The following is a 56,565-nucleotide window of genomic DNA, read 5'->3' as shown; positions in this document are numbered from 1 at the left end:
AATAAAGCTAATTGAAATAAACGTTTCTCGCTCTAAAATTCTTAATCCTGTCCGATATTATTGAACGTTCTCCCCCTTATGTTTTAATCCAAAATTGAGGAAGCTAGAGTTTAATGGGCAAAATGGTTTAATTATCTTTAACCATTCAAAAACCAATAAATATGAAAGCAGCAGTTCTTACAAAATATAACCAGGTTGAATGGAAAGACGTTGAAAAACCGGCCTGCAAACCGGGCGAAGTTTTAATAAAAGTAAACTTTGGCTGTATTTGTGGCAGCGATCAGCACATTCACACCGGCGAGTTTCATCCCCGTACCACACTTCCGTTAATAATGGGGCACGAATTTGGAGGCGTTGTAACCGAAGTGGGCGAAGGAGTTAGCAGCTGGCAGGTGGGCGATAAAGTTGCCCCCGACCCCATTATTTGGTGCGGCAAATGTCCGGCCTGTTTAAAAGGCCATTTTCCGGCGTGTACGAGCTTAAAACTTATTGGTATTGACATGGACGGCGGTTTTTGCGAATACGTTTCGCTGCCTCCATCGATGTTGTACAAAGTACCCGCTAATATTTCTGACGAACACGTGGCGCTGGTGGAAGTTTTAAGTATTGGTTGCCACGCCAAAAACCGCGCAAACGTTCAGAAAGGCGACAGCATTGTAATTTGGGGATCAGGGAAAATTGGTTTGTGCATTTTACAAGCCGTTCGCACTGTTACCGATAACACAGTTTTTATGGTTGATATTCTTGACGACCGCCTTGCAATCGGGCCAAAATACTACGATAATGTTGTGCCCATAAATGCTAAAAATGAAGATCCGGTTGAACGTATAAAAAAGGAAACTGATGGAAAAGGCGTTGACATTGCTTTTGAAGCGGTTGGTCATCCCGAAGAAATTAAAGACAGCGTAAATCCTATCACAGGTTGTATACGTTCAATTGTTGGCGGAGGAAAAGTTTGTGTACTAGGTTTGAGTGCAGAACCAACCGATGTGGTTTTTCGCGAACTGATTTGGAAAGAAGGAACCATTGTTACTTCAAGAGTTAGCCACGGCGAATTTGCAGAGGCGATTGATCTTCTGAAAAATAACCGGTTAAAACCTGAGGCGCTTATTTCTCAAATTCTTCACGGTTCGGAAACGCAAAAAGGTTTTGAGCTGTTAAAAGAAAATCCGGCTGAAAACATTAAAATACTGCTTGATTTCAACGCAGTTGAATAAAAACTGTATCGGAAATTTTAACATACAGAACTCGCAAAATTTGTATGACATATTATAAACTATTACTAAATTTGTGCTTTTCGAACTGCTATGACAACTACAAATAAATTCAACCAACTAAAAGCCCAACTTGAGGGCGATCTTTTTTTCGACAACGTACAGCGCGTGCTCTACTCAACCGATGCTTCGCAATACAAAGAAATGCCGTTGGCCGTTACCAAGCCAAAAAACAAGGACGACATTAAAAAGATCATCGCTTTTGCACGCGAGAACAACACCAATATTATTCCGCGTGGAGCAGGTACTTCACTGGCCGGGCAAGTTGTTGGAAATGGAATTGTTGTCGACGTTTCGAAATACATGAATAAGATCCTCGACTTCAACAAAGAAGAGAATTATGTAATTGTTGAACCGGGTGTTGTTCTGGCAGAACTGAACCTGTTTTTAGCGCAGCACGGTATGCAATTTGGCCCTGAAACTTCAACTGCCAACCGCTGTGTTATTGGCGGTATGTTGGGTAATAACTCGTGTGGCTTGCATTCGCTGGTTTATGGTAGCGTACGCGAGCATGTTTTGGAAGTTGATGCGCTGTTAAGCGACGGTTCAGAAACCACATTTAAAGAACTAAGCAAAGAAGAATTTCAGAATAAACTAAATGGCAATCCAAATCAACAGGAAAAAGCCATTTATTCGAATATTAACGATCTGCTTTCGGATGAACAAAACAGAGAAGAGATTCGAAAAAATTTCCCGGCACCTGAATTAACGCGCCGGAATATGGGTTACGCCATCGATGAATTGATGTATGCGGATCCGTTTACTGAAGGTGGTGGAAAATTCAATTTCTGTAAACTGTTGGCCGGCTCCGAGGGAACTTTAGCATTCTCAACCCGAATTAAGTTGAACGTAATTCCGCTGCCACCAAAATATAAAGGATTGGTTTGTGCGCATTTTGAAACACTGGAAGAGTCGTTGCACGCCAACCTGGTAGCGCTAAAATACAAACCAACGGCCATTGAATTAATGGACGATCCGGTAATGCAGGCCGCCAAACAAAACATCGAGCAGGCGAAAAACCGCTTTTTTGTGAAAGGCGATCCGGGCGCGATGTTGATGATCGAATTTTCGTTTGAGACCGAAAAAGAATTAACCGACACAGCGGCTGCGCTGGAAAAAGAATTAAAAGAAGCCGGCTTGGGTTATCATTATCCTCTGGTAACCGGCGCCGACAAAATAAAACGCGTGTGGTCGTTGCGTACGGCCGGACTGGGATTGCTGGCCAATATTCCTGGCGACAGAAAAGGTGTTCCCGGAATAGAAGACACCGCCGTTCATCCGGAATACCTGCCTGATTACATTGCCGATTTCAAAAAAGTATTGAAAAAACTCGATCTCGAAAGTGTTTATTACGCTCACATTGCTACCGGCGAAATTCACTTCCGCCCGCTAATTAATTTTAAAGATCCAAAAGATGTTGAGCTATTCAACACCCTGATGAATGAAGTGGCGGCGCTGGTAAAAAAATACCGCGGTTCGATGAGTGGCGAACATGGCGATGGACGGGCACGTGGTAAATTTATCCCGTTTATGCTGGGCGAAAGGTGCTACGAAATGGTAAAATCGGTGAAAAAAGCCTGGGACCCGGATAATATTTTAAATCCCGGGAAAATTGTTGATACACCCCCTATTACCGAAAACCTGCGCGTAATTCCGGGCAAAGCCATTCCCGAAACAGAAACCCACTTTGATTTCTCGAAGAACAAAGGTTATTTCCGCAGCATTGAAAAATGTAACGGATCGGGCGATTGCCGGAAGAGCGAAGTGATTGGCGGCACCCTCTGCCCCACTTTTATGGCTACCCGCGACGAAGACAAAAGTACCCGCGGACGTGCTAATATCCTTCGCGAATTTTTATACAACAACGACAAAAAGAACCTTTTCGACCACCAGGAGATTTACGATATTTTAAGTCTGTGTATCTCGTGTAAAGCTTGTAAAAGTGAGTGCCCGAGTAATGTTGACATGGCCAAATTAAAAGCCGAATTCCTGCAGAATTATTATGATTTGCATGGTGTTCCTATGCGCTCGCGCTTAATAGGTTACCTGCCACGTTTAAACAAACTGGCTATGGTTTTCCGCCCCATTTCAAACTTTATGATGAGCACTTCGCTATTAAAAAGTGCCATTGGTTTCTCGACTAAACGTTCACTTCCGGCATTGTCGAAAATTACCTTAAACCGCTGGGTTGAAAACGGAGTTCCATCACCAGAAACAGCAACAAAAGGCAAAATTTATCTTTTTAACGATGAGTTTACCAATTACAACGAAAGCGATATTGGAATAAAAGCCATTCTGCTGTTAACCAAACTGGGTTACGAGGTAAAAATTCCGCAAACCAAAGAAAGTGGTCGTACTTTCCTTTCGAAAGGCATGGTGCGGACTTCGAAAAAAGTGGCCACCGAAAATATCAATCTGCTAAAGGATATTATTACCAACGAAACACCGCTTGTCGGTATTGAACCTTCTGCCATTCTTGCTTTCCGCGATGAATACCCGGAATTGGTAGATAAAGCACTGCAACCGGCTGCTGAAAAACTGGCAAAAAACGCCCTTCTTTTTGAGGAGTTTATAGCCGCAGAAATTGAAAAAGGAAATATTACAGAAGACGACTTTACCACCGAAGAACAACATATTTTATTGCACGGACACTGCCAGCAAAAAGCAGTAGCATCAACCGAACCATCGAAAAAAATGTTGTCGCTGCCCAAAAATTACTTTGTCAAAGAAATCCCATCGGGTTGTTGTGGTATGGCTGGCTCTTTTGGTTACGAAAAAGAACATTACGAACTTTCGATGCAAATTGGAGAAATGGTACTTTTTCCTGCAGTGCGCAAAGCTAAAGACGATTACATTATTTCCGCTCCGGGAACTTCGTGTCGCCATCATATTAAAGACGGCACGGGTAAAGTTGCTTTGCATCCGGTGGAAGTGTTGTATGGGGCAATGGTGTAACGTGGTATTCAAAAGAACATTTTGGATGCTTTTAACTTAGCATTTGTAACATTTTATGTTTATATGATTGATTTGCATCGTATTTGAAGATCGGATATGATGCAATTAATTGCTTTTCAACACTTTATTTCGAAAGCCCTGTATTACTTTACAGTAACGTGTTTGGTGAGTTCTCAACAAAAGTGCATGACGATTTTGGCTTTAATCGTTAAAAACTTTTACCTAGAATAGAATACGAGCTATTTACCAAAACAATATATTGAGCTGATAAATAAAACGTTGCACACCGACCAGTTGGCATGTGCAGAGAGATCACGAAGGTAATTGTCTTGGATTTTGGACGCATCAAAAGACTTCTGGCGGAACTAATATTTCTAATCCGACAGCAACTTCCGAATTTAAACCAACCCCTTATTAAATTTTAAATGAGTCAAAAATGATTGATTCGGCTTAAAAGCAAAGTTTTATTTGAAAAACACAACAAAATTAAATCAATGAAAGCTAAGGTATTATTCGGAGTATTTATAATGATGAGTACTCTTTATTGGAGTTGTATCGATGTAGTTCTGGTAAACTCAGAAGACGAAATTCAGCAAAATGAGACGAGTTTCGACACAGAAAATTCCTATTTAAAAAGTGGTGGTATTGAAAAACAAATTGCTCTACAACTTAAAAATGAAGAACAGGTTGGAACAATGACATTGAGTAACAATGCAAATGCATTAATAATAAAATTTGTAGGTAACTCAAATTATAAGCTTGCAGAGATACACCTTTGGTTAGGCACCGATCCGGAAGCAGTTCCTTCGAATATCCAAAATAAGCCACTTCCCGGTAAGTTTCCATACAAATCATCCGACAAAAATGAGTACAGTTTCGATATTTCGAAAGAAGAAATTGCCCCAGACTACGACTTCGTAGAAGGAAAAGACATATACATCTTTGCACATGCTACAGCAGTAAACACAAATACAGGATCCGAAGAATCTGCATGGAGCAAGGGAGATTATCTTCCGAATATGCCCAAATTTGCAATTTCTTATTCAACCTATACTCCTGTTGGCGGAGGAGGCTGTTTTCCTCATTTAGCTTTTTGTGGTGAAATGATAGATGGTACGTATTATTACGACATAACTAATGAAAGGGAAAACATTGTTGCAGATAATGGTGAAATAATAGGTTATGCCTCTTATATCAATCAAAATATAAGGATTTACTTCGAGCAGGACTGGATGTTTTCGGGAAATACTCCTGAAGTTGTAATTACCGGTTATAATAAGCCGGGAGGCAAGGCTTTTGAGGTGTATCACGGGAAACCATTAGCTCCATATCCTCCAATGTATTATTATTACGGTCCTCTAACCAAATTCAAATATTATGCGGTAGAACTCAATGTTCAGTATTGTACTACCAATAATTATGCGTGGTAAATTCAATTTTTTGCCTTAATTTTAATTCGATTTCAATAAATATCTAAAACCAATAAACCATGGATAACCGTTTTTTCACACAACTAATATTCTTAGTTTGTCTTTGTATTGCAAATAGCATCAATGCTCAGGATCGAAGTATTCAGGGCAAAGTAACTACTTTCGAAAATATTCCTTTATCCGGGGTGGAAGTCGAGGTAAAAAGTACCAGGCAGGTAGTTAAAACAGATACTCTTGGGAGATTTTCAGTTGCGTGCAATAGTAAAGACAAATTAAGTTTTTTTGCCCACGGATTTAATAAACAGAACGTTAAACTAAAAGAAAACACAAAGTTTGTTGCCGTTAATCTACATCTTAAACCAGGCGAAGAAGGAAAATCACTGGCCATTGGTTATGGACATGTTCTGGATGAAGATAAACTGAATGCAGTTACAAGTTTAAGAGACGACCATGATAATTTCTCGAAATATACAGATATGTATGAACTGATAAGAGGAAAGTTTTCGGGAGTGCAGGTAGTTGGTGATGAAATAATAATCCGCGGGAATAATACGCTGGGTGGCAGCAATGCTGCATTAATTGTAGTGGATGGAATTGAGCGTGACGGGAATATATTAAGTATCCTTCCCCCAAATACGGTAAAAAGTATCGATATTTTAAAAGATGGGAGTTCTGCGATTTATGGTTCAAGGGGAGCAAATGGTGTCGTTCTCATCGAAACAAAAAAAGGCGCTGAGGATGAAGAGTAGATTTAGCCTAAAAGTCAATTTCCTTAAAAGTTCCGATAGCGTAAATAAGAAATAATCATTCTTGTTAAACTGGCTTTGCAATTAAATATCCTGGTAAATTAAAACCTCTTCGGAATCCTTACCCACAAATAACAACAAACTTGTGTACTATTCAATATTTATTGATAAACCTCTTTTATTATAATTTGTTTACACATCAAAAAAACAACAACAATGAACAATTTTTGGAACGAAAGATACGGCGCAACGGAGTATGCTTATGGAGAAGCGCCAAACGAGTTTTTAAAAGAGCAATTACCACAACTTCAGCCGGGCAAAGCTCTATTTCCGGCAGAAGGTGAAGGACGAAATGCCGTTTTTGCAGCAACATTAGGATGGGATGTTACAGCTTTCGATCCCAGTAAAGAAGGAAAAAGAAAAGCACAGCTTTTAGCTGGTAAACATAATACTTCAATCAACTACGAGGTAACGGATTATGAAAATGCAAATTTTGAAAAAGAGTATTTCGATTGTATTTGTTTGACATATGCCCATATGCCCGGAAATTTGCGCAACAAAGTTCATGAAAAATTAGTCTCGTTTTTAAAGCCCGGTGGCACCTTAATTCTTGAAGGTTTTTCGAAAGAACAGATCAACAGAAATACCGGTGGGCCGAAAGAAATCGGCTTTCTTTTCGATGAAAAAGAATTAGAAAACGATTTCAAAAACTTTAGTACTTTAATCACTCAAAAAGCTGAAGTTGAATTAGATGAAGGCCTCTACCACCGCGGTCTTGCGTCGGTTATCAGGTTAAAAGGAATCAAGTAGTTTCTCCGATTTTCCGATTCATTATCAACTGATAAAATAAACTCCTTAAAATAAAGTTAAACAATTTAGCCCTGTTAAACGTATAGTATTTACAATCAGAACTTTCTACTGAGCAAATTGAATCGTTTTTTGGAATTATATTTTTACAGACAGACCAAAAGTTTTAATTTTACTTAAAAATAAGAAAGAGGAAGAAAAAAGAGTTTCAATTTTTTGTTTACAAGCGGGTATTTATTTATACTTGCACACGATTTCGAATGAAAATCACCCTCCTCGTCAATTGTTCCAAAAATTTTTCAACAATTATTAATCGAGAAAAGTTATAACAATAGTATAATGTATGATATTTTAGAACTGAACAAGAAACTTGTTCCTGAATTAAAAGAGATCGCTAAAGAGCTCAAAATTAAACGTGTAGAATCCTACAAGAAACAGGATCTTATTTATAAAATTTTAGATACCCAGGCAGTTCTTGAAGCCGAAAATAAAGGCCAAAAGAATTCTCCTAAAGATGAAAAAGGAGGAGCTGGTAATCGAAAAAAACAATCAGACAGAAATCCCCAAAACACTGATGAATCGCGCCGTTCAAAACGTCCTCGCCAAAGAGTGGAGACTGTAAAACGTGAGAAAGTGGGTTCTGGTCCTAGAAAGAAACAAAGCGACAAAGTGGACGATAAAGTTCAAACGCGTCAGGACCAGATTAAAGCAATAATCAAAGGTTTTAGCAAAGAAAAATCTTCGGAAGAACCGAAGCAACAAAATGTTGAAGCAGCTGCCAAACCTGAGGAAACAAAAACAGCTCCGCAGCAACAACAGCAACAACAGCAAAAACCACAAGCTCAGGAAAAACAGCAAGAGCAGCAAAAACCTGAAGTTAAAGCTCCACAACACAAAGAGCAGCAACAGCAGCGTGGTGGTCAGCAAAGACATCCGCAGAATCAGCAGAATCAGCAAAGACAAAATACCGGCGGAAAAGACGACCGTCAGAGACAACAAAACAGAAACCAGCAACAAGGCCAGCAACAGCAAGGTCATCAGCAAGGAAATCGCCAAAAACAACGTCAGTTCGAGTTTGAAGGCATTATTACCAACACTGGTGTTCTAGAGATTTTGGCCGATGGTTACGGTTTCTTGCGTTCGTCAGATTACAATTATCTGAACTCTCCTGACGATATTTATGTATCGCAATCGCAGATTAAACTTTTTGGTCTGAAAACCGGTGATACAGTTAAAGGAACAGTTCGCCCGCCAAAAGAAGGTGAAAAATATTTCCCATTAATTAAGGTACTGGAGATTAACGGACGCAGCCCCGAATATATTCGCGACCGCGTACCTTTCGATCACCTGACTCCTTTATTTCCTGATGAGAAATTCAACCTTACCGGAAATGGTCACGACAACATCTCGACACGCGTTGTAGATATGTTTGCACCAATTGGTAAAGGACAACGTGGTTTGATTGTTGCTCAGCCAAAAACCGGTAAAACCGTATTACTGAAAGAAATTGCCAACGCAATTGCAGCTAACCACCCTGAAGTTTACATGATCGTATTATTGATCGATGAACGTCCGGAAGAGGTTACAGATATGGCACGCAGCGTACATGCCGAGGTTATTGCATCAACTTTTGATGAGCCGGCAGACAAGCACGTAAAAGTGGCCAACATTGTATTGGAAAAAGCAAAACGTTTAACCGAATGTGGCCACGATGTGGTTATTCTGTTAGACTCGATTACACGTTTGGCACGTGCATACAATACCGTTCAGCCTGCATCGGGCAAAGTTCTTTCGGGTGGTGTTGACGCCAATGCTTTACATAAACCAAAACGTTTCTTTGGTGCGGCACGAAACATTGAAGAAGGTGGTTCATTAACGATTATGGCTACGGCACTTACCGAGACCGGATCGAAAATGGACGAGGTTATTTTTGAAGAGTTTAAAGGTACCGGTAACATGGAGCTGCAACTCGACAGAAAACTGTCGAACAAGCGTATCTTCCCTTCTGTGGATATTCCAACTTCGAGTACCCGTCGCGAAGACCTTTTATTCTCAAAAGATGTTCTCGACAAACTTTGGATCTTACGCAACTACCTTGGCGATATGAATGCCCTGGAAGCAATGGAGTTTATGAAAACAAGATTGATGCGTACTTCAAGTATCGAAGAATTCCTGGCATCGATGAACGATGGATAGAAAGTAAAAACAAGATAAAAAAAGCAGGTTCAGTTTTCGGACCTGCTTTTTTATTGACTGAAAATCAGCAAAAAAAGGATTACAAAACAATAACGAAGAACGTCATTCTGTCCGTCAGCTGACGGATTCAGAATCTGATTCCATTGCAGGTAAAAATTTAATAGATCCTGAAACTAGTTCAGGATGACGAAGCAGGGGCTTCTGCAATATTATTATTTCAAGCCTTTATTAAAATTAAAGGTATTCGATGGTTGAATTTGCTCCGATCGAAGAATGCGGCTTTTAACTGTTTTGGCGCGGTGTTTTGAAACGGGTTCGTAACTTAAATCAATTAAAAACCTGTAGAATCCATTCTTTTTCAGTTTGTTTTTCGATTGTGAAATGGAAACCGGAACCTGCGGAACAATCGATGTAACACCATTTCGGCGAAAACGCTGCAACTTTATGTTCATATCATCCACCAGCTCATCATTCCCTTCTTTCATGGCAATTGGCATTCTCGAATGGAAAAGTTCGGGATAGAAATAAACCGGCACAATTCCGTCTTTGTGTGAAAGCGAAAATAACGTCTCAAAATCAATTTCCTGCGGATAAGAGAAAAGACTCACTCCTTCGCTTTTTATAAAACGGCCAGCAGCATCGTTAAAAACATACACATTTTCGTTGGCAATAATCCTGCATTTAGGCGGAATTAGGTCCAGTTGCGAAATGTGGCTGACAACAAAATTCCGTAATCCGCATTTTACCATTTTGGCGATCAACTCGCGGTAAAACTGTAAGGCATCCTGCTGAATAAACTTAGGCAGTTCGATATAGATTTTCTCCTTGAACTTTTGGATAAACGGCACCTCCGGATCAAAGCGGCTCCAGGTGATTTTTGAAAAAGCCAGGAACAAACCTTCCATTTCATTTAGGTTCATCTTTTTCAGCCACTCCATTGAGTTGATGCGAAAATAAAACTCTTCTTTACCGGCCTTATCCTTGCCTTGTAAAGCATTCAACATTTTTTGTTTGTGCCCGTATTTCAGCTGCTTAAAATGAGCAGTTGTATCATCGAGTTTCGATGGAAATTTTACATCGCTAATCCCCGACAAATAAACTTCACTATTGGGTTTTACCTGTTTTTCGCCCGAATGAATTTTAAACAAACCATTCTCTGCCGCTACTTCGCGCACTTTTACGGTTTCTTGTTTTTCGGTACCCGGAATATGAAAACGTAAACGAAATCCCGGTTCAACGTTCATTTTCGAGTTTACCCAAATATTCTGCCCTTTTATCCGGTCCACTTTTCCGAGATAAACGCCGGCAACTGTTTTTTGGGCAATCGCTTTGTTTACATCTTTTCCCATAAAGTAAGCCGTTTTCTCGCGTCCAAAATCAAGCGACAAAAGCTCTTTTGCCTTTTCCATTTGATCTGGTTCGTCCAGCACAGTTCGGTAGGCTTGCGCCACCCGATACGTGTATTCTCCCGATTTCATGCGCCCTTCAACTTTTAAGCTGCTCACTCCCATTTTTGCGAAACGGTTCACCAAATCAATTTGCTGGTTATCTTTTAAATTAAAGAGATATTGATGTGCATTTTTAGCGGTATAAGTGCGTCGGCAAGGTTGTGTGCACAATCCGCGGTTGGCTCCTCTACCGCCTGCATAACTGCTGTAAAGACACATTCCGGAGAACGAATAACACAGCGCGCCATGAATAAAAACTTCGGTTTCAACCTTGCTTTTTTTGCATATTTTAGTCAGTTCGGGCAGTGTAAGTTCGCGGGCCAGAACCACTCGTTCAATTCCCTTTTTATGCGCATAATTGGCACCGGTTGAATTATGAATTCCCATTTGTGTGCTGGCATGCAACACCAGATTTGGGAAATAGGTTCGTGCAATATAAAAAACGCCCCAATCCTGAATAATCACTCCGTTTACGCCAACCTGATTCAAAAAATTCAGATAATCAAGCAATTCCGGAATTTCACTGTTTTTTATTACCGTATTCAGGGTAATGTAAACCAGAATATTCTTCTTTTTGGCTTCTTTTAATATTGTAACAAGCTGCCCATTGGTAAAATTCTTTGCCCTTCCGCGAGCGTTAAATTGTTTTAATCCGAGGAAAATTGCGTCGGCACCTCCGCGCAAAGCGGCATAAAACGATTCTGGATTTCCAACGGGTAAAAGAAGTTCCGGTTTCTGCATAATCTATTTTCGCGCAAAATTAGCAATAATAAATTTTAACTATCTCAAATAAATTAGCACTTTTGAGAAGAAGAAAATTATGACAAATGAAGAAAATAGGATTGGTTGGCGGAACCGGCTGGGTATCGTCGCAGGAATACTACAAAATCATTAACGAAAGCGTCAACAAAAAACAGGGCGGATTAACCTTTCCTGAAATAATTTTGTACTCGGTAAATTACGGCGACATTTATGCCTGTAACCAGCAAAACGACCGCGAAGGAGTATATTCCATTGTAAAAAAAGCCAGCGAAACGGTTTGTAATGCCGGTGCCGATTTTATTGCACTTTGTGCCAACACGCTTCATTTTACTTACGAGCAGTTGAAAACTGAAATTGATGTTCCGATTGTACATATTGCCGATGCAACAGCCGCTGCCATAAAATCGAAAGGAATAAAAAAAGTTGGCTTGCTGGGAACACGCGAAACCATGGAACTCGACTTTTATAAAACACGATTGGCGGAACGTGATATTGAGGTTATCATTCCCGCAAAAGCGGATCGTGAATTTATTCACGCCTCTATTATGAATGAGTTATTAAAAGAAGTTTTTCTACCGGAAACGAAATCCGGGTTTCTGGAGATAATGAATAAATTAGCCAAGGAAGGTGCTGAAGGAATGATATTGGGATGCACAGAAATACCTTTACTGATCAGTCAGGATGACTCTGAACAACCGCTGTTCAGCACACTTGAATTACACGCCAAAGCCATTGCCGAATTTGCGATTACAAATGAGTAACACACTATTAACTGTATAAATTAGAAGCCATGAAGAAGTACATTTTTCTATTTACGATCCTGTTATTTTCATCTGCAGGGCTTTTCGCCCAAAGCATTTATGATATGCGAAATGCGATCGATTTTTTTGAATTGAATAAAATGTCCAAGGGAGAATATAAGAACACGCTCACCGAAAGCGATATTGAAGGCTCGCCTTATTTAAACGATGATTTTACAAAAGGTACCATTTTTACGAATCAGAAAATTCAGTACAACGATATTCCGTTACGCTACAATATTTTCAACGACGAAATGGAATTTCAAACTCCCGACGACCAGATTCTGGCAATTGCTGAGCCCGAAATTGTTGATAAAGCAGTGGTTGGAGAAGATACATTTGCGTATATCCCGTACAAATTGGGGAGTAAAATAAAACATGGCTATTTTATCGTTTTAATCGAGGGCAAAGTTAGTCTGTATGCACGCCCCGAAGTGCTCTACCAAAAGCCCAAACCTGCTGCAGCTTTAAAAGATCCGGAACCTGCAAAATTTGTAAAACAACCTGATTCGTATTACCTGCGTTTAAACCAGCAAGCTGCCGTAGAAATTGAATCAAGAAAGGATTTGCAAAACTTTTTCACCGATCATCAAAGGCAAATCGAGGATTTTATAAAAGAGAATAAGATTAAACCGGGAAAAGAAGATAAGATGATAGAGGTGATCGAGTATTATAATTCGTTGTAACTGGATACTGGTTACTGGATACTGGATGTTGGGTGCTGGATGTTGGGTGCTGAATACAACATCTTCAATCAAAAGGCTGACTATCAAAGATCAAACACACTTTCTTTAAGCGGAATGATTCCCATTTTCTTCGCTCTTTCTGAAAAAAATATCCAAAAACAAAAAATATTTCCGTAACGTATGCAACATTGAATTATTGCCATCGTCATTGAATCAGAAAAATAAGAGTTTGAATACACTTTATAAAAATATTCATCAGGAGATCATCGATCAGTGCAAGGAAGGGAGCCAGAAGGCGCAATTCCAACTGTACAAGCTTTATTACAAGGCCATGTTCAGTGTAAGCCTGCGGATCGTAAATGATCAGATGGAAGCCGAAGATGTAATGCAGGAAGCCTTTTTAAGTGCATTTAAAAAGATTGAATCTTACAAAGGCGAAGTAAGCTTCGGCGCATGGTTAAAGCGTATTGTTGTAAACCGTTCATTGGATTATTTAAAGAAACGAAAAGTACAATTTGAAGAGGTAAACGAACGTACCGCACAAATTGCCGAAAGCCACATGGATACACGCGAACTTGACGCCAAGGTGCTGAAACAGTCGATCCAGGAACTTTCTGACGGCTACCGTGTTGTGTTAAGTCTTTACCTTATTGAAGGGTACGACCACGAAGAGATCAGCCAGATTTTGGGCATATCGAATTCAGCCTCGAGAACCCAGCTGCTGAGAGCTAAAAACAAGTTACGAGAGATACTGAGAGGGAAGGAAATATTTTCATACAATTAAGATTATGGAAAAGAAGGACAACATAGAAAAACTGATACTGGATAACATTGAAACGTTAAACGATAACGAACCGATGGAAGGCCACTTTGCACGATTTGAGGCAAAGCTTGATGCACAAAATAAAAAGAAAAGAACGATAAGTCTGAATCTTATTTTGAAAGTTGCAGCCGCCGTTGTATTTGTATTTTTGGCAACCAACCAGGCATTTATCTATTTTTCGCCTGATAACCAGGGAATTTTCGATTCAAAAACACAATCGGCGAGCATCAGTCTTGCATCCATTTCGCCCGAATACCAGGAGGTTGAATATTATTACACCAGTTCGATAAACACCGGTATCGATCAGTGGAACAAATGGATTGAAGAAGGTTTGATTTCGGAAGACGAACAAAATATGATGAACGATGAGTTGGCCGAGTTTGAAACACTTTACCAAAACCTGCAAAAGGATTTGGCCGCCAACCCGAACGACGAACGTGTAATAAACGCCATGTTAGAATATTATCAGGCTAAGCTTAGTGTAATCAATATAATCATTACCAAATTAGAGGAAGTACAACAGAAAACACAAGAATTTGAACAGGAAACAACGGCCATTTAACACATCGGAAAATGGCTGGAAAGAATTAATAGTAAAAATTAAAACCAGAATAAAATGAAGGCATTAAAAAGAATTGCAGCACTGTTTATGATCGGCATTTTGTCGGCCGGAGCAACAGTTTTAGCTGAAGAAAAAACAAAGGAGTTCCATGAATCATGGTTAAACAATGAGGTATCATCACTGGAAATCGACAACCGGTTTGGCGAAGTAAAAATCAATAATTCAGGGGGCGATTCAGTTGTCGTTCATGTAACCATAACTGTTGATGCACCTAACGAAAACAAAGCTGATGATTTACTGGATATGTTGGAAGTAACCATCCGAAAATCGGGAAGTGCCGTAAAAGCAGTAACCGAAATTGAAAAGAACTTTAAAAGTAACCGACGTTTTAGCATCGATTACGAAGTGAACATCCCATCGGACAAAGACCTGAAAATCGACAACAAGTACGGCAACACCATTGTTGCCCGACTTACCGGAAATGGCGAGTTCAACTGTAAGTACGGTAACTTTACCGCTTACGAACTGAATACACCCGAAAGCGGTTCGCTCGACTTATCGCTGGCATACGGAAACGCAAATATTGGCGAAGTTTCGCACATGGATGTTGACGTGAGCTACTCTCCTCTTGATATTGAAGAAGCTACTTCGTTGAATATCGAATCAAAATACTCGAACATAAGCGTTGAAGAATGTAAGTCGGTAGTTATTGAATCGAAATACGACAAGTTTAGATTTGAAGAACTGGAGTCGATGGTTGCTGAAATTAAGTACACCAACATTAAAATTGATGAATTGGCCAAAAGCTTAAAAGTGGAATCGGGTTACGGTGGTATTAAAGTTGACGAAGTTGGAGCAGGCTTTGATTTCATCGACATTACAAACAGCTATGGAAAAATATCACTGGGACTTGACGATGGCAATTATTCACTCGATGCCAGCTGCGATTACTGCGGTATTTCCTATCCTGAAGATGAGTTTACAGGAAACCGTATTAAAGACAACCACAAAAGTTCCGTTGTTGGAAAAGTTGGTTCGGGAGAAGGCGGAAAAGTTACGGTTACAAGTCGTTACGGCGATATTGAACTGGATAATTAATACTTGAACTATTAGATAATCGAAAAACCGTTGGCAAATTTGTCAGCGGTTTTTTATGCCCGCAAAATAACCTAGCTTATACAAATCGAAAACCAATAACGATGGACGAGCACCTTTTAAATTCTCCTCCATTTTATCACGGTACTTCCTGAAAAGCCGCCCGATAGTTCGCGATGGAATAAAAAAAGTGATCCGTTTATATTTTCGTAGGAAGTTTACCTGCCGGTAAAACATTCGGTCGCCATCCAGCAGCTCCTCTCCTATCTTTTTCAGATTCTCGAGCGCCAAACAACTCTTTTTCAAAAATGCCTGCCCACTTTCAAGTCCGGTATGTTCCAGCGGATTATCAATATGAAATATCTCAACGCCGGCACAAAACAAGTCGTATCCCAGCAGCGTATCTTCGTGTCCGTATTCGCGCAATTCTTCCCGAAAATGAATCGGCTCATAAAGTTCCTTCGCCAGAAAGAAATTGTTTGAGGTAATTATAAATCCTTTACTTCGGTTACGAACTGCTGCAGTTACGGCCTCACGTTTTGTGCCGTATGTCCAGCGAAACAGTTTTTCCGGGTCAGCAGGTTTTTGTTTCGCATAAGCTGTTCCTCCGCACAACACGCGGTTTTCATTGCGATTTTCCAGGTAATTTTTCAAATAATCCGGGCTGATAACTTTCGAGTCGGCATCAATAAATAACAACCAATCAAACACTGAATCCGCTCCCATTTTATTACGAATAGCAGCCCTTCCAAGATTCTTTTCCATTTCCTGATATACAACATTGGATTTGCCTTTAACGATGCGGTTCAGCGACTTAAAAATCTCGTCCGAACCATCGTCATAAACCCTGATCTCAAAATCAATGTCTAAATTTGCGGACTGTTGGTAAATTTCGTTAACCAAATCCACCACTTCAACGTTATATACCGGGATATTTACCGAAAGCATAGTTTCTTTTTACAGGGCTTGAATTTACAACATTTCGCGTTTAAAACAATTAAACCAATTGTTTTCAGAGGGAGCCCGAAGCGAGCTATGACATTACAATGGTTAATGCCGATAGTTAAGCAAAGAGATTTTGGGAATAAATGAACCAAAATTTCAGTTTGATTTCTAATCGGTATTATATTGTAAAGAAGCCATTTCGTGTAATTATTCTATTTTTAAGACTTTATTTGAAATTGCTTATGACACGATACGTATTTCTGTTTTTTCTATTTTTTAGTCTTCAGCTTGGCGCACAACACTATAACATTGAAGTTCAGCTTGATGGAGCCCCCAATAAAACAATTCAGCTGGCGTACCATTATCTTGGCAAAATTTATGGTGCCGACACGACCACACTTGATGCAAACGGACATGGCGTATTTACCGGCGACAGTCTTTTAACGCAAGGTTTGTATAAGATATTGGTTGACAAAGACCATCATTTTGATTTTTTGCTGGGTGCCGATCAGGATTTTAAATTGAGCAATTCCACTTTAGACGGTAAGGATTCGAAAATAGAAGGTGCTGCCGAATCGGAAGCGTTTGTCGATTACATGAATTTTCTGGGCGACCTGCAGCAACAGAGTGCCTCGTTAAACCAGGCTTACCGCAATGGCGATGCCGCAGAAAGAGAAAAAATTGCCCAACAACGCGAGGCGCTGAACCACGAAATGCACGATTACTGGGCGATGATTGATAAAAAATTCCCCGACTCATTTCTGTACAAATTTTTAACGGCTAATTATGTTCCAACACTCGATCAGTCGACGCTGCCAAAGGAGGTTCAGGAAAACGATTCCTTGCTGCTTATGGCTCAATTCAACTATCAGCGAGAACATTTTTGGGATTATTTCGACTACACTGATGAGCGTTACCTCTTTACGCCTTTTTATAAAGCAAAAATCGAAACCTGGTTTAACAAAGTTTTGTACCCCGATTATGATTCGGTGAAGCCATATGTTTACCAATTTATCGAAGATGTAAAACCCAACAAACGCCTCTTTCAGTTTGCCACGTCCTTTTTTCTGAATGGCAGTATTAACAGCAATATTATGGGAATGGACGCGCTGTTTGTTGATATTGCCCGTGATTATTATTTGAGTGGCGAAGCATTTTGGGCCACCGAGGAATCGATGGAGGCCATTCGTGAGAATGTACTTTTTATGAAAGACAATCTGATCGGCGAAATTGCTCCCGACCTTACGCTTGAAAGTTACGATGGCGAATTTATCAACCTGCACCAGATCGATTCGAAATTAACAGTAGTTCTTATTTACGAGCCCAATTGTTCGCATTGTAAGGTTTTTGTTCCCGAATTCTATAAAGATGTATACCTGCCCTACAAAGACAAAGGACTGACTGTATATGCCATTTATTCGATGGATGATAAGGACGAATGGACGGAGTTTTTGGCCAAACACGATATGTTCGACTGGATAAATGTTTGGGATCCGCAACACACCTCGCGTTTTAAAATTAAGTACGACGCCCGAAAAACGCCCGGCGTTTACCTGCTTGACGAGAACAAAAAAATCATCGGTAAAAAAATGACCGTGGAACAATTAAAAGAAATTATTCCGCTTGATTTGAACTAAGCTCATTTAATCCTGTTATCTTGAATAAAAAATTGCAGGAAAATGAATGAACAATTCAGTAAGGAAGATATTTTACAGCGTCAGTACGACTGGGGAAACGGAATTATTCACATTGGTAAAGTTTACACCGCAAAAGGCGATTATGTAAAAGCCGCCCAGGAGCACATTGCCGACCTGTATGGTTACGGCGAAAGTAAAGTACTTTTTAAACCAACAAAAGCTACCGATCCGCAATTCAGGGCAACCAAAGAAGAAGCGCTTTCATACTTTGTTGGTGGGAACGAAAAGTTTCCTGAAGACTTAGGATTTGCCCTTCAACCCTGGGAAAAAGTTCGTTTTGAAGTCCATGATTTTATCGCCAATTTTAAACAGGCTATAGTTATGGGCAACTACTTTTTTATTGATGCCGAAGGAGCAGAAACAAAAGTAGAATACACCATGGGTTTTTTCAGAGCTGCCGACAACTCGTTGAAGCTTAATCTGCACCATTCTTCGTTTCCTTTTAAGCCTGAATAGGTACATTTTAAAACATAACTTTTGCGCCGATTCCCCTTGCGTTGATTGGAAATTTTATTGTAACTTTTAACAAATAAAATCCAGATCATGCGAAAAGCTCTTATCTTCGTTGCCCTTGTAACGTTTTTTCTTCAGGTATTTTCTCAAACTGAAGTAAGCGATTCTATTCCAAATTCTGCTGTCGACAAAAATCCGCAAAAAGCAGAAGTTGCTTACGTTGTTTTTAATAAAGACACACTATTTCCTGTTTACGCCAATCTGGGTCCTTACACTCCTGCCGAAAGAGCTGCAACGATAACCGAAAGGATGGAAATGGTAATGGATAACTTTCAGGTAGATGAGACTTTATTTGAAGTTACAGAGAAAAACAACTATTCAATAATTTATTACGACAAACATTCAATTACCAGCGTTAGTGAAGCAGATGCTGCACTTTGGGGAAAATCAAGAGAAGATCTGGCCAATGAAATTCTTGTTATTGTTAAAGGTTCTTATGAAGAAGCAATTGCCCGAGGCACACTGGTTTACTGGCTATTACGGGCATTATATACCATACTGGCGCTGGCAGGACTTATCCTCATTATTTTCCTAATCAATAAGTTCTTTTCATTACTGAACGTCAAACTTGAACATTACGAGAAAGGATTAAAACAAAAAAGGAAAAGTTTTTTAAAGTACCTTCTTCCCAATAATACAGGTAATATTTTCCTGCTTATTTCTAAGATAGTAAAGTTTGCATTGCTGGTGGTAGTGCTGTTTTTATACCTGCCCTTTTTATTTAGTTTTTTACCGTGGACGAGAGATTTGGCAGATAAATTCTATGGTTACCTTGCCGATCCGGTAAAGAAAATAGCCAATGATTTTGTCGATTTTATCCCCAATTTGTTTTCCATTTTTGTGATTATCATGATCACCCGCTATCTTTTAAAGATAATGTCGGTGGTTGTTCGCGAGATAGAAACGGGCAAGTTGAGGATTAAAGGATTTCACAGCGATTGGGCCAAACCAACTTTTAACCTGGTAAAAATCGTAATGTATATTATTACTGCCGTGCTCGTTGTGCAATACCTGCCTTCTTCAAAAGCTTTTCAGGGCGTATCAATTTTTGTTGGTGTAATCTTCACCCTGGGTTCCACTTCGGCAATAGCAAACATTGTTGCCGGAATTGTAATCACCTACATGCGGCCGTTTCAAATTGGTGACCGCGTAAAAATTGGCGACACCATGGGCGATATCGTTGAAAAGAACCTGCTGGTAACCCGCATAAAAACAATAAAAAATGAAGATGTTACCATTCCGAACGCTACCATTATAAATACACATTTGTGGAATTATACAAAAAATGCCAGTCAGATGGGAATAATTATCCACCCCACTGTAACCATTGGCTACGATGTACCTGCCGAAACGGTAATAAAACTGTTACTCGACGCGGCAAAAAACACCAAAAACCTAACCCGCGATTTTAAACCTTTTGTGCTTCAAAAAAGCCTTAGCGATTTTTATGTGGAATACGAACTGAATGTTTACACCAAACAACCCGGGAAAATGGCGCATTTTTATTCGGAGCTCAATAAAAGTATTTTGAATGAATTTAATAAAGCCGGCGTTGAAATATTATCGCCGCATTACTCGGCTTTCCGCGATGGAAATGCATCTACAATTCCTCAGGAGAAAAACACGAATCCTCCCACTGATCCGGTTGGCGATGTGATAAAAAAGGCCACCGGACAAAAGTAGATTACCAGGGAACAAATGAGATCTTTCGGGTAACAAACGAATCGCCGTAAGGAAAACGCACAAAATAAACACCGGCAGTTTTTCCAAGCAGGTTCAGCGTTATGCGGAAATTATCGGTCTTAATAACGGATGTTTTCATTTCCTGTCCGATCAAATTGTACACCACTACATCCTCCGGATCAATTTCTTTATCCGACTCCAGATTTAATTCGCCGGCTGTTGGATTTGGATAAACCCAAACATTCTCCGGTTGATCAACAATTGGCGTATCGGTTAAAATACGGTAATTACAGGCCACCAGTTCCATAACATTAACCATGGCGTAATTTTGCGTATTCAACGATGCGAAACTTTCCCAGCTACCGTTTTGGAGTAAATAAAGGTGGTTACTGGCATCTTCATATTCGCGCAACGATTGATAGATAGCAAAAGTATCGGCGGCATTTACATCACTCAATTCAAATCCCACAAAGAAATCACCGGCAGGCTTCACCATCTGATCAAAACTTACAAAGTTCATGGCATCTTCAGCCCAGTGGTCAATGTTTACCTCTTTGCTGTAAAGCAAATCCTCAGGATAAGTGCTACCGTTGTACACTTTCACGGTTATCCGGCTATTGTTGTTGTGCGTAACCAGTTTCCCAACACCAAACGAAACGCCATCCAGAATTTCATCACCATCAATCGAAAAACGTTCCACAATTTCTGTAATTCCGGCCGAATTCGTTCCGCCCCAATATCCTTCTGCATTGCCCGAAACAGTTAGGGAAATATTTCCGTGCACATCCGTATCCGTCAAATTTGTAAACGCGTTACACAAATCTTCGTTGCTATTAAACTGTCTTCCGTTTAACGCCAGAGTTCCCGTCCCGAGAGGATCGAGCCAGTGTTTTAATTGCTTAGTGGTGTCAGAACTGTAGTCCCATTGCATCGAAAAACGGGCATAATAATCGTTCACCGGATTTCCGCAATAAGCAGCTCCTCCCGACAAAGTTCCAATAACCTGTTCTTTCATATTAAACAACGCACCACCCGAAGAACCAACTTCGGTAACTCCTTCTTCCCAACGCAATATATTAAATGATCCATTTCTTGGATTTTTAATCGACGAAGAAGAAAAGGTTGCATATTCCGGCGCATGATAATCGAACGATATCTTTTTTATATCGCCCATTGGGTGATGAATACTTACCGATGAATCAGGTAATCCGGGCGATCGGTCCCAGCCGGCATAATACGGTCTGAAATCAGGCGGCGGCAGATCATCTAATTCCACCAGTGCAAAATCCAGACTATCGTAGTGTGCTTTCATTATCGCTCCCGAAAGCGAATGAATCGGATCGCCATCCAACGGAGCACAATAAGGACTTTCGTAATTAAAAGTGTATACCGTAGTTTCAGCATAATCCCATTGGTCGTAGCAATGCGATGCCGATATTACATAAGGTTTCTGGTCTTCTGCGGTATTGTTCACCAAAGTTCCGGTACATACTTCACGTCCATCAACAATTAGGCGGACAACCGCATCTTTTACCTCACTCCAGCGATCGCCAATTTCGCAGTTCACATCAATATTACACGCACCGGCAGGATCTCCGTTTATCGGTCTTCTGTCGAATTTCAAAATCCCCATAAAGTCATGGTTTACCCGGGAGATCGTAAAATCATCGGGTGTTCCTTCGTTTTCAGGAACTTCGTATTGCACGGTAATTTTATTGCCGGCAACCGGTGCCACAGCAAATTTATGCGAAGGTTTATTATTAAGCGATGTAAAAGCGCCGAGGTATTGATTATTTTCTTCGTTATAAATAAATAACCGCCCCTTCTTACTCAATTCAAAATCATCGAAAATAAGATTGAGCGAATACGCATTGTCCGACGAAATGGTAATGCGCCAAACATTAAAACCTGCGTTTGTTGTATACCACACTCCTGAATTTGAAGGGCTAAGATCGACATTAAAAGCATGGGCAAAAGTTAGTGCCTTCAACTGATTGTCGGATTCATTATTGGCATCCACCGCTGCGTCAATAACACTTTGTTTTAATACCGGCATTTTTACAAACGCCCTGTCGGTGCTTTTTAAAGTAACTACCTGCAAAGGGAAACCTCCTTCCGACAACTGTGCACTTACCGAATTACACACAAAAATGAACAATATTAAAACAGGAATATACAAACGCATTCTTAAAAGGTTTTTCGCAGGGTAAATAAAAATAATTACCGCGTAAATTACGTATTTTTTAGTCAATTTATGTCAATCACGAAACTTTTCAACAAAAACTCAAGTATTGTGTTTTATATTGCACATAACCGTAACTAATAAAAATTTATTATGAAAAAGTCATTATCAATTTTCGTTGCACTATTTTTTGTAATTAGTCTGGTTGCATTGGGCACCAACAAACCAACAAAAACTCCGGCCATGCCCGATGATGTTAAAGAGGTAATACAAAATTCGTGTTTTGGTTGCCACAATACCGACTCAAGAAATGAGGACGGAAAAAAGGAGCTTGACTTCAACAAACTCGACAGCCTTTCGAAAATTAAAATGATTAGTACTTACAAAGAAATTGGTGAAGTGCTTGAAAAAGGTGAAATGCCACCAAAAAAATTCCTGGAAAGATTTCCCGACAAAGCTTTAAGCGATGATCATAAACAACTGTTATTAGATTGGTCGAAAAAAGAAGCGGAAGCCTTGGTAAAAGGAATGTAATATGCGCCGAATACTTCGATTTTCAATAATCTTTTTGCTGCTTGCTTTTTTCGCTATCCAGTTTTTTCAACCCGAAAAAAACAGCGGAGAAGTAAGCAGCAATCATATTTTCAACCAGGTTGAAGTTCCTGAGAATATCCAAACCCTGTTAACAACCGCGTGTATGGATTGCCACTCGGACCATACCAACTACTGGTGGTACAACCATATTGCACCGGTTTCGTGGATGGTGAGTGATCATATTACCGAAGGAAAATCAGAACTCAATTTTTCGGAATGGGGAACCATGGACATTTTTGAGAAGATTACCAAACTGGAAGAAATTTGCCAGGAAACGAAACGAAAATCCATGCCGTTAAAATCGTACCGAGCCATTCATCCGAAAGCAAAATTAAGCGACGAACAAATTGCAGAGCTTTGCGACTGGACCACAAAACTGGCTGAAGAATTGCTTACCAACGCTGCCGGCGAATAAGTTTTTACTTTAACTCTCATAAATATTATCTTTACCCAAAATCCGAAAAAATGAAGGTATTGGTAATGTATGTTGATGAGTTTTCGTACCAACCGGCGCGGAAAAATTTGGAGGAAGTTGAAGATATTACAGAAGGTGCGCAATTTTCAGATTCGATTTTAGCATTTATACAGGTGGAAGAAAACGACGAAGAGAAAGACGTGAAAAGCCGAGAGAAAAAACTGGTCAATCACCTGAAATGGACGGCACGAAAAAACAATTGTAAAAGTGTGATTCTTCACTCGTTTGCCCACCTTTCGGAATCGAAAGCATCGGTTGAATTTACTAAAGAACTTTTCGATCTGGCTGAAAAACGCCTGCAAAATGCCGAATTCACAACAGCACAAACACCATTTGGCTATTTCCTCGACCTGAATATTAAAGCTCCGGGATTTTCGTTGGCGCGTATTTGGGCAACGCTTTAAGAAAAGACAAAAGGCAAAAGTAGAAAGGAAAAAGTTGAGAACAGCGTTGTTGGAATACCCCGACCAAAACCATCCGAAGGCACAGTTTTCAGTATTCAGTCTCAGTTCACAATCTTACAATTTTACAGTTTAACAATTTTTCAATCTCCATCAATCTTAAAATCAATCTTCCATCGATCCTCACCGTCTCAGTGCTCATTTCTTACTTTTAACTCCTGCTCAATAAATTCAGTTATCTTTGCCGAAAATAAGTACACATGAAATTCGAGGATTATTCCATATCCAACACCATAAAAACCAACCTGGCAAAGAACGGATTCCGTCGTCCGACTGACATTCAGTTTAAGGCGATTCCTCCCGTGTTGCGAGGCGAAGATGTTTTGGCCATCGCCCAAACAGGAACAGGAAAAACTGCGGCTTTTGCCATTCCGGTAATTCATAATATACAACAGGCCAAATTGAATCAACATGTTCAGGGAATCAGTTGTTTAGTTATGGTTCCAACGCACGAACTGGCTAAACAGATCAACGACGTGTTTGTTTCCATTTCAAAAAATACGGGGGTAAAAACTACCGTAATTATTGGTGGTGTTGAACAGGATCCTCAAATCGAACGCTTAAAAACCGGCACCGATGTTTTGGTGGCTACTCCCGGTCGCTTGTTCGACTTGGTGAGTCAGGGTCACTTAAAATTGCACGGCGTAAAAACACTGATTTTGGATGAGGCCGATCACATGCTCGATCTTGGTTTTATAAAAGACATTAACGACCTGATACGTTTTCTGCCCGAAAAGCGCCAGACTTTATTCTTCTCGGCAACCATCAATAAAAAGATTAAAAAGCTTGCCTATTCATTGGTAAGCAAACCTATTCGCATCCAGATATCGCCCAAAAATCCGGTGGCAAAAACCATCGAGCACCAAGTGGCATTTATCGAAATGGATGACAAAAGAGCTTTTCTGGAGCGGCTTGTGGGTGAAAATCCTGAAGCTAAAATTCTGGCTTTTGTACGAACAAAAGTACGTGCCGAACGCGTGAAAAAAGCAATGGAACGTGTTGAAATTGAAAGCGACACCATACACAGCGACAAAGATCAGGCTGAACGCGACGAAACGATGCAACGTTTTAAAAGCGGCGCCCTTAAATTACTTATCGCTACTGATGTAAGTGCGCGTGGAATTGATATTCCGAACGTTGATTTTGTGGTGAATTACGATCTTCCGGAAGTTGCAGAAAACTACGTACACCGCGTAGGACGAACCGGACGTGGCAACCAAAAAGGAAAAGCAGTTTCGTTCTGTAGCGCAGAAGAGCGTGAAATTCTGGACGAGATTGAAAGCTTTTTAGGGAAAGACATTCATCGTCTGGAGATCGACAAAAACGATTACAAAGAAACACTGGATTTTACAAAAGACACCGACTACAACTGGCAAAAGTTAATGCGCGAAAACGAACGCGAATTAAAAGAGGTGAAAAAGAAGAAGAAAAAAAAGAAAAAGTAAGTATTATCACGTACTTACATTCTTCGAATCGCCATATTACGCAGCTCGGCGGTTGTCATCCAGGTGCATATTCCAAACGGTTTTGAAAGCGACACCTCCGGCCGGATACTCAATTTATGTCCGGGATAACTGAAATCCACTAACTTTTCATCGTCAATCCAGGCACGGATTGTGGTTTCTGTCACTTGCAGACGGATGGTATACCACACCTCTTTTTCAAAGTTCTTTAGTACCTGTGTTGCGTTCTCCGAAGCATCAACACCATCAATACTGCTTAAACCAACAACGGGGCCGCCCCACCCTCCTACAATCAGCGAGCAAAATTCGTCGTTAACCGGGAAAGTCATTCCACAAAAAAAGTCGTTACCAACCATTTTGCGGGCCTCCAGTTGTACTTCGTAATTTACTTTCGGAAAAGTATCCGTCCAGGTAATTCCGCTGCAACCATCGCCGTAATTGATAACGATACTTCCTTCGGTAACCTTAACCGGCCCTTCAGTGCCGAATGAGGTGATTTCCCAGTTTCCAAGTGAATTTCCGTTGAATAAGGTTTGCCAGCCTCCTGGAATGTCGGGAGTATAAGTTTGGTTTTGTTGAGCGTCTTTCTTTGTTTGATTATTACAAGAAATAAATAGCGTTAAAAAAGCGCACATAAAACACACGAAAATAAATCCTGAACGAGCCATTTTTATTTAAAATTACAAAAGATGCAGGTCACTACAAAAAAAACTGGCCCCACCTAAAAGGCAGAGCCAGCTTCGAATTTATATGATCGTCTGTTTTTATTATTTCAAGCGATTAAGCTCTTAGATAATCGATTTCATTGATTCCATTGCCTCACGTAATTCAGCACCAATAATCTCCACATCGTGGTAACGAATTTCGTCGTTAATTTCAATCAACTCTTTGTTATCAACGTGTGCACTTTTTCCTTCGTTGAAATTTTTACCAATAACATCGGTATCAATTTTCTTCATGAAATCAGTTAATAACGGCTTGCAAGCGTGATCGAAAAGGTAACAACCGTACTCTGCAGTATCCGAAATTGTGCGGTTCATTTCGAACAGTTTTTTACGTGCAATTGTGTTGGCAATCAGCGGAGTTTCGTGTAACGACTCATAATAAGCCGACTCCTCTTTAATTCCTGATTCTGTCATCACTTCAAATGCCAGCTCAACACCCGATTTTACAAAGGCAACCATTAAAGTTCCATTGTCGAAATATTCCTGCTCGCTAATTTCAACGTCGCCTGCCGGAGTTTTCTCGAAAGCAGTTTCGCCGGTAGCAGCACGCCATCCCAACAGGTTTTTATCGTCGTTAGCCCAGTCTTCCATCATAGTCGATGAGAATTCTCCTGACATAATATCATCCATGTGTTTTTCAAACAACGGACGCATAATTTCTTTCAGTTCTTCTGAAAGTTTGTAAGCTTCAATTTTAGCAGGATTCGACAAGCGATCCATCATATTGGTAATACCACCAAGTTTCAACGCTTCAGTAATTGTTTCCCATCCGTATTGAATCAGTTTTGATGCATAACCAGCGTCGATTCCTTTTTCGATCATTTTGTCGAAGCTCAAAATAGAACCGGTTTGCAATAAACCACAAAGAATGGTTTGCTCGCCCATCAAGTCTGATTTTACTTCGGCAACAAACGACGAAAGTAAAACACCCGCTTTATGACCACCGGTACCAACGGCATAGGCTTTTGCAATTTCCAAACCATCGCCGTTTGGATCGTTTTCGCGGTGAACTGCAATCAGTGTAGGCACACCAAATCCGCGTACATACTCAGCACGTACTTCTGAACCCGGAGATTTTGGAGCCACCATAATTACGGTGATATCGTCGCGAATCTGCATTCCTTCCTCAACAATATTGAAACCGTGTGAGTAAGCCAAACAAGCACCTTTTTTCATTAAAGGAACCACTTTGTTTACTACCGGAGTGTGTTGTTTATCTGGTGTAAGATTCAATACCAAGTCAGCCTTAGGCACCAATTCTTCGAAAGTACCTACTTCAAAACCGTTTTCAGTAGCATTAACATACGATGCACGTTTTTCGTCGATGGCAGTTTGACGCAGCGCGTAAGCTACATTCAATCCGCTGTCGCGAAGGTTCAAGCCCTGGTTCAATCCCTGTGCTCCACAACCCAATACTACAATTTGTTTTCCTTTCAGTTTTTCAACTCCGTCTGCAAATTCCGACTCTTCCATAAAGTCGCATTTTCCCAACTGGTCTAACTGAAGACGAAGTGGCAATGTATTGAAATAGTTTTCCATGATCTTTTATTTTTACAATTAATATACTTTTAAGCTGTAATATTCCGCGGTTTGTATCCAAATGCACAAACCTGAATACAAAGCAACAAAATTTCTGTAAGCCTGAGATGTAAAATTACATGAATTTTAGGTAATTTTCATGGATTTGGATTTTAACTCTGTTTTAAGCTTTAAAATTACACGACTAATTTTCAACAGCTTAAACAAGGTGAAAAATATGGACTTTTACCAAACTCAGAGCGATTTCGAACGAAACTGCAAAGGCGACAGACCGACTTCGCGTTTAAAGAATTTGGCAAAATAACTTTGATCGGGGAAGTTCATTTTTGCAGCAATTTCCGAAACACTGAGATTCGTATGTACCAACAGGCGTTTGATCTCAATAATCTGTTTGGATTTTATAATCTGCGACGAAGTTTTCCCGGTTAGCTGGGTTACCGTTTGCGTTAAATGATTTGGTGTTAATGCCATAATATCGGCATATTGCGCTACTGAAAGGTTCTCATGAAAATGCTCTTCCAGTAGTTGAAAAAACTTTTTCACCACAATGTGCCCTTTTCCTTTCCAACGGTTCTCGTCGTACGGATAAAGCGAAGCACAAGTTGTTAAAATAAGATCAAGTACCGATCGTAAAATATCGATGGAGTAGCCTTCGGGTTTGCTGATTTCGTTAACACCTTTTTTAAACAAACTCTCCAGAAACAACTTGTCACTCTCCTCTTTTAGAAGCAGTGGCGGGTTATCCTGCCGAATGGTAAAAAAGAAAGGGAACTCGATTAAACGGTTTGGATTTCGTTGATTGAGTAGATAAAAATCAGCGGTGAAAATAAAAATGAAACCATCGATATCGTGCGAGAACTCGATTTTGTGTGCCTGTCCCGGCGACATGAAAAATATGCACGGCGGCTCGATATCATACTTATTTCCGTCGATAACGTGCGAGCCGCTTCCCTTGTGCAGATACAACACCTCGAAAAAATCGTGACGATGCGGGTACTTAACAGCAAAATGCCGGTTGGCATCAAATACTTCTACCTGAAACTGCTGGCTTGCACGTTCTTCCGAACTAAAATTGTGCAAGCTGTAAACCGGTAAATTTTCAGAACCTGCTTTCACTTAATTATAGATGTGGCGCGGCGGTTATTTCTAATCATCAAATTTTAGCGTATAACCCAGCGATAAACGTAATACTCTTGTTTTTGATTCCTGGTTTTCGAGTGGTTTAATATCTGCCATACCATAATCATACGAAACGCACATATTAAAACCGTTCAGAAACAGGAAACCTACTTTTCCGGAAACTCCATAATCCAGTCTTTTAAAATCATCCTCCATCGGGTCGTTCCCGAATTTAAGCGATTCGTTATTACTAACTACGTCTTCTGCTCCCGGATATTGAAAAGTATAATCGGCGTTGCCAAACAAACCCATCCCCACAAAAGGACCGGCGCCAACATACAACTTATTTCTGCTCCTGAAACGATAGAGGTATTTCACGTACAATGGAACATCGATAAAGTATAATGTTGTTTTATTATCGCTGAACTGTGTATCTGTCGGCTTTTTATGGTAGCCTTTATTTTCAAAAATCAAACCACCTTCAACAGCAATTTCCTGCGACTTATCTTTGTTAAGCACATATTCGTATAACGCACCAATATTCATTCCATATAAAGCTTTATACGAATCTTCGGCTTCGGTTTCTCCCGTTCCAAATTTCATACTGGTGTTGGCCATATTCCCACCTCCAAAGAAAGTTACGGACGGATATTGTGCCATTGATTGAATTGCAAGCAGCATAAGACATGCAACAAATAATAGAGAGGTAAATTTTTTCATGGTTCGAAACTTTATAATTGGGTTTATAAATACGAGGTGAAAGATATGAATTTTTATGGAAAACAGCGATACGGGAAACTTCCGCTGTTTATTTAGCCAACAGGAGGAAACATTACAAAACAAAAAAGCAGCCTTTTGAGCTGCTTTTGCGGTGACGACGAGACTCGAATGCTGACGCTTTGGTCAGCATCCTGACACCTTTGGGCGTCAGGGCTCGCGAGCGTCTTTAGCTATACTTTTTTATAAATGCTAGCGTTTTCTCCCTCGACAAGTTTTTCAATTTTTTCTCTAATATTAAAGCTTCACCTCTTGTTGATTTTGTTGTACTCCAAACGAGCTTCCAGGGAGTGCCGTTACACGTGGATTTTTCATAGCCTGAATTATGCCGTGATAAACGCTCCTCCAAGCAAGAAGTTTGTCCTTTATAATATGAATCAAGGCTAGCAGAATAGATGATATAAACGTAATACTTCATAACAAAAAAGCAGCCTTTTGAGCTGCTTTTGCGGTGACGACGAGACTCGAACCACCAAAATTTTCTTATTCAATATCAAGACTTTGAGACATTCTTATTCGATTCGTGTAACGTTTTGGTAACCAAATAAATTTCACCAATTGTCTTAGTATGTCATTGAACTTTCGTAACTAACCTTCTTATTACAAATATAGCATTTTTTACCTCATAGTAACATATAATCACAACCTTGATTTCCCATACTGATAAAACATCATCTCATGCAAAAAATAATAAATACCCAGCAATAATCAACAACCGAACCAGTTCATAAAGCTCACCTTCTCCCCTGGTTGATAGAAGTGTTTAAGGAGATCCTCTGCTTGCCTATGTTTTAATCCACGCATTATTTTTCCAAGTTAATAAAATATTCAATAGCTTTGAATGAAATCAAAATCACCCCAAATGAAAAAGAAACTCGAGTTTGATCAATGGATCCAGATTCCAGCAGTCGAGATTCTATTGCTTGGTATAACTCATATTTGTTTGCACAATATTTGCACAAAAACATAGCTTTTAAAGTCTATCAAAGACAAAGAAAGATCGAGTCCATCTCTGCCCTGGCTCATTCACTTATTCTATTAGCCAGTTAGTCTTTTACTTCAAAACCCATTAACTTACGAATTTTGTCCGCATTGATTTTGGTTGTCAATTTCTCCAGCAATAATAATGCAACATCTATAGCTGTTGACGGATTCCATGATGTGATGATATTATCATCTACCACAATTGGCTGATGTATCACATTAACCCCAAATCCTTTTAATTCCTCTCTCCGAATTGGGCTATTGTAAACCGTTCCGTTTTTACCGTTTAAGATTCCGCTCTTTCCTACCGGTAAGGCACCAACACAAATAGATGCAATGATTTTATTATTTGATTTAAAAGCTCTGATCAAATCTGAGAATGTATTGTCATAAGCATCTTTGTAAAATCCATAAACCTCAAATCCGCCGGGAATTGCCAATGCATCATAAAATTCAATATCGATTTCATCAATCCTGTAATCCACAATAAACCGTTGGTTGAATGAACTTTTAACCTCCTTTCTTAATCCACACGTAAACAATTCAGTCGAGTTATCACCATAAACAAGATTCCAGCCAATAACATCAATAAACACACTTGCCTCAAATGTCTCAAATCCGTCGGCTAACAGTAACAATGCTTTTTTCATAATAAATCAATTTATCAGTATAAGATTTCGTTTCTTTAATCGGTCTGAACTAGGGCAATTTTTTCTCCACATAGTTAATTGAGTTTTATAGTAATTGATTCCTCCCGATAAAAATTACCATAACGCGTTTCTTCGTTTTACGAACCTTTAATTGTTATTTCACTTAAATATATTACTATACATAATAATGTTATTTACTCTAGCTTTCGGCTGGTTAAATGCTCCAGGTGCCTTTGCTTAATTCAACAACATTCCCACCGACTTTTAAGGAAAATTTACTGTTGTGTAATTTGCCTTGTAATTTGATATAAGATTTGCGATTCATTTGAAAACCTTGTTCAACAATAGCAGAAACACAATTTGAATTGTTTTTGAGAAGATAGGCCAAAAAGCAACCATTGGCACTTCCCGTTGCGGAATCTTCAATTATATCTCCATTCTCAATACAAAACATACGTCCATTATAGTTGTTGAATTTTTCGTAAGTTTCTTCTGTAATAAAAAATAATGAGGTGGATAATTCTGACCAACTATTAGTTTTATAGCACTTGTTTTTTATTAAAAACTCAATTATTTTATCTGAGTTTAGTTTTATTCCATTCATTTCTTTTAAACTAATAATTGGAATAATTATATAAGGAATACCTGTACTTATCTCTTCTATAGACCTTTTAAAATCTATAGCTTTAAAATCAATTCCTAATCCTACCGCAATTTCTTCGTGGCCATATTTCTTAATAAATTCGGGTTGAGCTTGCTCCATTACAAAATCACAGAAATCCAGATTATCAACAGAGGATAAATCAACTCTGATATCTGCATGCTTTAGCTTTAATAATATACTTTTTTTAGGTTCCGATAATAAATATTTAGAGATTACATAAGCTGTTCCTAAAGTAGGATGGCCGGCAAAAGGAACTTCATATTCTGGAGTAAATAAGGGGATAAAAACAAAACGTACACATTGATTTATATTAATATCTTGATTATCAAAGGAAACAAAGATAGTGAGAAAAAAACGAATTGTGCAAAAGGTTAATTCTGCTTCCATTGAAGGTTAATTTAGCGAATTAAGTGTTTTAGCTATTAGCAAAAAAGGTTAAACGCTTTTATTAAACAGTGCTGAAAGGTTAATTATAAAGGCGATTGAGGCACTTTTATGTCTCGTGTCACATTAGGTGCTCCCCCACTAAATAAGGCTTTAACAGAGCCTTTTTTTGTGCCCGATTAGAAGGTTGAAATTAACACTTATGTACGGTTGGGTGGACAATTGGGTGGACAATTGGGTGGACAAAACATGGCAAGAATCACATTCAAACTATACTAATATGTGTCAAATGTTCGTTTAAACTACCATAAAATTGACATTAAATCATAGGTTAAGCCACACCTTAAGCCATTTTTTAGACAATGCAGATAGAGACGTAATTCAAACATACATAGTTTGTTAGGCTTCTTTTTTATTGCGAAAGGTAATAGAAAGGTGTGCGCGTGTATCTTGTTGGGGTGAGTAGTGATTTTCAATAGGCTGTGATGATATGTGCTTAATTATGCGGAATTGCGTTTGCCAGTAGAGTTTTCGCCGGTAGCCGAGTCTATTGAATCTAGCAAGCGTTGTTTGTCAGCTTTAAGACTTTTGACTCTGTCTCTAAGGTCTTCTTTGTCTTGTTTTAAACTTTCAACCAAATCTTTTAGGTTATTAACTGTTTCATCTTTGTGTGCGCATTCGGCGCATTCCTGGGTTTGTAATTTTTGAAATCCAACATCAGATGCCCGTTCCTCCAGCATCTCCCCCCATCCTGTTAGAAGCCACCGTATATTTAGCTCTGGATATGCCTGAAGTACGCAATTGAGTATCTTTGAGGATGGATCACTCTGTCTCACCCCCACAATTCCACTCAATGTAGTAGGTTTTAAGTCGCATTTTCGCGCAAATGCGTTCTTATTACCATCTTCGAAGTAGTTAATGACTTCTATAAATCTCTTGTTAATACTCACTTATAAAAAATCGTAAAAAAATATTCAAAAAAGTACACAATTGAGTTTGGGAAAAGAACGCAATTGCGTATGTTTGTATCATTAAATTTATTCAAAGTTATGCAAAAAGAGGAGACAAAAGCAAACAACACACGAAAAAAATACGGGAAACCGTACGAGGACAAGGAACATTTAAGGCATGGAGACATTCAGTTAATAGCTACAGCCTCGGGTTATAAGTATGTAAGTGTTGTACAACAGCTTTCGGGAGAAAGGAAAATGCAAGCAGCTGTAAAAGCTGCGGCTGATAGGCTTGTCAGAGAAAATAAGAAGCTCATTAGTACTCTTAGTCCTTCAGACGCAAATTAATCGGTTATGGAATACTTCGGTGATAAAATATGTTTTACAAAAAAATGGTTAACTGAATTTGTCTTTAGCGAGGATAACTATTACAAGTTATTACGAAGAGGTCAGATTGAATTGGCCAAACGCGGAGGAGGCGTTGATAACTCATCGTTGGTTTTTTATTACAGTATTCCTGAAAGATTTAAGAAAAAGATTCGCGCTTTAATTGGAGGTGAACCGGAGGAGCAATCAACTAAAAGTGCGCTGAAGGATTTGATTGTAGAGGATGATAAAGCCCGAATTTATTTCAGGGATTATGTTATGGATAGCGGTGATCATTTGCCAAAAGATGCGCAAGATGAATATTGCACGAATGCATCTATTCTGAATGCAATTCATTTAATTCTGACTGACAGAGGAACGGCTACAAAAGCGATAAACGGCAAATTAAAAGGAGTTTGGCCAAAGATTGCACAAGCGGTTGTAAATCTTGATAAAACAGTGTTTAAACACTCTTTGCCTCCAACGCCAAAATTTGATGCTGAGGGCAAAATGCTGCCATTGTCATCGACAGCACACCGGAGGTTACAGGAAACATACAGAAAATACAAGGCGCTTAACAATAGCCGTTATGACAGAATTGGTTATGAGAGCCTTATACATGGCAACTGGTGTAATAAAAACAGTGAGAAGATTAATGATGAAGCCAAGATTTGGATTTTGAGCCGCTGGACTAGTATGGTTAATCGGATTGCAACCGAACAGCAGCTATTGAACGAATACAACCAGTTAGCAGCTTCGCAAGATTGGAAAGGACTAAAAAGTACTGACGCAATTCATAACTTTTTGTACGAACCGGAGATTAAGCCGCTCTGGTGGGGGGCCCGTTATGGTGAATTAAACGCGAAAGAAAAATTTGGGTACCAACAAAAAACCATTCTGCCAACTATGCGCGACAGCCTGTGGTATAGCGACGGTACCAAGTTGAATTATTACTACCAAGCCAGAGATACGCAAGGCCGTTTTCAGATGAAAACTACCAGTGTTTATGAGGTTATGGACGTTTACAGCGAGTGTTTTATTGGTTATTTCATTTCGGACACAGAAGATTATCAAGCGCAATATAGTGCTTACCGGATGGCTCTTCAAACCAGCGGACAAAAGCCTTACGAGATTAAGTTTGACAACCAAGGAGGCCATAAGAAGCTTGAAGCCGGTGATTTTTTAACAAAACTGGCTCGTTTATCGATTAGAACGAAGCCCTATAACGGAAAATCGAAAACCATTGAAAATGCATTTGGCCGTTACCAAATGGAGTTTTTGAAAAAGGACTGGTTCTTTACAGGACAAAATATTCAGTCGAAAAAGCAGGAAAGTAAGGCCAATATGGAGTTTATTATGGCTAATAAATACAACCTGCCAACATTACCAGAAATACACGAGATTTATAAGAAACGTAGGGAGGAGTGGAACAATGCCCCGCACCCGAAAACAGGAAAACCAAGGATTGAAATGTATCGCGATAGCGAAAATCCAAGGGCTGTTAAGCTTGAAATGATGGATATGGTTGACCTGTTTTGGGTAACGCGCCAAAGGACAGTGAAATGCAGCGCGTGGGGCATTGCTTTTGAAGAAAAGAAAGTGAAGTATGACTACATGGTTATGCTTCCGAACGGACTTCCAGATGTACGTTGGTTAGCCCGGAATATTGATAAAAAGTTCAGGGTGAAATTCGATCCGCAGGATTTTTCTATGATCTACCTGTACGAAGACACTCCGCAAGGTTTACGCTTTGTAACTGCGGCTGAACAAAAAGTTGAAGTACACCGGGGAGTACAGGAGCAGGAAAAATGGGAAGCTTCGTGGATGCGCAAAGTAGATGCGGAGCTGGAAGCCATGCGTATAGAGTTATACAACCAGTTGCGAGAAATTCAGCAAAAACACAACCAACTGCCCGAACAACACGGCCTTGTTACTCCAACACCAAAAGGCATTAATTCATTGAAAAAAGCGAAAGCACAAAAACAGGCGGACAATTTTGGACGCTTGCAAAAAGCCATGAGCAATGCAGTGATGGCCGATGGTGAGGAAGAAAGTTATGATGAAAAGGACATTTACGACTTGATATAAAAAACGAATCCCGGCCACCAAGAGGTGAAACCGGGAACAAAAGCACAACAAAATTATGACAAATCAAGAGAAATTCAAAATCAGTGAGAAATTAGCCGAATACTGCGGCATGTACGACAGCCAGAATAAGGCTGCTAACAGTTTAAAAAATGTTAGTCCGGCAACTGTAAGCCACATGTTAAAAGGTGCAAAACAGTATGGCGAAAGCCCGGAAACACCTGAGGCATGGGCAAAAATTAAGGCTGAAATGTGGAGGAATGTAGCGGCTCAGGTTGGCTGTAAAAATGATGAATGGGTGGTTGCTGAAACCCGCGATTTTAAAACACTGTACAAACTGCTCGCCTATTCGAAAGAAAACTCAAAAGTATCATTCATTACCGGCGCAACCGGATCGGGCAAAACCGAAACCATTAAAAAATTCACTAAAGAAAACAAACAGGTTTACACTTTGAAATGCAATGACTTTTGGAACCGCAAAACATTTCTTTTTGAGCTTTTAACAGCTATTGGCGAAGATGCAAGCGGATACACCATGTATGAACTTATGGGCGTGATTGTTCGCAAGCTGAAAGAACAGGAAGCCCCGTTATTGGTACTTGATGAAGCAGACAAGTTGAATGATCAGCTACTGTACTTTTTTATTACCCTTTACAATAATCTTGAAGACCATTGCGGCATAATAATGATTGCCACTGAATTTCTTGAAAAACGGATTAAGAAAGGCATTCGCCTTGGTAAGAAAGGGTACCCGGAAATTTACTCGCGTGGAGGTAAAAAGTTTATCAAACTTAACGGTGTCGGGTCAACCGATGTACGTGCAGTTTGCGTTGCCAACGGTATTACTGAAGCAAGTCGTATTAAAGAGATTTATGAGGATTCAGACCATGATCTCAGACGTGTAAAGGACAAAATTAAAGCATACAAAAAATTAGTACAGGGGCAGGAAGCATAAAGGGAAGATTTTAGAATGAGTGGGACGAGTGAAGTAAAGTTGAGCAGGGCAATATCAGTAAGTCAGTTAGAATCGATGAAGTTTAATGAAATACCATTTGAGGGAGCTTGGGAGGCAATGATGGGACGCCCAGAGCTTGGTGGCTCGTGGTTAATTTGGGGCGACAGCGGGAACGGAAAAACCCGCTTTGCCCTTCAGCTTTGCAAGTATCTGGCATTACTTGGTTACCGCGTAGCTTATGACAGCTTAGAGGAAGGTGCATCAGTATCGATGAAAAAGGCATTTAAGGCAGTTGGCATGAGCGAAGTTAAACGTAAGGTGATATTACTGGACAGTGAACCGGTAGAAGACCTGAAAATTCGCCTGAGGAAACGCCGTAGCCCCGAAGTAGTTGTAATTGACAGTGTACAGTACTCGGGACTAAACTACCGCGATTATACCGCCTTGCGCAAAGAGTTTAAGAACAAGCTATTTATCCTGATCTCTCATGCTGATGGTAGAAATCCATCGGGGAGAACTGCTAAAAGCATCCGTTACGATGCATTTGTGAAGATACATGTTGAAGGCTACCGGGCATTTGCCCTTAGCCGGTACGGTGGAGGCCAGCCTTATACAATATGGAAAGCAGGAGCCGAGGCCTATCGAAACGAAGACTTATAACAAACAAAACAAGCAAATACAATGGAACTAAAAATTAACAAAAAACTGCGTTCGGGTACGCTATTGCATACCGCTTGCCGCCTGTCGGTTTCCGAGAATGATCTTTGGGAAATGTTTTTCGAGTCGGGGTGTATTTACCTTGAAGATTTGGCAGAGCAAATAAAACGTAAGCGCGTGTTTGATGCCCTGTTTAAAGCATTTTTAAACAGCCCGGAATTTGGAGAGATGCTCCCTTGCGAGGTGTTTAATAAAATTCGTTTTTCTCCGGCTTTTTGGTTTTGGTGGAGTGTTCATTTTGAAATGACATGCCAAAACGAATTTATTGAGAGCAAACAAGACCTGGGCAATAACCTTGCAATGATTGATGCCCTTATTCCAAATTTTATACTTAAACAAATTTTTTATGGCAAACAAAAACCTGAGTGCCGACAGAGAGCGGCAGGGGTACCTGCATGTAAAACTACAACAGTTAGAGCAACGCCGGGAAAAGTTAGAAAAGAGGTTGGAAGCGGGATTTGATATGGAAACTGCGCGAATTTTAGCACTGGTTGAAAACAGTATTGAGTGTACACAAAAGCGCATTGACGGCAAATTTAAAGACCCGAGAGCAGATTTAGAATTAACCATTGAAAGAACAGACCGATGAATTATTTAAGCGATAAAGACCTTGTTGAATTTTTTGAGAATGCTGGATTTGAGACTGCGATAATGGCCGTAGAAGAACATTTTCCAAGCTATCATGGAAAAGTTGAAACTATGGTTATAGACAAGGCACATGTGGTAATTAATGGTACATACCACAGAGCGGATGAAGTGTATCAGCAAGTAATGTGCCGCCGTATGGTAGTGCCCGATCCGACCACAATAGCAATAGTAAACGAGATTTTAAACAACGATTAATAATCATTTAAACAGTATTAAAATGAGTGAAAAGATTGAGTATGCAAAACTCAGTGCTGAAGAAAAAGCAGAGATAAGAAGACAGTTGGAGGCTGAAGATCAGGCTCAACGTGAAGTCGAAAAAAAGTTAAAAGCAGACTATGACAACCTGAAAAATGAACAGGTGAATACAACTTTTAAAAGTTTGCAGCTTGTATCAACTAGCCTTGAGGCAGAAAAGGCTGATATTTTCGCCCAGTTTGGTGCATTGCTCGATATGAAACAAGAGGTTCATAAACTTACAGACGAACAAATGGAGCGTCAGCAGTCGCACACATTTACCTCTGATGATAATAAACGTTCAATCATTATTGGCCACAACATTATTGATCGCTGGGGCGATGATGTAGGCATTGGTATTGAACGTGCCAATAAGTGTATTGAGAATTTAATTAATGATCCGAAAGCGCGTGAATACCTCAGAACCTTATTAAAACCAAACTCGCAGGGAGTGCTGAAAGCAAGCCGTGTGTTAGACCTTGGCAACAAAGCAAAAGAACTTGGAGACAAAGAACTGATTGAGGCGGTTGAGTTTATACAATCGCAATGGAAGCCTCAACGAACCTCGACCTATGTAAAGGCTAAATACCTTGATGAAAACGGGGTTTGGCAGTGGCTTGCCCTTAGTATGAGTGCAGTTTAAACACTATACAGTCCACGGGATAAGACTATAACCCGGCGTTCTTGAGAGTAATTATAAGTCTTGGGAAAATTTTTCCCACGTAGCAATTGAACTAAGTCCCCGGTGTGATTGACCGGGGCAATTTGGGGCGGTGGCGGAATTGGTAGACGCTGACGCGAAATGCATAAACTAAGCTTGGTAAGATGGGCACTTGTGAGCAACTCAGATCATCGTTAATCGGATCAAATTGAGTAGAACAACCATCATGCAGGTTCGAATCCTGCCCGTGCCACAACCATTATTACAGCGTAATACAGGATCGTTAAGGAATAACGCTAAAACCTGACAACCCGGAAGAGACGGGGAGGTAGCACCTCTTAAACGAAGACTGGTTAGCGACCGTGGCTGAAAGTGTGCTTCACTGGAAAAAGCGGGTAAAAGGTCACCCCGATGGGCAGTTTCCCGGAGAAAGACCTTTTTACAAATCAATAAATTTTTAGAATTATGATGCAAACGTGGTTTGAAACCAAGATTAAGTACATGAAGGTTACTGCAAGCGGAAGTGAGCAGATGGTAACCGAAGATTTTTTATTTGATGCTGTTAGTTACACCGATGCTGAAACGCGAGTGATTAAGCAAATGCAGCAAATAATTAAAGGTGGAGAGTTTTCGGTGCGAAACATTAAGCAGTCGCAAATTGCCGAGGTTTTTCCTTACGAAAATGGTGAGTGGTGGTTTAAAGCCAAGGTTAACCTTGTTACGGTTGATGAAGATGCCGGAAAAGAAAAAAGGCTTACTACTTATTATTTGGTTATGGCCGATGATTTAAAAGAAGCTCTAGCCCGGATAAACGAGAGCCTTAGCTATTTGGTTATTCCGTTTGATTTGGAGGTTCTGAGCCGTACCAGCATTATGGATGTTTTTCCGTACAACTTGGAAGAGGGAGCCGCTAAATTGAGGGCAAACGCTGAAACACAGGAAGCATGATTTTAGCAGTAATAGAGAAAGGATCAATCGGGGAGTTGGCTTTTGGCTTCTCCCTGATCTTTGCCTTTGTGGTTATTGTTGGTCGCACTTTAAGTTGGAGCTACCGTAAAGGCAACGAACCAACGGATGTATGGCCTACATTGTTTCAGGTGAGCTGTGCCGACAGGCGCACCATCGAACGCTGGAACAAAGAACTGCCGGTACCAGAGAGCCCGGATCAGCATAAAGTAGCTAACGAAATTGCACACCGCATTTTGCACTACAACGGTTTGAGTGTTATGGATGCCCCACGCCCTACTGCCGAAAGTATGACCTGCGCTTGTGGGCATAAACATCCCTTTGTACATGCCTTTGGCAAATGTGGTAAATGTATGGAGGAAAGGGCGATTGTATGAACATAAATAGTCCATTCTCAGCCGATTTTGAAGCACAGAACGATAAGGATTCTAAAAGTTTCTTTTGTATGGAACTGGTGTGGTTTATCACTGAAAACGATGCCGATTATGAAGCCGAATTTGCCAAAGCCAAAACCGGAGAATGTTCATACAAATTTCAATGTGAAATTTATAAAAGAACCATGAAGAGACATCAAGCGGTTCAACAAAAACTTGAATTTTAATAATAGAGAATAAATAGGAGAAACCAAAGATGAATGTATATGCAATTAGGGCATTTATTAAGCCCGAACAAAAAGGTGGTGTAGTGTTTAAGGGACATAGTTATAAAGGAATTGTGTTTGCCAAAACACCAACACGCGCAAAAGAAAAGACAATTGATTTATTGATCAAATCATTTTCAGAGAGCGACGCTGATGTAACAAAAGAAGTAATAACCATAAAGGAATGTAAGCCTTACAACGACTTTCTTATTCCGCCAGAAAAGAAGTAAAACGATGGAACAATTTATAAAAGATGTAGCCGAAATGCGGAAGGAACAAAAGTTGTATTTCCGTTACCGTAGGCCCGACCATTTGCAGAATGCAAAGAAGTTAGAGCGGGTTGTTGATAGCAAGATTGATGAATTACTGGGTACCGAAAATAAAGAACAGACCAAGGAACCTGAACACCCTAAATTATTTTAGGCATGACAGACATAAGTCCTATACACGATTTATACGAACGGGTGAAGCTTGATAAAAACGAGTATTCTGTTTATTCTGGAAATGATCCACGTCTCCGGGATATTAACCTTATGAAAAACTACCGGAAGGATGAAATTGATAATTTCAGGAAGGCTTATGTTATGGCTTTTCGTGTACTTGCCCGGCGTTTGGCATCTATGCAACGTCTGTGTTATGTTTCAAGTATTGGCGGGCATACCTTACTGAAAGAATCGGGTTATTCCGATGTGTGGGCAGAATACCAAAGTCATATTGATAAAGCAATTCGTGCTTATAAGTTTATTAAAAACCTTGAGCATGATATTGCTAACGAATATACGGCCATTGAGCGCGAAAAAGAGCAAAAGATTGCAAACGATTTTGCTTTCTCTGAATTGTTGGCTGTACCAACTCAACCGATCACCGGAGTTCAACAAACATTAAACTTTTAATACGATGGAAACCTATTGCGATAGTTGTGGAAAAAGAATCCCGGATGATGAGATTTGCTATTGTGCCGGACAGTTAACTCTGTGTGGCAATTGCATGGACGAATACAATGATATTTTCTATGTAGATGGCGAAGACAACGAAAACGAACAGAAAAGCGGCGAAATAGACGTTTAAACAATGATTAAACAGTAATTATGATACTTCCTTTTAAAACAAAGTATGCTAATGGCAGCGAAACAAATTTTGTTGCCAAAATATGGGCGGGACTTTTTCCATTGGATGTACCATGTGACATATGGTTGCCAATTATAAAAGAGTGTCGGGAGAGAGGTTTGGTACCTCCCGGAGAGAATGCTGGTGAATGCCTGAAGGATATCGTTCCAAAGCTTCACACAATGCGTGAAGATAAAAAAGACCGTTGGCGTCCGGGAATGAAAATACATGCCTATGTTTTTAACCGCACAAAAAACATGTTTCAGTTTGTGCCGGTGTTGGAATGTAAAGCTATACAAGATGTATTCATGACCTTATCGGTGGTGAATGGTTTTGAAGTTTCGGTAGATGATTCTTATTTGTATTACGCAGATATAGAAACACTGGCAATAAACGATGGATTTAAAAACTCTGCCACAATGCAAGATTATTTCTTTCCCAAAAGATGCAGGTACGATGAATGGAGCGGCAAAATTATTCACTGGACGGATTTAAAGTATTGATATGTCTCAAATTAACAAAATAAAAAAGCAGTCAAGTAGTTCGTTCTCGAAGATTGGAGATGCTATGAATCCAGATAATCAAAAATTCTATCCTTTTATGTTGGCTGAGGTATTTCACAGTATCAATGACAAGCTACTGTGTGATTATTGCGGCAGACAAGAATTTTATGGCAATTCAGCAGGATATTATTGGGCAGATATTGTATTCCCAGCCAAAGGAGCAGATCCTAAAGTTTGTTGTAGTCTAAATGACTGCCCAAACTCTCCCGGTAAAATGTGGGAGTACAATGATCAACTACACGGACAATATAAGCCTTTATCGATACCTGAAGATGCTCCATTGTCGTGGCAAATGGTTTTTAGACGTTGGTTTAATGGTAGTACTCGTTTTGCAATAATGAAATATGCTAAGGTTGATTTTGAGGTGTTTAAAAAGGTTTGTCAGCCATCAAGCTACGAGGGTGGCAGTTTTAAAGACGGATATAACTACTACAATGGGGATAGACTAATTTATACATCAGAGTTTCGCAAAGATGAAAAAAGTATTGTATTGGCTTTAACCAATGCAGATATAATAAATACAATTAATGAAATGCTGTCAGCCATGCGTTTTGTTCAACTCAAATTATTTTAACCAATGACACAAACAAAAGACAAACACCGCAAATTAATGACCCTGCTTAGTAAGGCCGGGGTTGATGAAGAAACCCGGCACGATCTTGTTTATGCATGGACTTGTGGACGTACAAAAAGTACAACCGGCTTATATGATAACGAGATTGATGATATTATCTGGAAGCTTCAAAACGATGGCTTGTTTTCGTCGAACGTTAAACGATCAGCCAACGCAATAAACGAACTGGCCATAAAAGAAAAGCGGAGCATTGTACTGGCCATTGCACAAAAAGTAGGCATACACGAAGGTACGAGCTTTACAAAGTTTAACGCTTTTATGAAAGAACGGAGTGTACTAAAAAAACAACTAACAAAGTACACATTTGAGGAGTTAACAGAACAGTTGATTCCGCAATTTAAAAGCATTGAAGCCAACTTTGAGAAAAGCAAGGACAAAGCCTTTAATAAGGCTTGGCACGAGCATTATAAAATACCAGAGATAACCAATAACTAAAATTCATAATATGAGCAACAAAACAACCTTCCTGTTTTTCGATACAGAAACCACAGGATTACCAAATGATTTTAGTGCGCCGTCATCGAATTCCGAGAACTGGCCACGACTGGTTCAACTGGCGTGGATTATTACCGACAGTGATGGTAATCATATAAAGGAGCGTGAATATATAGTGCGACCCGAAGGTTTTTCCATCCCCGAAGATGTATTAAAAATACATGGTATTACAACTGAACGAGCTCTGAAGGAAGGTCGGTCACTACAGTTTGTACTTGTTATGTTTTGTGTTGATTTAGAAAATGCCAATTTTATAGTAGGCCATAATATCAGCTTCGACATCAAAATAGTGAGTGCCGAATTTCACCGCACTGGTATTTATAACTTCTTATCTAATAAACCAAAGCTGTGTACCAAAAAGGCCGGTGCCGATATCTGTAAAATACCAAACCCTCACGATTATGAAGGTTATAAAAGGCCTAAATTAACTGAATTACACCGTTACCTGTTTAATGAAGATTTTAGTAATGCGCATAATGCAATGGCAGATATTCAAGCAACGGAACGTTGTTTCTGGGAAATGAAAAGAATGGGAGTAATCTAAATCGAGAGATAATGAAAACATTAGAAGAAAGAGCTGTATCAGAATATTTGAAAAATAGGAAAAAGCCAAAGCACTATCAAATGTCAGACGGGGCATATATTGATTGGTTTCGTTTGGGAGTAAAGGCCGCAGAAGAATGGATTTCGTGCAATGATGAAATGCCGGAAGATACACCGAAGCTTATAGATGAAACTTACCCGGATGGGAGTTCTACCATGCAGGTTTTAACCAGAAGTGAAACAGGACAGATAAGCGAAAACAGCAGAGTTAAACAAGTTGGCAAAAATGGTAAATGGGTTTGGGTAATAACCTTTATGGATGAAATGATTGTTGAGTGGAAACCGCTTGTAATGCCTTGAAATGACCTCCAACGAGTAGCTAAGAACTGCGAAGTGGTTTTTAGCGTTTGTTGGAGGGCGTTTCTCATTTTTTGTTAACTTCCGGCACAATTATTGACATAATAATTTTATAAACCCATAAAACAAAAGAAATGAAAAGATTTTTACTCCTACTGGTTGTAGCTCTCTTCAGTGTGTGTGCATATACCCAGGAGCCGATTTACACCACTGAACAAACACAGCTGCTGTTAACACAAATAGCGGAGGCCAAAACAATAGAAGATTTACCAGTGATTAAAACCCGTTTAACCGCTCTTAAAACAGACCTATTCAGCATCGAAAATTTTACAGATGAAATTACAGACGAACAATACACCGGCTGGCAGATCACAGGAGAAATAAGGCGCGGTGACGTATTTGAAGTACATGGCTTGTATAATTTACCAACTCCGGTAAAACAAGGCGGTAAAGCAGGTTTAAATGATCTTCGCCGCAGGGCTAAATATTACTCCGCTGTTTTGGTTACTCCGGAAGGTGTAAATACTGATGCAAAGTTTATGCCCCGGCACTTTTCCAATGCCTTTAGTTATGGTACTGAAGAAAAGATTTGGAACGCCTACACCCATCGGTACGATGTGCTTGTACAGAGAGCAGAATATCAAGCAAACAAACAATAATAAAAACCCAAAAACTTAAAGATTATGGCTATTGATTTACTTGCAAAATTTAGTGTAACTAACAAAATTAAAGTGGATGACAAAGACGTTGTAAAACTATTTGCTCCATTACTGGTTGAAGGAGAAGAGATAAAATTAGCTTATACACACCTTAGAGATAAAGTAATCTTTACAGACAAAAAGATCATCGCTCTTGACGTGCAGGGCTTAACCGGATCAAAAAAGGAATTTAGAGTATTTCCTTATTCTAAAATTACTTCTTATTCAGTTGAGACTTCAGGCACTTTTGATGGTGACAGTGATTTTAAAATCTGGCTTTCGGGTGTTGGAGCCTTTTCAATAAAATTTGCACGAAGTTTAAATATACATGAAATTGGCAGTTTCCTTGCGCAACGAATAATTTAGGAACAAGTATTGAACGGTTAAAGCTCCGGTAATTATTGCCGGGGCTTTTTTTTGCTTGACACATTAAACATAAGTGCCTACATTTGTAGAAAGCCACATCCATAATGAGTTACAACCGGAGAAACATACTGCAACGAATGATCGATATTCAAAACATTGTTCTTTCTCACACCAATCGGGGAGTAACACAAGAGTGGGTATTTGAAAATGAGATTTTCCCGGTTTACAAAATATCGCGCCGTACTTTTTATTCATACCTTAACACCAACGCTAAGGCCGAACTGAAAAAATTAAACAAAGTGGCCGAAATGCAACCAAGTTTATTTTAACGTTGCTGGGTTAATTTCAAAAGGCACTTCCACCTTCTCATATGTTTTCTGAGCTGTTCTGTCGGTTAAAGTATTGTTGAACAAATGCGTGTATGCCTGAACGGTGTCCCAGCGTTTCTGCCTGAATGTTCTTTTCCGGGTTAAACCCAAAAAGCCCGACAAAGCCCCATACACATCATTTATTACATCCATTTCCTGAACAAAAGTATCGAGTGTTGGCGAATCGGGTGAGCTTTGTCCGGTTGGTAGTACTGCTACCGTTATACCAATTTGTGCGCCGCCTTTTTGGGCTTTTTTGCCTAGCTCTGCCCAATCCACTGTATCAAGATCGATTAACACAGCCGGGTAGTCCATTGGGTAAGCCTGTTCAGGGTTAGCTAACTGGCCTTTATCGGCATCGATGGTGCGAAGTGCCGGAACTGTTTCGCGCAGGTGGTTGGCTATTTCAGCGTAAATATTGAACATGATTATTTGTTTAAAATTTTGGTTACATCTTTTTCAATTCGTTGGTTCACTTTTTCAATCAACTCTTTTGAGTGGCCAATAAACTGGCGTTGCGGGATATTGCTTCCGGGATGGTTTACTTTTTTACGAATCACCGCTCCACCCTTTCCCATAAACTTCAGTCCTTTTTTAGCACGTGGCCGGATTGTATGCGCCTTGGTTTTGCCGCCCCGGTTGTGGATCGATCCGTAAACCTTGTCCGTTCCCCAGCTGGTTTTGGCAATGTCGGTTTTGTAGTCTATTGAGTCCTGAAGTTCGCGAGTTTCTCCGGTAAGTGTTTTTCTACCGGTGTCTGTTTTTCGCTCAGGCCACTTTTGCAAGCCGTTGTTTACAAAGCCCTCTTTGTCGAAGTTTTCTTTAAAATGATCGACACCCATTTTACCAACAATACGCGGAGCATCGTTACGGATGTATTTTGCCAGTGCTTTCTGATGTTTGGCTAAATCGGCTGGTAAATCGTTAATGTTTTTCGACATTGATTTTTAATAAATTAAACCTTATCTTTGTATCGGTCGTCTGTAGTAATACACTTGACCCTCCTAAGCCTCGACTTCGGTCGGGGCTTTTGTATTAAATAGGTAAATCGCCATTAAGTACATCGTTAATATCAGCAACGCCCAGGTACTTGTCTTTTGTTACAAAATGAACATTCTCAATACGAACATCTTTCATCCGGTTAATCCGTTGTCTAAATGCCGTTTTAATAATTTTTGCATCGTATTTATCAGGCAGTTCAAACGTAACATCTCCGGTTAAATCGCGACTTTTAAACTGACGGTTGGCATGTTGTAGCTCTTTATCGAAATTATTAAAAGTCATTTTTGTTGGTGTCTTAAATTCATTCCAACGCCCGTTAACCATTGAATCTAAACTATCATGTCCGTGCAACTCAACCATACTCCCACGGTTGGCGAATATTTTTGCAATGCGTTTATTGGCTTTCTTTTCAATCTTGGCCAGTTTTTCCACAGAGAAATAACAGCCGTTGGATTTTGAGTTGTGGTAGAACTCAAAAATTTCGCTGTCTTCAATTCCGTAAACCTCGCAAATGTTTTGTCGTAGAATCACCTCAGCTCGCTTCCGGTTCTTTTGAATGTGTGGGTGACTTGGAGCAATTAACGCCCCGTCTTTTCCCGGATTATTGTCTAAGCCCGGATCAGCAACCGGCTTCAATCCTTTCATTACACTTAGCTCTTCATCAGTTGTAGTCCAGCCACACTGGCAACCCCAATCAGAGGGTGGCAAAATTGAATCAAGCAGAGGATCATCCATGGCAAACACCATGTCGTAATACTCCTTGTGTTTGTCGCGAGGATTCTTAGCCGTTGATTTAAGGTATTTGATGTTTGGAAACAAATCAGAATCCTCAACAGCTTTTGCCCATCGTTTGGCAGATCGACACGCCCGTTTTGCGGCATTCCACTCTGCTTTCAAGTGGGTGTAATTATAATCGTTTGTGGTAGATAATGCCTCTTCTGCAAAATCGGTAAAAGTTTTGGCCTCTGATGCTTTTTTAAGGTGTTCGAGTGTTAGGGTTTGGTTGGCACTTTTAAAGGCCGCAAAAACGCTGTTTTGGTACTTCAGCTTATTTTTTAGTGCCGGGTAGGTGTTGCCAAACTCCTGATCAACCACCTCGTTAAGTTTGTTAACAGTAATTTCCCAAAACTCGCGAGGAAAAGCACCGTCATAATCACCGGTGTAAACCTTTTTTACTGCCCGGTTAACAAGCGTATCGATGTTACTTGTTTCTTCAGGTGTAAAATCATCCGATAAACAGATGTCGCAACCACAACCGTTAGAATGATTGTAAAGGGCTGTAAGATCAGCCCGGAGGCGGAATATGTTTCGCTCCGGGCTTAGCCGAAAAAACGGAAGCCCCTTTGTTTATGTGGTCTGTCGGAAAGCTCTTCTTTTTTACTACCCGATTCCTTTTGTTGCTTTAATTTTGCTCCGTTTTTAGGTACAGGTATTTTATACTTGTTGTACCAATACTCCGGTTCAACCTCTACAATTTCACTCACACCTTTATCTACCTCAAAAGTTTCTTTGGTGGGCTTGGTATCTTCTTCAGGTAGTCTAAACCTACCTTTTCCGGGATGATATCCGTGAAGTTCCAAAAGCTCTTTAAAACGATCATTTAATACTCGTAAAACAAAGCGTAAATCAGCTTTTTTTACTTCTTTCTCGCTTTCTGCATGTACGTCGCCTTTGTACTTTCCTCCCTCAGCATCAGTGGTAAGTGTGTTGGTAAGTATTGTTTTCGACATTTGTTTGTCGCACCAATCGGCAAAGCTTTCATGTATCCCTTTTCCTGATGTTGAAGTAGTATTTTGAACAAACTCGATATTTGAACCTTCAGGGACTGCCACACTAGATGCTGATCCCATTTCGTCCATTGCTTCAATAAGCTCTTTTCGGGCTTGTGGATTGTGAGCCGGGTATGTTCCCTTTCGTAATGGCATCCCGAATACTTCAGCAAAAGTTGCCCAATCTGAAACATCGCCTCGTTTCAGTAGAACATATGGAGCACACTTCAGAAGTAAGCCAAGGTCTTTTTTTCGACCGGTAGCTAATACGTAGTTCCAAAGCGGTGTTTGAGTGTAATCGATACCCGAATTATTATTATCAGAATCGCGGTACTTGTATATGTGCAATGGCGGTACAACATGACGGCGATCTATTAATTCAACCTCCGGAGCTTTTTGTCCGGGAAGGGTAATATCGCACCAGCTTAACGAGTGACCATACAAACGGCTTTCAATAATATTGCGAAGCAATTGCTCAAATGCTTCTGTTTCCATCAAATTATCAACCAACTCATTTTCTTTCCCATCACCTGAAAAAACAATTCCAGCATTCAGGATTTTAAGAATACGTTTTTCGGTAACCGAAGTTAGGTGCCCATCAAGCATAATATCATGGTACAGGTTTTGCAGCGGTGAAAAATCGGGAAAATCCGGGTCTTCAGCAGCTTGCAAAGCCTTTTTCCAGTGGCTTAAATCTTTGGGTTGACGGTTATAGCTTTGCAGCTTAATAACAATTTCGGTTGTTTGCTTTTCTGCCATGTTCTACTTGCTTAAAATTGATTATTACGTTTAGGGTTACTTTTCATTTCCACTACCAGATCAGGTTTAACCTCGTCGGTTTCGCCCTGCAATTTTGCACCTTGTAATAGGATTTTCCCTGATTGTATTTTACCCAATGTTTTAACAGCATCTTCGTACTCCAATCGTCTTATTTCGGGCATGGTGTTACAGGCAGAATGTAGGCGATAGATAGCTATAATCCGGCAAAGTGAAAGAATGGTTTTATTACGTGCATCACCTTCTTTACTAAATAAATCATCAGTATCGTACTGGGCGCAAATGTAGCCGGTCACTTCTTCCTGGGCTTCGCTGCAAGCGGTTGTAATTTTGGCATCGTTTGCACGGGTAATGCCGTTTAAAATCTCTTCGTATATATTCTGACCTAAGTCTGCTTTGCTGATAAATGCCATAACTTAAAATTTAGAATTCAGTGTTTCGTGTTCTTTGGGCATGTTATTCCTGATAAAATCCAAGCAGCGACATATATTGTTGCAATGCCTCCTATAATGAATAATGTTGCCATATTACATCCTGTTATTTCGGCGTGTGCCAGTTACTTTATAGTCGTTTTTATTGTTGTTTGGGTAAACCACAAATTGTGACAAGTATTCAATGGCTTGTTGATCGGCATCGGGACTATCATCATGTGTTTTGTATCCCGGTTCAATGTCTTTAAGTTGGGCAATACCTACCTGCATGTCGTTGCTGGCATACTCTGCTTCAGAGTAAAAAACACGTCCTTGCTGGTAGTAAGGGAGACTGCCTGTTACAATACGATCATACTTGTTACCTTTTCCTTTCGGATTGTCGGAAACAACAATGTTTAATGAGCGTTTAAACTCTAGTTCAACAATGTCTAAAGCGTCCTGAACAGGTTTGTTCCAAAACTGCTTTTCAAGTCTCCAGTGAAGTATTACTGATTCAGGTAATAACGCCTCGTAATGATACATGAACCTGATAGCATCTTCCATTATACACTGACGGACAAATGCTTTTATTTGCCAGAAGTTAAAGCCATGTAAGCCCCAAACCTTAACCGCGTTGTAATCGTTTTCGCCTGAAAATGCGATATCCCAGAAGCCAACAATATGTTCAAAGTGATCGATGCGGGGACGTTTGCCCCACTGCAACATTTCATCTTTGAAAATCTTTCCCTTCTTGTGCTTTTTATGGTTGTACTCCGCTCGGCACGATATTGCCCCATCTTCCTCTTCAAGCTTACGGTAATAGTTGTTGTCGTACTTTTCCTTCCAAGCTGGTTCGTAGGTTTCTTCGTTGTAGGCTTCCACCAGATCAACGCCCCAGTTCGGATGAAGTTTTTCAAGTAAATTTTGAATGCTGCGTACCCACGGATCATTGTTGGTATAAAAGAAGCGCTGGGTATCACCGTCCATAGTTTTAAGCAAAGAGTTTTTAATCCATTGCACCTCTTCATCCTGCCGCTTTGGATTTTTTACCGTGTCCTTGTCTTCAAGGTCATCACAGTTGATGTAATTAGGCCGTAATGATCCCTTGCGAAGTCCCCTGCAATCCTGTCCCATACCAATGGCCTTGCAAAAGAAACGCCCGTCTTTTGTTCTAAAATCACCGCGTTCCCAATGTCCGGGCATTACCTGATCTCCGAAATAGTGAATAAGGCGTTGGTTGCTTTCAAATTCGGCTTTCAGGTCATCGGTTAAGTCGCAAGCTTTATCGTGGTTATTACCTACAATTACAGCATAAATGAACTCTCCGTTAATCCAAATAAATATCGGGATGAAAATGTCAGTCCAGACAGACTTGGCTAAACCACGCCCCCAACGTACCAAACGGCGAAACCATTTATTTTTAAGTGCAAATTTGGCTAAACGGATGTGAAACCAAGCAGGCTTAGCACTGGCGTAATGAGGGAAAAGGAATTCACAAAGAAACGCCGGGTCTTTTTTAAGTCGGGCAATAATCTCCTGTTTTTCTTCAGGAGTCTCAAAAGGGTTGATAGCCGTTCCCTCCTTAATGACCCGGAGTTTCTCTAAATATCTTTCTTTAGCCTGTTTGTCTGCTAATTTCATTACATGCTAAGTTTTAACGATGCATCGTGAATGTGTTTTTCCTGAAAGTCGATGGTTTGCATAAACAACTTAGGATCGTATGCCTGCAATGCCTGAAAAATGGTTTGCATTATTTCGAGATATGTAGCCAATGGCACCTGGCTTTCTTTATTAATGTCGCGCAGGGTTTTGTTCCATTTACTTACAGCGTCATCAATCTTCGAAATTTCCTGACGGATCTCGGCGGCACGTTGGTGGTCTAGTTCTTTTTCTGCTTTTACTAATTCTGCACCTTTGCGCAAACGATCATCGGCAAGGTTCGAGATGATTTGTTCGATATTGGACACACGCTCTCCGGGAGAAGTGTTACGGGCGCGTTGTTCTTTTTTCCAACGTCCGTCTTCAGCATTTATCCAGTTGCTTAAAGTCTTCTCACTTACGTTTACCAGTTGCGATATTTCTTTAGCTGTTTTGCGCTGCTCAACAAACAGCATGTAGGCCAATTTCTTTTCCTTCTCTTTTGCCATTTTTAATTAATGCATTTGCCCACAAATTTCAGTTCCTGAAATTCCTTTTAGAAACTTCTGTGATAGTGTTGCATGAATCGCTGAAAGCGTTGCACTTTTTGTTGTAATGGCTTGCTTTTTACTATGATTTTTGGGGCATATAATAACGCATAAGGCGACAAAACAATTAATTAAAAACGCATGGCAGAACCAAAACCTTTTACGTTTGTAATCTCCGATGAATCGATAAACAGTTACGGCTTTCGGGTTTTAACTGATGGTATTGATTTATCACTGTTTTTAAAGAATCCGATTGCTCTTTGGGTTCATAGTCGTTCATCTGCATGGAACGATAAAGACCGCTTGCCTATTGGAAAGTGGGAAAACATCAGGGTTGAAGGAAAAAAGCTACTTGCTGACCTCGTTTTTGATGATGATGACGAATTTGCAGTTAAACTTAAAAAGAAGGTTGAAAAAGGTATTATTAATATGGCAAGTGCGGGTTTGCGTGTTGTTGCAACCAGCGAGGACAAAGCTGTATTGATAAAAGGGCAAACCAGGCCAACTGTAATTAAATCGTTACTAACCGAAGCTTCTTTGGTTGATATCGGTTCCAATAGCAACGCCTTGCGCCTTCAGGATGAATTTGGGGAAGAAATAACCCTTTCGGACAAAGGTTCTAACCACCTGCTTCCGTTGTTAGGCGACACTAAAAAACAAAATACGGATATGAATTTTCAAGAACAAGTGGCACTGGCCGTGAAACTTTCGGCTAATGCTTCAGAGGCTGATATTCTGAAAGCTGTTCAGAATGCAGTTGCAAAAAATGTGGAGTTATCTGGTTTCGAAGGTCAGGTTACTACCCTGCAAGATGAGAAAGAAGAGCTTTCTGGTAAGCTTAAAGTATATCAGGATGTGGAGGCTGAAGCTGAAAAGCAAAAGTGTGTTGATCTGGTAGATCAGGCAGTTGCTGACAAGAAAATAACCGATAGCGAAAAGGCTGAATGGTTAGAGTTAGCTGAGGGTAACTATGAGTTGGCTGAAAAACAGCTTGGTAAAATTACTGGTGCAAAAAATCCTGAAGATGAAGGAAAAGGCGAAGTAAAACTGAGTGCCTGGGATGCGAGAATGAAAGAAATTAACGAAAATCTTAAAAAGTAAGCAATAATGGCTATTGTAATTGAAGGAACCGCCTATTCCGGCGAAGTATTGGAGCAGTTATTGGTACGTGCAACAACTACCAACGAGCTTGTGGAACGCGGATTGATAAAGCTCGTTCCAAACGTATCGAAAAAATACACCCTGCCAAGGTTGAAAACTGGCAAAATGTTGCAAAAACGTAAGGAACAGCCAACAAGCGAAGACGCAAAAGGTGATTTCACATACGATGAGAAATACCTTCAACCTAAAGAATTCATGGCGTACACCGAGTTTAATCCTCGTGCTTTTGAGAATATATGGCGTCCGTTCCAACCTAAAGGCGACTTGGTATTTGCTGAGCTTCCAACTAAGGTGCAAAACCAGCTTTTGGAAGAGATGGGTAAGGCTGTTGATTTTGAGCTTGGTTTCCACTTTATCAATGGTGAGTTTGGCGATACTGATGATGAACTTTTCAACGGTATTCTTTATTCGATTCTTCACGACGAAGAGCGCATTGAGATTGAGAACCCGGTAGGACTCACTGAGGACAATATTATCAGCAAAATGAAAGCTGCAAGACTCGCGTTGCCTAAGAAGTACCGCAAGAAAGCCAAAATGTTGTTGAGCGACGAGGACTTTGAAAAGTATGATTCAGCTTTAACCAAGCTGAGCGTAAAAGGACCGGATTATACAAGTATGACTGCCAAAAGCTTCAAAGGCATGCCTATTGAAGTATTGAGCGACTGGCCGGAGCATGTAATTGTGTGCACCATCGCAACCAACGATATGACCTCCAACCTTTGGGCAGGTTGCAACCTTACCAACGATTATGATACAATCAAAATCGATAAGGTAACCAACGCCGGTGAACGCTATTTCTTTAAAATGCTGATGACAGCTGATACTGAAATTGCGTGGGGTGAACAGGTATCAATCTACGACGGGCGTGTAGAGGGTTAGGCTGCTACATCCTTTTTCGATAGTGTTTAATCAGTGATTTATTAACGTTTAATCGAGTTTTAAATGAAACAAATGATCTTACTTTTTGTGGCCTTGCTTAGCATGGTTACAGTAACACAGGCGCAAGCCTTAAAAGAAACAAAACCGTTCGGATCGAAAGGGTTGTATGAAATTACACCTGTAAGCGATACAGTTTCGGTTATTCCGGTTTACTCTGCCTCCGTTTTCACAATGGATGTAGATACAAATATTGTGCTTCAGGTTGATACTGTGAGTTCGAGTCCGGCCAGTTTGCTCTGGTTTGAAGTAACAGCCGATGGAACCCAACGAACGGTAACCTTTGATATAGGTTTGGAGGCAGCATCTTCTACGGTGGCCGCGAATAAGTCGCGAACGTGGGGCTTTGTGTATATCGGAAACAGGTATGTGCTGATACACGAATCAGCAGAATATTAGATGCCCTTATTTTTTATCGACCATAAATTTTGAATTTCTAAATCCGGGAGTTCCTCCCTTTCCTCTCCCGGATTTTTTTTACTCCAACTATGAGCGATCAGGAAAAAATAGACTTACAAAAGCTTACGCAAAAAGAGCTTCTTATTGTGATGTATCGTGATTTACGGAGCTTGTCTTCTACTGTTGAGGCTAACAATAAAGAGCAAATTGTATTGCGCGAAAGGTTAGCAATTGTTGAGACTAAACAGAAAATTAGCGGCCTTATATGGGGAGGCATATCGGGGGCTATAAGTTCGGGGTTAGTCGCTCTTTTCTTTTCACTTTTTAAATAACGCGTCAAATGACCAATGAACAATTATTAAGATATTTTGAAAACCGCCCATCACTTACAGAGATTTATCTTGTAGGTACGGTGGTTTTTGTTGACGAAAAAGCGGCAAAGAAATATGCCGCCCAGGTGAAAGGTTTGGTTGTTTCCAAACTAAAAAAAACCATACAGGATGCCTATGAAAAAGATCAGTTGGATTTAGATGATCTTTCGCCCGAAGAAGCAAAGGCAAAAGTTCTGTCGATGGAGCTGAATGATGATAGTGACTATTATCAGCTTCAGGACTTGGTTCGTATTCTGGAGCTTCCACACGAAGGAAGAGCAAGAGAGGCTTATTTAGCCGCCTTGTTAAATTATAAAGCAACAAATACAAATCCTGAATAATGGCCAGTTTTCATATTTCATATGGCAAAACAATGGCTCACGAAGGAGTGTACAGTAATGATCCTTCTGACAGGGGCGGTGAAACATACAAGGGTATTGCACGAAAGTTTCATTCTGACTGGAAGGGTTGGAGTGTGATTGATGAAGTGAAAGAACAGGTTAATGTGAGTGATTTAAACAAGACGCTTGAAGCCAATACTTACCTGAATACTTTGGTAAGGTTTTTTTACAAACAAAAATTTTGGGACAAGCTCCAGCTTGATTCAATAAATGGGCAAGAACTTGCCGATGAACTTTTTGACACAGCAGTAAATCAAGGAGTGAAAACAGCTGCATACTACTTTCAGCGTTCATTAAATTTTCTTAACAATAATCAAAAGCACTACAGCGACATTAAAGAAGATGGCATGGTTGGAGCACAAACCATAAAGGCATTTAATGCCTACATGTTAACTGCAATGTTTAGTAGTCGTTCAACAGCCAGAAACATTCATACTTTAATCAAATCCATTAGCTTTTTTCAGATGCAACGTTACGTTGAGATTTGTGAAAACAATCCCCGTCAGGAAGTATTCTTTTATGGTTGGTTAAACAGAGTTTAAACGATAAAAAACGATTCAATGAAACTGTTAAAAGGATTATTTAATTCAGCTAATAAATTAGACCCGCAAAGAACATTCGACACTATTTCGAGTGGGGTTGATAAACTTTTCTTTACCAATGAAGAAAAGTCGGATGCTGCGAAACAGGCATGGGATCAATGGATAGAATGGTACAAGCTGAACAGTGATGAGAATAGTGCCAGAAGTGTTACAAGGCGCATTCTTGCTATCATGTTTTCGTCTATCTTCCTGTTTCTACTGTTATGTGCCGGTGCTGTTTATTTCTTTGATGAAACTTATGCCGGTTTTCTTTTTGACTTGTCTAAGTCAATCTTCCCACTTGTGTCCGGGATATTACTGTTCTATTTCGGCTATTACGGGATTAATTCAGTTATCAAAACAAATTCAAAAAATAAATCGAAATGAGTTTACCAGAGGTAGTTATTAGTGTTAAAAACGGGAACCTTGGCGGAGGAGCTGAGCTTGCCGATGGTGTAGCCGGAATTATTGTTTCGGGCGATACTGCACCCGATGCCGAGAATTTTAAAATTGGCGAAGCCAAACAATTTTTCTCGATTGGAGAAGTAAAAGATGCCGGGCTTGATGCCCAGTACGATATTGATAATGCAACCAACGCATTTAAGCAGGTTGCAGACTTTTTTACAGTAGCTGGTGACGGTGCTGAAATTTGGGTAATGGTAATTGCCAAAACAGAAACGCTTGAGGATATTTGCGACATTGCCAGCGGCAATGCTTATGCAAATACAATGCTTGAGGCTGCTGATGGCCGCATTCGGTTGTTAGCTGTTTCGCGTATTA

The 56,565-nt window shown here is 40.0% G+C and carries 66 protein-coding genes (1 of these 66 cut by a window edge); 48 read left to right on the top strand and 18 right to left on the bottom strand.

Annotation, left to right across the window (positions count from 1 at the left end; genetic code table 11):
* Positions 1 to 161: 161 nt before the first annotated feature.
* The 6 genes from QZ576_RS09645 to rho all read left to right on the top strand — a co-directional run bounded on the left by QZ576_RS09645 (position 162) and on the right by rho (position 9,408).
* Positions 162 to 1,217, top strand: coding sequence for an alcohol dehydrogenase catalytic domain-containing protein (locus QZ576_RS09645; RefSeq protein WP_297096511.1), 1,056 nt, complete (start codon positions 162 to 164; stop codon positions 1,215 to 1,217).
* A 90-nt stretch (positions 1,218 to 1,307) separates the two neighbouring features.
* Entirely contained in the window at positions 1,308 to 4,229 is a 2,922-nt protein-coding gene (locus QZ576_RS09640) for an FAD-binding and (Fe-S)-binding domain-containing protein (protein ID WP_297096510.1), read from the top strand.
* Between the two features lie 494 nt (positions 4,230 to 4,723).
* Positions 4,724 to 5,659: a hypothetical protein gene (locus QZ576_RS09635; RefSeq protein ID WP_297096508.1), complete on the top strand. Its 936-nt coding sequence runs from the start codon at positions 4,724 to 4,726 to the stop codon at positions 5,657 to 5,659.
* Between the two features lie 59 nt (positions 5,660 to 5,718).
* A complete protein-coding gene (locus tag QZ576_RS09630) occupies positions 5,719 to 6,408 on the top strand; it encodes a TonB-dependent receptor plug domain-containing protein (RefSeq protein WP_297096506.1) in 690 nt (229 codons plus the stop codon).
* Positions 6,409 to 6,621: 213 nt separating this feature from the next.
* Complete coding sequence (locus QZ576_RS09625; RefSeq protein ID WP_297096504.1) at positions 6,622 to 7,215, top strand: bifunctional 2-polyprenyl-6-hydroxyphenol methylase/3-demethylubiquinol 3-O-methyltransferase UbiG; 594 nt, start codon at positions 6,622 to 6,624, stop codon at positions 7,213 to 7,215.
* Between the two features lie 336 nt (positions 7,216 to 7,551).
* Entirely contained in the window at positions 7,552 to 9,408 is a 1,857-nt protein-coding gene (gene rho / locus QZ576_RS09620; RefSeq protein WP_297096501.1) for a transcription termination factor Rho, read from the top strand.
* A 212-nt stretch (positions 9,409 to 9,620) separates the two neighbouring features.
* Here the strand turns inward: rho and QZ576_RS09615 are convergent, their stop codons facing one another.
* Entirely contained in the window at positions 9,621 to 11,597 is a 1,977-nt protein-coding gene (locus QZ576_RS09615) for a peptidase U32 family protein (RefSeq protein ID WP_297096499.1), read from the bottom strand.
* Positions 11,598 to 11,683: 86 nt separating this feature from the next.
* Here QZ576_RS09615 and QZ576_RS09610 point away from each other — a divergent pair, with 86 nt between their 5' ends.
* The 5 genes from QZ576_RS09610 (at position 11,684) to QZ576_RS09590 (ending at position 15,587) form a co-directional block, all read left to right on the top strand.
* Entirely contained in the window at positions 11,684 to 12,379 is a 696-nt protein-coding gene (locus QZ576_RS09610; protein ID WP_297096498.1) for an aspartate/glutamate racemase family protein, read from the top strand.
* A 29-nt stretch (positions 12,380 to 12,408) separates the two neighbouring features.
* Positions 12,409 to 13,104 (top strand): hypothetical protein, encoded by a 696-nt coding sequence (locus QZ576_RS09605; RefSeq protein WP_297096496.1) that lies wholly within the window; start codon positions 12,409 to 12,411, stop codon positions 13,102 to 13,104.
* Between the two features lie 229 nt (positions 13,105 to 13,333).
* A complete protein-coding gene (locus QZ576_RS09600; RefSeq protein WP_297096494.1) occupies positions 13,334 to 13,888 on the top strand; it encodes a sigma-70 family RNA polymerase sigma factor in 555 nt (184 codons plus the stop codon).
* Between the two features lie 4 nt (positions 13,889 to 13,892).
* Positions 13,893 to 14,489, top strand: a complete 597-nt coding sequence (locus QZ576_RS09595; RefSeq protein ID WP_297096492.1) for a hypothetical protein — start codon at positions 13,893 to 13,895, stop codon at positions 14,487 to 14,489.
* A 54-nt stretch (positions 14,490 to 14,543) separates the two neighbouring features.
* Positions 14,544 to 15,587 carry a hypothetical protein gene (locus QZ576_RS09590; protein ID WP_297096490.1) on the top strand — a complete coding sequence of 348 codons (1,044 nt, stop codon included), beginning with the start codon at positions 14,544 to 14,546 and terminating at the stop codon, positions 15,585 to 15,587.
* A 42-nt stretch (positions 15,588 to 15,629) separates the two neighbouring features.
* Here the strand turns inward: QZ576_RS09590 and QZ576_RS09585 are convergent, their stop codons facing one another.
* Positions 15,630 to 16,532 carry a glycosyltransferase family A protein gene (locus tag QZ576_RS09585; RefSeq protein ID WP_297096488.1) on the bottom strand — a complete coding sequence of 301 codons (903 nt, stop codon included), beginning with the start codon at positions 16,530 to 16,532 and terminating at the stop codon, positions 15,630 to 15,632.
* Between the two features lie 239 nt (positions 16,533 to 16,771).
* Here QZ576_RS09585 and QZ576_RS09580 point away from each other — a divergent pair, with 239 nt between their 5' ends.
* From QZ576_RS09580 to QZ576_RS09570, 3 genes are all read left to right on the top strand, one after another.
* On the top strand, positions 16,772 to 18,166 hold the full coding sequence (locus tag QZ576_RS09580; RefSeq protein WP_297096486.1) for a peroxiredoxin: 1,395 nt from the start codon (positions 16,772 to 16,774) through the stop codon (positions 18,164 to 18,166).
* A 42-nt stretch (positions 18,167 to 18,208) separates the two neighbouring features.
* Positions 18,209 to 18,682: a hypothetical protein gene (locus QZ576_RS09575; RefSeq protein ID WP_297096485.1), complete on the top strand. Its 474-nt coding sequence runs from the start codon at positions 18,209 to 18,211 to the stop codon at positions 18,680 to 18,682.
* Between the two features lie 87 nt (positions 18,683 to 18,769).
* Complete coding sequence (locus QZ576_RS09570) at positions 18,770 to 20,422, top strand: mechanosensitive ion channel family protein (RefSeq protein ID WP_297096483.1); 1,653 nt, start codon at positions 18,770 to 18,772, stop codon at positions 20,420 to 20,422.
* A 1-nt stretch (position 20,423) separates the two neighbouring features.
* Here QZ576_RS09570 and QZ576_RS09565 read toward each other — a convergent pair whose 3' ends face one another.
* Positions 20,424 to 22,607 (bottom strand): T9SS type A sorting domain-containing protein, encoded by a 2,184-nt coding sequence (locus QZ576_RS09565; RefSeq protein WP_297096481.1) that lies wholly within the window; start codon positions 22,605 to 22,607, stop codon positions 20,424 to 20,426.
* A gap of 150 nt (positions 22,608 to 22,757) precedes the next feature.
* On the opposite strand from QZ576_RS09565, the gene QZ576_RS09560 reads away from it, so the two are divergent.
* The 4 genes from QZ576_RS09560 (at position 22,758) to QZ576_RS09545 (ending at position 25,579) form a co-directional block, all read left to right on the top strand.
* A complete protein-coding gene (locus QZ576_RS09560; protein WP_297096479.1) occupies positions 22,758 to 23,138 on the top strand; it encodes a heme-binding domain-containing protein in 381 nt (126 codons plus the stop codon).
* A gap of 1 nt (position 23,139) precedes the next feature.
* Positions 23,140 to 23,613, top strand: a complete 474-nt coding sequence (locus QZ576_RS09555) for a heme-binding domain-containing protein (protein WP_297096477.1) — start codon at positions 23,140 to 23,142, stop codon at positions 23,611 to 23,613.
* Between the two features lie 50 nt (positions 23,614 to 23,663).
* A complete protein-coding gene (locus QZ576_RS09550) occupies positions 23,664 to 24,077 on the top strand; it encodes a threonyl-tRNA synthetase editing domain-containing protein (RefSeq protein ID WP_297096475.1) in 414 nt (137 codons plus the stop codon).
* Between the two features lie 257 nt (positions 24,078 to 24,334).
* A complete protein-coding gene (locus QZ576_RS09545) occupies positions 24,335 to 25,579 on the top strand; it encodes a DEAD/DEAH box helicase (RefSeq protein ID WP_297096473.1) in 1,245 nt (414 codons plus the stop codon).
* Positions 25,580 to 25,593: 14 nt separating this feature from the next.
* Here the strand turns inward: QZ576_RS09545 and QZ576_RS09540 are convergent, their stop codons facing one another.
* From QZ576_RS09540 to QZ576_RS09510, 8 genes are all read right to left on the bottom strand, one after another.
* A complete protein-coding gene (locus tag QZ576_RS09540) occupies positions 25,594 to 26,265 on the bottom strand; it encodes a DUF1080 domain-containing protein (protein ID WP_297096471.1) in 672 nt (223 codons plus the stop codon).
* 120 nt (positions 26,266 to 26,385) lie between these two features.
* Positions 26,386 to 27,861, bottom strand: a complete 1,476-nt coding sequence (gene ilvC, locus QZ576_RS09535; RefSeq protein ID WP_297096469.1) for a ketol-acid reductoisomerase — start codon at positions 27,859 to 27,861, stop codon at positions 26,386 to 26,388.
* A gap of 234 nt (positions 27,862 to 28,095) precedes the next feature.
* The gene (locus tag QZ576_RS09530) at positions 28,096 to 28,977 is read right to left on the bottom strand and encodes an AraC family transcriptional regulator (protein ID WP_297096466.1); all 882 of its coding nucleotides are present in this window, start codon (positions 28,975 to 28,977) and stop codon (positions 28,096 to 28,098) included.
* A 30-nt stretch (positions 28,978 to 29,007) separates the two neighbouring features.
* Positions 29,008 to 29,700, bottom strand: coding sequence for a porin family protein (locus QZ576_RS09525; RefSeq protein ID WP_297096464.1), 693 nt, complete (start codon positions 29,698 to 29,700; stop codon positions 29,008 to 29,010).
* Between the two features lie 226 nt (positions 29,701 to 29,926).
* On the bottom strand, positions 29,927 to 30,175 hold the full coding sequence (locus QZ576_RS22545) for a GIY-YIG nuclease family protein (protein ID WP_367270465.1): 249 nt from the start codon (positions 30,173 to 30,175) through the stop codon (positions 29,927 to 29,929).
* Positions 30,176 to 30,803: 628 nt separating this feature from the next.
* Complete coding sequence (locus QZ576_RS09520; protein ID WP_297096462.1) at positions 30,804 to 31,391, bottom strand: DJ-1/PfpI family protein; 588 nt, start codon at positions 31,389 to 31,391, stop codon at positions 30,804 to 30,806.
* A gap of 214 nt (positions 31,392 to 31,605) precedes the next feature.
* Entirely contained in the window at positions 31,606 to 32,442 is an 837-nt protein-coding gene (locus QZ576_RS09515) for a PhzF family phenazine biosynthesis protein (RefSeq protein ID WP_297096459.1), read from the bottom strand.
* Positions 32,443 to 32,939: 497 nt separating this feature from the next.
* Positions 32,940 to 33,293 carry a hypothetical protein gene (locus tag QZ576_RS09510; RefSeq protein WP_297096457.1) on the bottom strand — a complete coding sequence of 118 codons (354 nt, stop codon included), beginning with the start codon at positions 33,291 to 33,293 and terminating at the stop codon, positions 32,940 to 32,942.
* A 195-nt stretch (positions 33,294 to 33,488) separates the two neighbouring features.
* Here QZ576_RS09510 and QZ576_RS09505 point away from each other — a divergent pair, with 195 nt between their 5' ends.
* From QZ576_RS09505 to QZ576_RS09400, 22 genes are all read left to right on the top strand, one after another.
* Positions 33,489 to 33,737 (top strand): hypothetical protein, encoded by a 249-nt coding sequence (locus tag QZ576_RS09505; protein ID WP_297096455.1) that lies wholly within the window; start codon positions 33,489 to 33,491, stop codon positions 33,735 to 33,737.
* A gap of 6 nt (positions 33,738 to 33,743) precedes the next feature.
* Positions 33,744 to 35,843, top strand: a complete 2,100-nt coding sequence (locus QZ576_RS09500) for a hypothetical protein (protein WP_297096453.1) — start codon at positions 33,744 to 33,746, stop codon at positions 35,841 to 35,843.
* A gap of 55 nt (positions 35,844 to 35,898) precedes the next feature.
* Positions 35,899 to 36,795, top strand: a complete 897-nt coding sequence (locus tag QZ576_RS09495) for an ATP-binding protein (RefSeq protein ID WP_297096452.1) — start codon at positions 35,899 to 35,901, stop codon at positions 36,793 to 36,795.
* Between the two features lie 15 nt (positions 36,796 to 36,810).
* Positions 36,811 to 37,455 carry a hypothetical protein gene (locus QZ576_RS09490; RefSeq protein ID WP_297096450.1) on the top strand — a complete coding sequence of 215 codons (645 nt, stop codon included), beginning with the start codon at positions 36,811 to 36,813 and terminating at the stop codon, positions 37,453 to 37,455.
* A gap of 21 nt (positions 37,456 to 37,476) precedes the next feature.
* The gene (locus QZ576_RS09485) at positions 37,477 to 37,974 is read left to right on the top strand and encodes a hypothetical protein (RefSeq protein WP_297096447.1); all 498 of its coding nucleotides are present in this window, start codon (positions 37,477 to 37,479) and stop codon (positions 37,972 to 37,974) included.
* 123 nt (positions 37,975 to 38,097) lie between these two features.
* Positions 38,098 to 38,355, top strand: coding sequence for a hypothetical protein (locus QZ576_RS09480; RefSeq protein WP_297096445.1), 258 nt, complete (start codon positions 38,098 to 38,100; stop codon positions 38,353 to 38,355).
* A gap of 22 nt (positions 38,356 to 38,377) precedes the next feature.
* A complete protein-coding gene (locus tag QZ576_RS09475) occupies positions 38,378 to 39,037 on the top strand; it encodes a DUF3164 family protein (RefSeq protein WP_297096443.1) in 660 nt (219 codons plus the stop codon).
* Positions 39,038 to 39,520: 483 nt separating this feature from the next.
* Positions 39,521 to 40,003 (top strand): DUF4494 domain-containing protein, encoded by a 483-nt coding sequence (locus QZ576_RS09470; protein WP_297096441.1) that lies wholly within the window; start codon positions 39,521 to 39,523, stop codon positions 40,001 to 40,003.
* Entirely contained in the window at positions 40,000 to 40,398 is a 399-nt protein-coding gene (locus QZ576_RS09465) for a hypothetical protein (RefSeq protein ID WP_297096439.1), read from the top strand. The genes QZ576_RS09470 and QZ576_RS09465 overlap by 4 nt, the downstream gene beginning before the upstream one ends.
* Positions 40,395 to 40,622, top strand: a complete 228-nt coding sequence (locus tag QZ576_RS09460) for a hypothetical protein (RefSeq protein WP_297096437.1) — start codon at positions 40,395 to 40,397, stop codon at positions 40,620 to 40,622. Before QZ576_RS09465 ends, QZ576_RS09460 begins: the two co-directional genes overlap by 4 nt.
* Positions 40,623 to 40,651: 29 nt before the next feature.
* Positions 40,652 to 40,891 carry a hypothetical protein gene (locus QZ576_RS09455; RefSeq protein WP_297096435.1) on the top strand — a complete coding sequence of 80 codons (240 nt, stop codon included), beginning with the start codon at positions 40,652 to 40,654 and terminating at the stop codon, positions 40,889 to 40,891.
* 4 nt (positions 40,892 to 40,895) lie between these two features.
* The gene (locus QZ576_RS09450; protein ID WP_297096432.1) at positions 40,896 to 41,084 is read left to right on the top strand and encodes a hypothetical protein; all 189 of its coding nucleotides are present in this window, start codon (positions 40,896 to 40,898) and stop codon (positions 41,082 to 41,084) included.
* Between the two features lie 2 nt (positions 41,085 to 41,086).
* On the top strand, positions 41,087 to 41,554 hold the full coding sequence (locus QZ576_RS09445; protein WP_297096430.1) for a hypothetical protein: 468 nt from the start codon (positions 41,087 to 41,089) through the stop codon (positions 41,552 to 41,554).
* Positions 41,555 to 41,558: 4 nt separating this feature from the next.
* Entirely contained in the window at positions 41,559 to 41,729 is a 171-nt protein-coding gene (locus QZ576_RS09440) for a hypothetical protein (protein ID WP_297096428.1), read from the top strand.
* A 20-nt stretch (positions 41,730 to 41,749) separates the two neighbouring features.
* Positions 41,750 to 42,271, top strand: a complete 522-nt coding sequence (locus QZ576_RS09435; protein ID WP_297096425.1) for a hypothetical protein — start codon at positions 41,750 to 41,752, stop codon at positions 42,269 to 42,271.
* Position 42,272: 1 nt separating this feature from the next.
* The gene (locus tag QZ576_RS09430; protein WP_297096423.1) at positions 42,273 to 42,905 is read left to right on the top strand and encodes a hypothetical protein; all 633 of its coding nucleotides are present in this window, start codon (positions 42,273 to 42,275) and stop codon (positions 42,903 to 42,905) included.
* Between the two features lie 3 nt (positions 42,906 to 42,908).
* Positions 42,909 to 43,400: a hypothetical protein gene (locus QZ576_RS09425; protein WP_297096421.1), complete on the top strand. Its 492-nt coding sequence runs from the start codon at positions 42,909 to 42,911 to the stop codon at positions 43,398 to 43,400.
* A gap of 10 nt (positions 43,401 to 43,410) precedes the next feature.
* Complete coding sequence (locus QZ576_RS09420) at positions 43,411 to 44,004, top strand: 3'-5' exonuclease (protein WP_297096418.1); 594 nt, start codon at positions 43,411 to 43,413, stop codon at positions 44,002 to 44,004.
* An 11-nt stretch (positions 44,005 to 44,015) separates the two neighbouring features.
* Positions 44,016 to 44,363, top strand: coding sequence for a hypothetical protein (locus tag QZ576_RS09415; protein ID WP_297096416.1), 348 nt, complete (start codon positions 44,016 to 44,018; stop codon positions 44,361 to 44,363).
* Positions 44,364 to 44,494: 131 nt separating this feature from the next.
* The gene (locus tag QZ576_RS09410; protein WP_297096414.1) at positions 44,495 to 45,019 is read left to right on the top strand and encodes a hypothetical protein; all 525 of its coding nucleotides are present in this window, start codon (positions 44,495 to 44,497) and stop codon (positions 45,017 to 45,019) included.
* Between the two features lie 24 nt (positions 45,020 to 45,043).
* Positions 45,044 to 45,424: a PH domain-containing protein gene (locus QZ576_RS09405; RefSeq protein WP_297096413.1), complete on the top strand. Its 381-nt coding sequence runs from the start codon at positions 45,044 to 45,046 to the stop codon at positions 45,422 to 45,424.
* 104 nt (positions 45,425 to 45,528) lie between these two features.
* Entirely contained in the window at positions 45,529 to 45,753 is a 225-nt protein-coding gene (locus tag QZ576_RS09400; protein ID WP_297096410.1) for a hypothetical protein, read from the top strand.
* Here the strand turns inward: QZ576_RS09400 and QZ576_RS09395 are convergent.
* From QZ576_RS09395 to QZ576_RS09365, 7 genes are all read right to left on the bottom strand, one after another.
* Positions 45,745 to 46,218: a hypothetical protein gene (locus QZ576_RS09395; RefSeq protein ID WP_297096409.1), complete on the bottom strand. Its 474-nt coding sequence runs from the start codon at positions 46,216 to 46,218 to the stop codon at positions 45,745 to 45,747. The genes QZ576_RS09400 and QZ576_RS09395 overlap by 9 nt on opposite strands.
* Positions 46,219 to 46,220: 2 nt before the next feature.
* Positions 46,221 to 46,733 carry a phage virion morphogenesis protein gene (locus QZ576_RS09390; RefSeq protein WP_297096407.1) on the bottom strand — a complete coding sequence of 171 codons (513 nt, stop codon included), beginning with the start codon at positions 46,731 to 46,733 and terminating at the stop codon, positions 46,221 to 46,223.
* Between the two features lie 94 nt (positions 46,734 to 46,827).
* Positions 46,828 to 47,889 (bottom strand): hypothetical protein, encoded by a 1,062-nt coding sequence (locus QZ576_RS09385; RefSeq protein WP_297096405.1) that lies wholly within the window; start codon positions 47,887 to 47,889, stop codon positions 46,828 to 46,830.
* A 224-nt stretch (positions 47,890 to 48,113) separates the two neighbouring features.
* On the bottom strand, positions 48,114 to 49,322 hold the full coding sequence (locus QZ576_RS09380) for a DUF935 family protein (RefSeq protein WP_297096403.1): 1,209 nt from the start codon (positions 49,320 to 49,322) through the stop codon (positions 48,114 to 48,116).
* A gap of 11 nt (positions 49,323 to 49,333) precedes the next feature.
* Positions 49,334 to 49,753: a phage protein Gp36 family protein gene (locus tag QZ576_RS09375; RefSeq protein ID WP_297096401.1), complete on the bottom strand. Its 420-nt coding sequence runs from the start codon at positions 49,751 to 49,753 to the stop codon at positions 49,334 to 49,336.
* 114 nt (positions 49,754 to 49,867) lie between these two features.
* Positions 49,868 to 51,391: a hypothetical protein gene (locus QZ576_RS09370; RefSeq protein ID WP_297096399.1), complete on the bottom strand. Its 1,524-nt coding sequence runs from the start codon at positions 51,389 to 51,391 to the stop codon at positions 49,868 to 49,870.
* On the bottom strand, positions 51,391 to 51,897 hold the full coding sequence (locus QZ576_RS09365) for a hypothetical protein (RefSeq protein WP_297096397.1): 507 nt from the start codon (positions 51,895 to 51,897) through the stop codon (positions 51,391 to 51,393). The genes QZ576_RS09370 and QZ576_RS09365 overlap by 1 nt, the downstream gene beginning before the upstream one ends.
* A gap of 180 nt (positions 51,898 to 52,077) precedes the next feature.
* Between QZ576_RS09365 and QZ576_RS09360 the strand changes: the two genes are divergently transcribed.
* From QZ576_RS09360 to QZ576_RS09325, 8 genes are all read left to right on the top strand, one after another.
* Positions 52,078 to 53,037: a hypothetical protein gene (locus QZ576_RS09360; protein ID WP_297096395.1), complete on the top strand. Its 960-nt coding sequence runs from the start codon at positions 52,078 to 52,080 to the stop codon at positions 53,035 to 53,037.
* Positions 53,038 to 53,043: 6 nt separating this feature from the next.
* Positions 53,044 to 53,976 (top strand): hypothetical protein, encoded by a 933-nt coding sequence (locus QZ576_RS09355; RefSeq protein WP_297096393.1) that lies wholly within the window; start codon positions 53,044 to 53,046, stop codon positions 53,974 to 53,976.
* 63 nt (positions 53,977 to 54,039) lie between these two features.
* Positions 54,040 to 54,432: a hypothetical protein gene (locus QZ576_RS09350; RefSeq protein WP_297096391.1), complete on the top strand. Its 393-nt coding sequence runs from the start codon at positions 54,040 to 54,042 to the stop codon at positions 54,430 to 54,432.
* 89 nt (positions 54,433 to 54,521) lie between these two features.
* Positions 54,522 to 54,764 (top strand): hypothetical protein, encoded by a 243-nt coding sequence (locus QZ576_RS09345; protein WP_297096389.1) that lies wholly within the window; start codon positions 54,522 to 54,524, stop codon positions 54,762 to 54,764.
* A gap of 8 nt (positions 54,765 to 54,772) precedes the next feature.
* Complete coding sequence (locus QZ576_RS09340) at positions 54,773 to 55,144, top strand: hypothetical protein (protein ID WP_297096387.1); 372 nt, start codon at positions 54,773 to 54,775, stop codon at positions 55,142 to 55,144.
* Positions 55,144 to 55,746, top strand: coding sequence for a glycosyl hydrolase 108 family protein (locus tag QZ576_RS09335; RefSeq protein ID WP_297096385.1), 603 nt, complete (start codon positions 55,144 to 55,146; stop codon positions 55,744 to 55,746). Before QZ576_RS09340 ends, QZ576_RS09335 begins: the two co-directional genes overlap by 1 nt.
* Positions 55,747 to 55,764: 18 nt before the next feature.
* The gene (locus QZ576_RS09330) at positions 55,765 to 56,172 is read left to right on the top strand and encodes a hypothetical protein (RefSeq protein ID WP_297096383.1); all 408 of its coding nucleotides are present in this window, start codon (positions 55,765 to 55,767) and stop codon (positions 56,170 to 56,172) included.
* On the top strand, positions 56,169 to 56,565 hold the beginning of the coding sequence (locus tag QZ576_RS09325; RefSeq protein WP_297096381.1) for a DUF2586 family protein. Its footprint extends 794 nt past the window's final position; only the first 397 of its 1,191 coding nucleotides appear in the window; the start codon lies at positions 56,169 to 56,171; its stop codon lies beyond the right edge, outside the window. The genes QZ576_RS09330 and QZ576_RS09325 overlap by 4 nt, the downstream gene beginning before the upstream one ends.

The sequence above is a fragment of the uncultured Draconibacterium sp. genome, from assembly GCF_913060805.1.
Lineage (GTDB): Bacteria > Bacteroidota > Bacteroidia > Bacteroidales > Prolixibacteraceae > Draconibacterium.
Note: the sequence above shows the minus strand (reverse complement) of the source record. Positions and strands in the feature narration are given on the sequence as shown.

Bases quoted from the DNA above. Each gene is read 5' to 3' on its own strand.
- QZ576_RS09645 (WP_297096511.1), top strand. From the start codon at position 162: ATGAAAGCAGCAGTTCTTACAAAATATAACCAGGTTGAATGGAAAGAC.
- QZ576_RS09640 (WP_297096510.1), top strand. From the start codon at position 1,308: ATGACAACTACAAATAAATTCAACCAACTAAAAGCCCAACTTGAGGGC.
- QZ576_RS09635 (WP_297096508.1), top strand. From the start codon at position 4,724: ATGAAAGCTAAGGTATTATTCGGAGTATTTATAATGATGAGTACTCTT.
- QZ576_RS09630 (WP_297096506.1), top strand. From the start codon at position 5,719: ATGGATAACCGTTTTTTCACACAACTAATATTCTTAGTTTGTCTTTGT.
- QZ576_RS09625 (WP_297096504.1), top strand. From the start codon at position 6,622: ATGAACAATTTTTGGAACGAAAGATACGGCGCAACGGAGTATGCTTAT.
- rho (WP_297096501.1), top strand. From the start codon at position 7,552: ATGTATGATATTTTAGAACTGAACAAGAAACTTGTTCCTGAATTAAAA.
- QZ576_RS09615 (WP_297096499.1), bottom strand. From the start codon at position 11,597: ATGCAGAAACCGGAACTTCTTTTACCCGTTGGAAATCCAGAATCGTTT.
- QZ576_RS09610 (WP_297096498.1), top strand. From the start codon at position 11,684: ATGAAGAAAATAGGATTGGTTGGCGGAACCGGCTGGGTATCGTCGCAG.
- QZ576_RS09605 (WP_297096496.1), top strand. From the start codon at position 12,409: ATGAAGAAGTACATTTTTCTATTTACGATCCTGTTATTTTCATCTGCA.
- QZ576_RS09595 (WP_297096492.1), top strand. From the start codon at position 13,893: ATGGAAAAGAAGGACAACATAGAAAAACTGATACTGGATAACATTGAA.
- QZ576_RS09590 (WP_297096490.1), top strand. From the start codon at position 14,544: ATGAAGGCATTAAAAAGAATTGCAGCACTGTTTATGATCGGCATTTTG.
- QZ576_RS09585 (WP_297096488.1), bottom strand. From the start codon at position 16,532: ATGCTTTCGGTAAATATCCCGGTATATAACGTTGAAGTGGTGGATTTG.
- QZ576_RS09580 (WP_297096486.1), top strand. From the start codon at position 16,772: ATGACACGATACGTATTTCTGTTTTTTCTATTTTTTAGTCTTCAGCTT.
- QZ576_RS09575 (WP_297096485.1), top strand. From the start codon at position 18,209: ATGAATGAACAATTCAGTAAGGAAGATATTTTACAGCGTCAGTACGAC.
- QZ576_RS09570 (WP_297096483.1), top strand. From the start codon at position 18,770: ATGCGAAAAGCTCTTATCTTCGTTGCCCTTGTAACGTTTTTTCTTCAG.
- QZ576_RS09565 (WP_297096481.1), bottom strand. From the start codon at position 22,607: ATGCGTTTGTATATTCCTGTTTTAATATTGTTCATTTTTGTGTGTAAT.
- QZ576_RS09560 (WP_297096479.1), top strand. From the start codon at position 22,758: ATGAAAAAGTCATTATCAATTTTCGTTGCACTATTTTTTGTAATTAGT.
- QZ576_RS09555 (WP_297096477.1), top strand. From the start codon at position 23,140: ATGCGCCGAATACTTCGATTTTCAATAATCTTTTTGCTGCTTGCTTTT.
- QZ576_RS09550 (WP_297096475.1), top strand. From the start codon at position 23,664: ATGAAGGTATTGGTAATGTATGTTGATGAGTTTTCGTACCAACCGGCG.
- QZ576_RS09545 (WP_297096473.1), top strand. From the start codon at position 24,335: ATGAAATTCGAGGATTATTCCATATCCAACACCATAAAAACCAACCTG.
- QZ576_RS09540 (WP_297096471.1), bottom strand. From the start codon at position 26,265: ATGGCTCGTTCAGGATTTATTTTCGTGTGTTTTATGTGCGCTTTTTTA.
- ilvC (WP_297096469.1), bottom strand. From the start codon at position 27,861: ATGGAAAACTATTTCAATACATTGCCACTTCGTCTTCAGTTAGACCAG.
- QZ576_RS09525 (WP_297096464.1), bottom strand. From the start codon at position 29,700: ATGAAAAAATTTACCTCTCTATTATTTGTTGCATGTCTTATGCTGCTT.
- QZ576_RS22545 (WP_367270465.1), bottom strand. From the start codon at position 30,175: ATGAAGTATTACGTTTATATCATCTATTCTGCTAGCCTTGATTCATAT.
- QZ576_RS09520 (WP_297096462.1), bottom strand. From the start codon at position 31,391: ATGAAAAAAGCATTGTTACTGTTAGCCGACGGATTTGAGACATTTGAG.
- QZ576_RS09515 (WP_297096459.1), bottom strand. From the start codon at position 32,442: ATGGAAGCAGAATTAACCTTTTGCACAATTCGTTTTTTTCTCACTATC.
- QZ576_RS09505 (WP_297096455.1), top strand. From the start codon at position 33,489: ATGCAAAAAGAGGAGACAAAAGCAAACAACACACGAAAAAAATACGGG.
- QZ576_RS09500 (WP_297096453.1), top strand. From the start codon at position 33,744: ATGGAATACTTCGGTGATAAAATATGTTTTACAAAAAAATGGTTAACT.
- QZ576_RS09495 (WP_297096452.1), top strand. From the start codon at position 35,899: ATGACAAATCAAGAGAAATTCAAAATCAGTGAGAAATTAGCCGAATAC.
- QZ576_RS09490 (WP_297096450.1), top strand. From the start codon at position 36,811: ATGAGTGGGACGAGTGAAGTAAAGTTGAGCAGGGCAATATCAGTAAGT.
- QZ576_RS09485 (WP_297096447.1), top strand. From the start codon at position 37,477: ATGGAACTAAAAATTAACAAAAAACTGCGTTCGGGTACGCTATTGCAT.
- QZ576_RS09480 (WP_297096445.1), top strand. From the start codon at position 38,098: ATGAATTATTTAAGCGATAAAGACCTTGTTGAATTTTTTGAGAATGCT.
- QZ576_RS09475 (WP_297096443.1), top strand. From the start codon at position 38,378: ATGAGTGAAAAGATTGAGTATGCAAAACTCAGTGCTGAAGAAAAAGCA.
- QZ576_RS09470 (WP_297096441.1), top strand. From the start codon at position 39,521: ATGATGCAAACGTGGTTTGAAACCAAGATTAAGTACATGAAGGTTACT.
- QZ576_RS09465 (WP_297096439.1), top strand. From the start codon at position 40,000: ATGATTTTAGCAGTAATAGAGAAAGGATCAATCGGGGAGTTGGCTTTT.
- QZ576_RS09460 (WP_297096437.1), top strand. From the start codon at position 40,395: ATGAACATAAATAGTCCATTCTCAGCCGATTTTGAAGCACAGAACGAT.
- QZ576_RS09455 (WP_297096435.1), top strand. From the start codon at position 40,652: ATGAATGTATATGCAATTAGGGCATTTATTAAGCCCGAACAAAAAGGT.
- QZ576_RS09450 (WP_297096432.1), top strand. From the start codon at position 40,896: ATGGAACAATTTATAAAAGATGTAGCCGAAATGCGGAAGGAACAAAAG.
- QZ576_RS09445 (WP_297096430.1), top strand. From the start codon at position 41,087: ATGACAGACATAAGTCCTATACACGATTTATACGAACGGGTGAAGCTT.
- QZ576_RS09440 (WP_297096428.1), top strand. From the start codon at position 41,559: ATGGAAACCTATTGCGATAGTTGTGGAAAAAGAATCCCGGATGATGAG.
- QZ576_RS09435 (WP_297096425.1), top strand. From the start codon at position 41,750: ATGATACTTCCTTTTAAAACAAAGTATGCTAATGGCAGCGAAACAAAT.
- QZ576_RS09430 (WP_297096423.1), top strand. From the start codon at position 42,273: ATGTCTCAAATTAACAAAATAAAAAAGCAGTCAAGTAGTTCGTTCTCG.
- QZ576_RS09425 (WP_297096421.1), top strand. From the start codon at position 42,909: ATGACACAAACAAAAGACAAACACCGCAAATTAATGACCCTGCTTAGT.
- QZ576_RS09420 (WP_297096418.1), top strand. From the start codon at position 43,411: ATGAGCAACAAAACAACCTTCCTGTTTTTCGATACAGAAACCACAGGA.
- QZ576_RS09415 (WP_297096416.1), top strand. From the start codon at position 44,016: ATGAAAACATTAGAAGAAAGAGCTGTATCAGAATATTTGAAAAATAGG.
- QZ576_RS09410 (WP_297096414.1), top strand. From the start codon at position 44,495: ATGAAAAGATTTTTACTCCTACTGGTTGTAGCTCTCTTCAGTGTGTGT.
- QZ576_RS09405 (WP_297096413.1), top strand. From the start codon at position 45,044: ATGGCTATTGATTTACTTGCAAAATTTAGTGTAACTAACAAAATTAAA.
- QZ576_RS09400 (WP_297096410.1), top strand. From the start codon at position 45,529: ATGAGTTACAACCGGAGAAACATACTGCAACGAATGATCGATATTCAA.
- QZ576_RS09395 (WP_297096409.1), bottom strand. From the start codon at position 46,218: ATGTTCAATATTTACGCTGAAATAGCCAACCACCTGCGCGAAACAGTT.
- QZ576_RS09390 (WP_297096407.1), bottom strand. From the start codon at position 46,733: ATGTCGAAAAACATTAACGATTTACCAGCCGATTTAGCCAAACATCAG.
- QZ576_RS09380 (WP_297096403.1), bottom strand. From the start codon at position 49,322: ATGGCAGAAAAGCAAACAACCGAAATTGTTATTAAGCTGCAAAGCTAT.
- QZ576_RS09375 (WP_297096401.1), bottom strand. From the start codon at position 49,753: ATGGCATTTATCAGCAAAGCAGACTTAGGTCAGAATATATACGAAGAG.
- QZ576_RS09370 (WP_297096399.1), bottom strand. From the start codon at position 51,391: ATGAAATTAGCAGACAAACAGGCTAAAGAAAGATATTTAGAGAAACTC.
- QZ576_RS09365 (WP_297096397.1), bottom strand. From the start codon at position 51,897: ATGGCAAAAGAGAAGGAAAAGAAATTGGCCTACATGCTGTTTGTTGAG.
- QZ576_RS09360 (WP_297096395.1), top strand. From the start codon at position 52,078: ATGGCAGAACCAAAACCTTTTACGTTTGTAATCTCCGATGAATCGATA.
- QZ576_RS09355 (WP_297096393.1), top strand. From the start codon at position 53,044: ATGGCTATTGTAATTGAAGGAACCGCCTATTCCGGCGAAGTATTGGAG.
- QZ576_RS09350 (WP_297096391.1), top strand. From the start codon at position 54,040: ATGAAACAAATGATCTTACTTTTTGTGGCCTTGCTTAGCATGGTTACA.
- QZ576_RS09345 (WP_297096389.1), top strand. From the start codon at position 54,522: ATGAGCGATCAGGAAAAAATAGACTTACAAAAGCTTACGCAAAAAGAG.
- QZ576_RS09340 (WP_297096387.1), top strand. From the start codon at position 54,773: ATGACCAATGAACAATTATTAAGATATTTTGAAAACCGCCCATCACTT.
- QZ576_RS09335 (WP_297096385.1), top strand. From the start codon at position 55,144: ATGGCCAGTTTTCATATTTCATATGGCAAAACAATGGCTCACGAAGGA.
- QZ576_RS09330 (WP_297096383.1), top strand. From the start codon at position 55,765: ATGAAACTGTTAAAAGGATTATTTAATTCAGCTAATAAATTAGACCCG.